This window comes from Microbacterium sp. NPDC087868 (assembly GCF_044900755.1).
Lineage (GTDB): Bacteria > Actinomycetota > Actinomycetes > Actinomycetales > Microbacteriaceae > Microbacterium > Microbacterium galbinum.
This window is the reverse complement of the sequence record NZ_JBJDNO010000001.1, coordinates 447637-503995: the sequence shown is the minus strand read 5'-3', so window position 1 is coordinate 503995 and position 56359 is coordinate 447637. Positions and strand designations below refer to the sequence as shown.

The 56359-nt window shown below is 68.8% G+C and carries 55 protein-coding genes and 1 tRNA gene (2 of these 56 running past the window's edge); 19 read left to right on the top strand and 37 right to left on the bottom strand.

Annotated elements, in window-relative coordinates; translation table 11 throughout:
- Together ACI2JZ_RS02525 and ACI2JZ_RS02520 are read left to right on the top strand one after the other, a co-directional pair.
- Positions 1 to 674, top strand: the 3' portion of a protein-coding gene (locus ACI2JZ_RS02525; protein ID WP_404596414.1) for a M20/M25/M40 family metallo-hydrolase. 622 nt of this gene lie to the left of the window's left edge; only the last 674 of its 1296 coding nucleotides appear in the window; its start codon lies off the left edge, out of view; the stop codon is at positions 672 to 674.
- 44 nt (positions 675 to 718) lie between these two features.
- Positions 719 to 1543, top strand: a complete 825-nt coding sequence (locus ACI2JZ_RS02520; RefSeq protein ID WP_336640379.1) for an undecaprenyl-diphosphate phosphatase — start codon at positions 719 to 721, stop codon at positions 1541 to 1543.
- Positions 1544 to 1597: 54 nt separating this feature from the next.
- Here the strand turns inward: ACI2JZ_RS02520 and ACI2JZ_RS02515 are convergent, their stop codons facing one another.
- A complete protein-coding gene (locus ACI2JZ_RS02515) occupies positions 1598 to 2446 on the bottom strand; it encodes a PAC2 family protein (RefSeq protein WP_336640378.1) in 849 nt (282 codons plus the stop codon).
- A gap of 91 nt (positions 2447 to 2537) precedes the next feature.
- Between ACI2JZ_RS02515 and ACI2JZ_RS02510 the strand changes: the two genes are divergently transcribed.
- From ACI2JZ_RS02510 to lnt, 9 genes are read left to right on the top strand one after another with little or no spacing between them, the layout of a single operon-like run.
- Positions 2538 to 3221 carry an HAD family phosphatase gene (locus tag ACI2JZ_RS02510; protein WP_282185351.1) on the top strand — a complete coding sequence of 228 codons (684 nt, stop codon included), beginning with the start codon at positions 2538 to 2540 and terminating at the stop codon, positions 3219 to 3221.
- Positions 3218 to 4237, top strand: a complete 1020-nt coding sequence (locus ACI2JZ_RS02505; RefSeq protein WP_336640376.1) for a tRNA (adenine-N1)-methyltransferase — start codon at positions 3218 to 3220, stop codon at positions 4235 to 4237. Before ACI2JZ_RS02510 ends, ACI2JZ_RS02505 begins: the two co-directional genes overlap by 4 nt.
- A 10-nt stretch (positions 4238 to 4247) precedes the next feature.
- Positions 4248 to 5180: a hypothetical protein gene (locus ACI2JZ_RS02500; RefSeq protein WP_404596412.1), complete on the top strand. Its 933-nt coding sequence runs from the start codon at positions 4248 to 4250 to the stop codon at positions 5178 to 5180.
- A complete protein-coding gene (locus ACI2JZ_RS02495) occupies positions 5180 to 6172 on the top strand; it encodes a helix-turn-helix transcriptional regulator (protein WP_404596411.1) in 993 nt (330 codons plus the stop codon). Before ACI2JZ_RS02500 ends, ACI2JZ_RS02495 begins: the two co-directional genes overlap by 1 nt.
- On the top strand, positions 6169 to 7188 hold the full coding sequence (locus ACI2JZ_RS02490; RefSeq protein WP_247622497.1) for a YafY family protein: 1020 nt from the start codon (positions 6169 to 6171) through the stop codon (positions 7186 to 7188). Before ACI2JZ_RS02495 ends, ACI2JZ_RS02490 begins: the two co-directional genes overlap by 4 nt.
- Before the next feature lie 2 nt (positions 7189 to 7190).
- Positions 7191 to 7430, top strand: coding sequence for a twin-arginine translocase TatA/TatE family subunit (tatA, locus tag ACI2JZ_RS02485; protein WP_247622496.1), 240 nt, complete (start codon positions 7191 to 7193; stop codon positions 7428 to 7430).
- Between the two features lie 57 nt (positions 7431 to 7487).
- On the top strand, positions 7488 to 8246 hold the full coding sequence (tatC, locus tag ACI2JZ_RS02480; protein WP_247633975.1) for a twin-arginine translocase subunit TatC: 759 nt from the start codon (positions 7488 to 7490) through the stop codon (positions 8244 to 8246).
- Positions 8243 to 10717, top strand: a complete 2475-nt coding sequence (locus tag ACI2JZ_RS02475; protein WP_404596410.1) for a DEAD/DEAH box helicase — start codon at positions 8243 to 8245, stop codon at positions 10715 to 10717. Before tatC ends, ACI2JZ_RS02475 begins: the two co-directional genes overlap by 4 nt.
- A gap of 11 nt (positions 10718 to 10728) precedes the next feature.
- Positions 10729 to 12252: an apolipoprotein N-acyltransferase gene (lnt, locus tag ACI2JZ_RS02470; RefSeq protein WP_404596409.1), complete on the top strand. Its 1524-nt coding sequence runs from the start codon at positions 10729 to 10731 to the stop codon at positions 12250 to 12252.
- Here the strand turns inward: lnt and ACI2JZ_RS02465 are convergent.
- The 4 genes from ACI2JZ_RS02465 to ACI2JZ_RS02450 form a co-directional block, all read right to left on the bottom strand.
- The gene (locus ACI2JZ_RS02465; protein ID WP_247622493.1) at positions 12249 to 12632 is read right to left on the bottom strand and encodes an RNA polymerase-binding protein RbpA; all 384 of its coding nucleotides are present in this window, start codon (positions 12630 to 12632) and stop codon (positions 12249 to 12251) included. The two genes, lnt and ACI2JZ_RS02465, sit on opposite strands and share 4 nt — an antisense overlap.
- A 105-nt stretch (positions 12633 to 12737) precedes the next feature.
- Entirely contained in the window at positions 12738 to 13514 is a 777-nt protein-coding gene (locus tag ACI2JZ_RS02460) for a glycerophosphodiester phosphodiesterase family protein (RefSeq protein ID WP_404596408.1), read from the bottom strand.
- Positions 13511 to 14437 (bottom strand): SPFH domain-containing protein, encoded by a 927-nt coding sequence (locus tag ACI2JZ_RS02455; RefSeq protein WP_404596407.1) that lies wholly within the window; start codon positions 14435 to 14437, stop codon positions 13511 to 13513. Before ACI2JZ_RS02455 ends, ACI2JZ_RS02460 begins: the two co-directional genes overlap by 4 nt.
- An 8-nt stretch (positions 14438 to 14445) precedes the next feature.
- Positions 14446 to 14919 (bottom strand): NfeD family protein, encoded by a 474-nt coding sequence (locus ACI2JZ_RS02450; protein WP_247622490.1) that lies wholly within the window; start codon positions 14917 to 14919, stop codon positions 14446 to 14448.
- A 120-nt stretch (positions 14920 to 15039) separates the two neighbouring features.
- Here ACI2JZ_RS02450 and ACI2JZ_RS02445 point away from each other — a divergent pair, with 120 nt between their 5' ends.
- Positions 15040 to 15804 carry an SDR family oxidoreductase gene (locus ACI2JZ_RS02445; protein ID WP_336640369.1) on the top strand — a complete coding sequence of 255 codons (765 nt, stop codon included), beginning with the start codon at positions 15040 to 15042 and terminating at the stop codon, positions 15802 to 15804.
- Between the two features lie 64 nt (positions 15805 to 15868).
- Here ACI2JZ_RS02445 and ACI2JZ_RS02440 read toward each other — a convergent pair whose 3' ends face one another.
- A complete protein-coding gene (locus ACI2JZ_RS02440) occupies positions 15869 to 16465 on the bottom strand; it encodes an HdeD family acid-resistance protein (protein WP_247622488.1) in 597 nt (198 codons plus the stop codon).
- A gap of 176 nt (positions 16466 to 16641) precedes the next feature.
- Here ACI2JZ_RS02440 and ACI2JZ_RS02435 point away from each other — a divergent pair, with 176 nt between their 5' ends.
- From ACI2JZ_RS02435 to ACI2JZ_RS02425, 3 genes are read left to right on the top strand one after another with little or no spacing between them, the layout of a single operon-like run.
- A complete protein-coding gene (locus ACI2JZ_RS02435) occupies positions 16642 to 17040 on the top strand; it encodes a helix-turn-helix transcriptional regulator (RefSeq protein WP_247957604.1) in 399 nt (132 codons plus the stop codon).
- 5 nt (positions 17041 to 17045) lie between these two features.
- The gene (locus tag ACI2JZ_RS02430) at positions 17046 to 17456 is read left to right on the top strand and encodes a VOC family protein (RefSeq protein ID WP_404596406.1); all 411 of its coding nucleotides are present in this window, start codon (positions 17046 to 17048) and stop codon (positions 17454 to 17456) included.
- 29 nt (positions 17457 to 17485) lie between these two features.
- Positions 17486 to 19843, top strand: a complete 2358-nt coding sequence (locus ACI2JZ_RS02425; protein ID WP_404596405.1) for an ATP-binding cassette domain-containing protein — start codon at positions 17486 to 17488, stop codon at positions 19841 to 19843.
- Between the two features lie 24 nt (positions 19844 to 19867).
- On the opposite strand, the gene ACI2JZ_RS02420 is transcribed toward ACI2JZ_RS02425, so the two are convergent.
- On the bottom strand, positions 19868 to 20716 hold the full coding sequence (locus tag ACI2JZ_RS02420) for a class I SAM-dependent methyltransferase (protein WP_404596404.1): 849 nt from the start codon (positions 20714 to 20716) through the stop codon (positions 19868 to 19870).
- A gap of 187 nt (positions 20717 to 20903) precedes the next feature.
- Between ACI2JZ_RS02420 and ACI2JZ_RS02415 the strand changes: the two genes are divergently transcribed.
- Complete coding sequence (locus ACI2JZ_RS02415; protein ID WP_404596403.1) at positions 20904 to 21380, top strand: hypothetical protein; 477 nt, start codon at positions 20904 to 20906, stop codon at positions 21378 to 21380.
- Between the two features lie 140 nt (positions 21381 to 21520).
- Positions 21521 to 22798: a nitrate/nitrite transporter gene (locus tag ACI2JZ_RS02410; RefSeq protein ID WP_404596772.1), complete on the top strand. Its 1278-nt coding sequence runs from the start codon at positions 21521 to 21523 to the stop codon at positions 22796 to 22798.
- Positions 22799 to 22823: 25 nt separating this feature from the next.
- Here ACI2JZ_RS02410 and ACI2JZ_RS02405 read toward each other — a convergent pair whose 3' ends face one another.
- Genes ACI2JZ_RS02405 through polA form a run of 6 tightly spaced genes read right to left on the bottom strand, consistent with a single transcriptional unit; the run spans position 22824 to position 30681 of the window.
- The gene (locus tag ACI2JZ_RS02405; protein WP_404596402.1) at positions 22824 to 23642 is read right to left on the bottom strand and encodes an arginase family protein; all 819 of its coding nucleotides are present in this window, start codon (positions 23640 to 23642) and stop codon (positions 22824 to 22826) included.
- A gap of 47 nt (positions 23643 to 23689) precedes the next feature.
- Entirely contained in the window at positions 23690 to 24439 is a 750-nt protein-coding gene (locus ACI2JZ_RS02400; protein WP_404596401.1) for a formylglycine-generating enzyme family protein, read from the bottom strand.
- A complete protein-coding gene (locus ACI2JZ_RS02395; protein WP_404596400.1) occupies positions 24436 to 25191 on the bottom strand; it encodes an SGNH/GDSL hydrolase family protein in 756 nt (251 codons plus the stop codon). Before ACI2JZ_RS02395 ends, ACI2JZ_RS02400 begins: the two co-directional genes overlap by 4 nt.
- Before the next feature lie 53 nt (positions 25192 to 25244).
- Entirely contained in the window at positions 25245 to 26279 is a 1035-nt protein-coding gene (locus tag ACI2JZ_RS02390; RefSeq protein WP_247632215.1) for an LLM class flavin-dependent oxidoreductase, read from the bottom strand.
- Positions 26280 to 26333: 54 nt separating this feature from the next.
- Positions 26334 to 28010, bottom strand: a complete 1677-nt coding sequence (locus ACI2JZ_RS02385; protein ID WP_404596399.1) for a DUF885 domain-containing protein — start codon at positions 28008 to 28010, stop codon at positions 26334 to 26336.
- A 37-nt stretch (positions 28011 to 28047) separates the two neighbouring features.
- Complete coding sequence (gene polA / locus ACI2JZ_RS02380; RefSeq protein WP_247622476.1) at positions 28048 to 30681, bottom strand: DNA polymerase I; 2634 nt, start codon at positions 30679 to 30681, stop codon at positions 28048 to 28050.
- A 45-nt stretch (positions 30682 to 30726) separates the two neighbouring features.
- Here polA and ACI2JZ_RS02375 point away from each other — a divergent pair, with 45 nt between their 5' ends.
- Positions 30727 to 31155, top strand: coding sequence for a hotdog fold thioesterase (locus tag ACI2JZ_RS02375; protein WP_404596398.1), 429 nt, complete (start codon positions 30727 to 30729; stop codon positions 31153 to 31155).
- Here ACI2JZ_RS02375 and ACI2JZ_RS02370 read toward each other — a convergent pair.
- Together ACI2JZ_RS02370 and ACI2JZ_RS02365 are read right to left on the bottom strand one after the other, a co-directional pair.
- Positions 31130 to 31693, bottom strand: a complete 564-nt coding sequence (locus tag ACI2JZ_RS02370) for a GNAT family N-acetyltransferase (RefSeq protein ID WP_404596397.1) — start codon at positions 31691 to 31693, stop codon at positions 31130 to 31132. The two genes, ACI2JZ_RS02375 and ACI2JZ_RS02370, sit on opposite strands and share 26 nt — an antisense overlap.
- On the bottom strand, positions 31693 to 32310 hold the full coding sequence (locus ACI2JZ_RS02365) for an ANTAR domain-containing response regulator (RefSeq protein WP_247622473.1): 618 nt from the start codon (positions 32308 to 32310) through the stop codon (positions 31693 to 31695). Before ACI2JZ_RS02365 ends, ACI2JZ_RS02370 begins: the two co-directional genes overlap by 1 nt.
- Positions 32311 to 32409: 99 nt before the next feature.
- Here ACI2JZ_RS02365 and ACI2JZ_RS02360 point away from each other — a divergent pair.
- Positions 32410 to 32492, top strand: a tRNA-Leu gene (locus ACI2JZ_RS02360).
- Between the two features lie 15 nt (positions 32493 to 32507).
- On the opposite strand, the gene ACI2JZ_RS02355 is transcribed toward ACI2JZ_RS02360, so the two are convergent.
- From ACI2JZ_RS02355 to pyrF, 22 genes are all read right to left on the bottom strand, one after another.
- On the bottom strand, positions 32508 to 33176 hold the full coding sequence (locus tag ACI2JZ_RS02355) for an esterase/lipase family protein (RefSeq protein ID WP_404596396.1): 669 nt from the start codon (positions 33174 to 33176) through the stop codon (positions 32508 to 32510).
- A gap of 452 nt (positions 33177 to 33628) precedes the next feature.
- Positions 33629 to 35077, bottom strand: a complete 1449-nt coding sequence (gene pyk, locus ACI2JZ_RS02350; protein WP_404596394.1) for a pyruvate kinase — start codon at positions 35075 to 35077, stop codon at positions 33629 to 33631.
- A 54-nt stretch (positions 35078 to 35131) separates the two neighbouring features.
- Entirely contained in the window at positions 35132 to 36598 is a 1467-nt protein-coding gene (locus ACI2JZ_RS02345; protein WP_404596393.1) for a glutamate synthase subunit beta, read from the bottom strand.
- Entirely contained in the window at positions 36591 to 41114 is a 4524-nt protein-coding gene (gene gltB / locus ACI2JZ_RS02340; protein WP_247957605.1) for a glutamate synthase large subunit, read from the bottom strand. Before gltB ends, ACI2JZ_RS02345 begins: the two co-directional genes overlap by 8 nt.
- Positions 41115 to 41259: 145 nt before the next feature.
- Complete coding sequence (gene lgt, locus ACI2JZ_RS02335; protein ID WP_404596392.1) at positions 41260 to 42288, bottom strand: prolipoprotein diacylglyceryl transferase; 1029 nt, start codon at positions 42286 to 42288, stop codon at positions 41260 to 41262.
- Between the two features lie 10 nt (positions 42289 to 42298).
- A complete protein-coding gene (gene trpA, locus ACI2JZ_RS02330) occupies positions 42299 to 43102 on the bottom strand; it encodes a tryptophan synthase subunit alpha (protein WP_247622467.1) in 804 nt (267 codons plus the stop codon).
- Positions 43099 to 44319, bottom strand: coding sequence for a tryptophan synthase subunit beta (trpB, locus tag ACI2JZ_RS02325; protein WP_404596391.1), 1221 nt, complete (start codon positions 44317 to 44319; stop codon positions 43099 to 43101). Before trpB ends, trpA begins: the two co-directional genes overlap by 4 nt.
- A complete protein-coding gene (trpC, locus tag ACI2JZ_RS02320) occupies positions 44316 to 45095 on the bottom strand; it encodes an indole-3-glycerol phosphate synthase TrpC (RefSeq protein ID WP_404596390.1) in 780 nt (259 codons plus the stop codon). The genes trpB and trpC overlap by 4 nt, the downstream gene beginning before the upstream one ends.
- The gene (locus tag ACI2JZ_RS02315) at positions 45095 to 45325 is read right to left on the bottom strand and encodes an HGxxPAAW family protein (RefSeq protein ID WP_247622464.1); all 231 of its coding nucleotides are present in this window, start codon (positions 45323 to 45325) and stop codon (positions 45095 to 45097) included. Before ACI2JZ_RS02315 ends, trpC begins: the two co-directional genes overlap by 1 nt.
- 47 nt (positions 45326 to 45372) lie before the next feature.
- A complete protein-coding gene (locus ACI2JZ_RS02310; RefSeq protein WP_404596389.1) occupies positions 45373 to 45963 on the bottom strand; it encodes a Trp biosynthesis-associated membrane protein in 591 nt (196 codons plus the stop codon).
- Positions 45960 to 46319 carry a phosphoribosyl-AMP cyclohydrolase gene (hisI, locus tag ACI2JZ_RS02305; RefSeq protein WP_247632203.1) on the bottom strand — a complete coding sequence of 120 codons (360 nt, stop codon included), beginning with the start codon at positions 46317 to 46319 and terminating at the stop codon, positions 45960 to 45962. The genes ACI2JZ_RS02310 and hisI overlap by 4 nt, the downstream gene beginning before the upstream one ends.
- Positions 46316 to 47077 carry an imidazole glycerol phosphate synthase subunit HisF gene (hisF, locus tag ACI2JZ_RS02300; protein ID WP_404596388.1) on the bottom strand — a complete coding sequence of 254 codons (762 nt, stop codon included), beginning with the start codon at positions 47075 to 47077 and terminating at the stop codon, positions 46316 to 46318. The genes hisI and hisF overlap by 4 nt, the downstream gene beginning before the upstream one ends.
- Positions 47077 to 47916, bottom strand: coding sequence for an ATP phosphoribosyltransferase (gene hisG, locus ACI2JZ_RS02295; RefSeq protein ID WP_247632201.1), 840 nt, complete (start codon positions 47914 to 47916; stop codon positions 47077 to 47079). The genes hisF and hisG overlap by 1 nt, the downstream gene beginning before the upstream one ends.
- A gap of 38 nt (positions 47917 to 47954) precedes the next feature.
- Positions 47955 to 48218: a phosphoribosyl-ATP diphosphatase gene (locus tag ACI2JZ_RS02290; protein WP_017202142.1), complete on the bottom strand. Its 264-nt coding sequence runs from the start codon at positions 48216 to 48218 to the stop codon at positions 47955 to 47957.
- Positions 48215 to 48895, bottom strand: a complete 681-nt coding sequence (rpe, locus tag ACI2JZ_RS02285) for a ribulose-phosphate 3-epimerase (protein WP_404596387.1) — start codon at positions 48893 to 48895, stop codon at positions 48215 to 48217. The genes ACI2JZ_RS02290 and rpe overlap by 4 nt, the downstream gene beginning before the upstream one ends.
- A gap of 2 nt (positions 48896 to 48897) precedes the next feature.
- On the bottom strand, positions 48898 to 50376 hold the full coding sequence (locus ACI2JZ_RS02280) for an RsmB/NOP family class I SAM-dependent RNA methyltransferase (RefSeq protein ID WP_404596386.1): 1479 nt from the start codon (positions 50374 to 50376) through the stop codon (positions 48898 to 48900).
- The gene (fmt, locus tag ACI2JZ_RS02275) at positions 50373 to 51293 is read right to left on the bottom strand and encodes a methionyl-tRNA formyltransferase (protein ID WP_336640352.1); all 921 of its coding nucleotides are present in this window, start codon (positions 51291 to 51293) and stop codon (positions 50373 to 50375) included. The genes ACI2JZ_RS02280 and fmt overlap by 4 nt, the downstream gene beginning before the upstream one ends.
- Positions 51294 to 51312: 19 nt before the next feature.
- Positions 51313 to 53271, bottom strand: coding sequence for a primosomal protein N' (locus tag ACI2JZ_RS02270; protein WP_404596385.1), 1959 nt, complete (start codon positions 53269 to 53271; stop codon positions 51313 to 51315).
- Positions 53272 to 53287: 16 nt separating this feature from the next.
- A complete protein-coding gene (gene metK, locus ACI2JZ_RS02265) occupies positions 53288 to 54481 on the bottom strand; it encodes a methionine adenosyltransferase (RefSeq protein ID WP_247622456.1) in 1194 nt (397 codons plus the stop codon).
- Between the two features lie 91 nt (positions 54482 to 54572).
- Entirely contained in the window at positions 54573 to 54830 is a 258-nt protein-coding gene (gene rpoZ, locus ACI2JZ_RS02260) for a DNA-directed RNA polymerase subunit omega (RefSeq protein WP_247622455.1), read from the bottom strand.
- A gap of 65 nt (positions 54831 to 54895) precedes the next feature.
- Entirely contained in the window at positions 54896 to 55804 is a 909-nt protein-coding gene (gmk, locus tag ACI2JZ_RS02255) for a guanylate kinase (RefSeq protein ID WP_404596384.1), read from the bottom strand.
- Positions 55797 to 56359, bottom strand: partial view of an orotidine-5'-phosphate decarboxylase gene (pyrF, locus tag ACI2JZ_RS02250; RefSeq protein WP_404596383.1) — the 3' portion only. It continues 283 nt past the right edge of the window; 563 of the gene's 846 nt are visible here — the last part of the coding sequence; its start codon lies beyond the right edge, outside the window; its stop codon occupies positions 55797 to 55799. The genes gmk and pyrF overlap by 8 nt, the downstream gene beginning before the upstream one ends.

Genomic DNA, 56359 nt, shown 5'->3' with positions numbered 1-56359 from the left:
GGGCGGGCCACGGCAGTCGTCTGCACGACGACAACGCGATCACGGCGCTGGCCGAGGCCGTCGCGGCGATCGGTCGCACGCGCTGGCCGATCCGGCTCACGCCGACCACCACCGCGCTCCTCGAGGGACTGAGCGCACTCACCGGGCGCAGCGCCGACGATCCGGACGCCCTGGCCTCGGCCGCCGGTCCCGCCGAGGCGTTCCTGCGATCGTCGTTCCGGACGACGACGAATCCCACCGGCCTCACCGCCGGGTACAAGCACAACGTCATCCCGGAGCGCGCCGAAGCGCTCATCGACGTGCGGGTGATCCCCGGCACCGAGGACGAGGTGCTGGCCGAGCTCCAGCAGATCGTCGGCGACGACATCGTGATCGAGACCGTGGTCCGTGACATCGGTATGGAGACCCCGTTCGAGGGCGAGCTCGTCGAGGCCATGGTCGCGAGCATCGGTCGGCACGACCCCGGTGTGCCCGTCATCCCGTATCTGCTGGGGGCCGGAACCGACAACAAGGCGCTGTCGACCCTCGGGATCACCGGATACGGGTTCGCGCCGCTCCGGCTGCCCGCCGATCTCGATTTCACAGGCATGTTCCACGGAGTCGACGAGCGTGTGCCCGTAGACTCGCTTGTCTTCGGTCAGCGGGTGCTGGCCGATCTGCTGCGCACGTACTGAGCGCTCCCGCCGGCTCCGTGCCGCCGTCGACCCTGAAGGCCTCCATGCATCTCTTCGAAGCGCTCATCCTCGGTATCGTCCAGGGGCTGACCGAGTTCCTGCCGATCTCCTCCAGCGCCCACCTGCGCATCGTCGGCTCGTTCCTGCCCTCGGGCGAGGACCCGGGTGCGGCGTTCACGGCGATCACCCAGATCGGCACCGAGGCGGCCGTGGTGGTGTTCTTCTGGCGCGACATCGTCCGCATCGTCACGCAGTGGTTCCGGTCGCTCGTCGGCAAGGCCCCGCGCACCGATCCCGACGCGCGGATGGGCTGGATGATCATCATCGGCAGCATCCCGATCGTCATCCTGGGCCTGTTCTTCCAGGATCAGATCGAGAGCGTGTTCCGCTCGCTCTGGGTGGTCGCGATCATGCTGATCGTGTTCGGCATCCTGCTCGGCATCGCCGATCATGTCGGAGCGAAGAAGCGCACGCTCAACCAGCTCACCTACCCGCACGGCGTCGCCTACGGATTCGCACAGGCCCTCGCCCTCGTCCCGGGCGTCTCGCGCTCGGGCGGCACGATCACGATGGGGCTCTTCCTCGGCTACGAGCGCGCCGCGGCGGCCCGCTACGCGTTCCTCCTGGCGATCCCCGCCGTCTTCGGCAGCGGCTTCTACCAGCTGGCGAAGAGCTGGAACGAACCGGCGTTCTTCTCGCTCGGCGACACGCTGGCGGCCACCGGTATCGCCTTCGTCGTCGCCCTCGGGGTCATCGCGTTCTTCATGAGCTGGATCTCGAAGCGCAGCTTCCTGCCGTTCGTGATCTACCGCATCCTGCTGGGCACGGTGATCCTGGTCCTGCTCGCCACCGGAGCGATCGCCGCCTGAGCGCAGACGCGCTCAGCGCTTGTGGTCGCCCGGACCGTCACCGCGTCGACGCGCTCAGCGCTTGTGGTCGCCCGGACCGTCACCGCGTCGACGCAGGTACTTCTCGAACTCCTGGGCGATCGCGTCGCCCGACGCCTCCGGCGAGTCCCATGTGTCGCGGGTGCGCTCGAGCTGGCGGATGTACTCGGTCATCTCCTCGTCGTCCGCCGCGGCCGCATCGATGGATGCCTCCCACGCGGCGGCTTCCGTGCGCAGCGCGTCGCGGGGCACCGACACCCCGGTGAGCTCTTCGAGGCGATCGAGCAGGGCGAGGGTGACCTTCGGCGAGGGAGTCGCGTTCGCGACGTAGTGCGGCACGCTGGCCCACAGCGTCGCCGTCGGGATGCCCGCCGACTCGGCGTAGTGCTCGATGACGCTCAGGATGCCGACGGGGCCCTCGTAGAGGGACTTCTCGAGTCCGAGTTCCTCGCGCGCCTGCTCGTTCTGGCTGGCCGCGAAGATCGAGATCGGCCGGGAGTGCGGCACATCGGCGAGCATCGCGCCGAGCATGATGAAGCCGCTCACGTCGTCGCGCAGCGCGACGTCGATGAACTCGGCGGCGAACGACTGCCACGTGCGAGCCGGTTCCACTCCGGTGAGCAGCCAGAACTCGGGCCCCTCACTCGCGTCGCGCGGACGCCACAGCGTCGCTTCCGGCCACTTCAGGCGCCGACGGCCCTCGGTGTCGAGCTGGGTCGACGGACGCGTGTACTGGTAGTCGAAGTAGAGCTCGGGGTCGACGGTGTGCACGAGGTCGTACTCGCTCGTGGCGCGCAGGGCCGCGAGGGCACCGCTGGCCGCTTCACCCGCGTCGTTCCAGCCGTCGAAGGCGACGATCACGATGCGCGAACCGAGAACATCCATCGTGATCCCCTTTCGATCGAGTGACGGTGTCGTCTCCCCAGGCTAGTCGCGCTCGGAGGAAGACGGGTCCTGCGCCGGATAACATGGCTCGGTGAGCACACAGCCCCGCGCGGTCCTCTGGGACATGGATGGAACAGTCGTCGATACCGAGCCGTACTGGATGGCGGCCGAGACCCGGCTCGTCGAGTCCTTCGGCGGGACCTGGACGCACGAGGACGCGCTGCAGCTGGTCGGCAGCGGACTGATCGACAGCGCGATCATCCTGCAGAACGCGGGCGTGCGCATGGAGGCCGAGGCGATCGTCGCCCATCTGACCGATGAGGTGCAGAACCTCCTGCGCACCGAGGGAGTGCCCTTCCGCCCCGGCGCACGCGAGCTCCTGCTCGACCTGAAGCAGGCCGGGATCACGACCGCGCTCGTGACGATGTCGCTGCGACGGATGGCGCTGAGCGTCGTCGATCTCATCGATTTCCCGGCCTTCGATCTGGTCGTCGCCGGCGACGACGTCGACAACCCGAAGCCGCACCCGGAGCCGTACCTGCAGGCCGCCGCCCTGCTCGACATCGATATCACCGAAGCCATCGTGATCGAGGACTCGCCGACCGGTGTCCGTGCCGGGATCGCCTCCGGCGCCGTGACCCTCGGAGTCCCGCACATCGTGCCGCTCGACGACCTCGGTGCGCACGAGCTCTGGCCGACGCTCGACGGCCGCACCGCACACGACCTGGTCGACCTCCTCGACCGCCACTCCGCCACGACGGGAGCCACCCGATGACCGCCTCCGGCACGCACCGTCCGAGCGGCCCGTTCCGCGAGGGCGACCGCGTCCAGCTCACGGGTCCCAAGGGCCGACTGCACACCGTCACCCTCCGGGAGGACGGCGAGCTGCACACCCACCACGGGGTGCTGCGCCACCGCGATCTCATCGGCCTGCCCGACGGATCGGTGGCCGCGAACAGCTCGGGCCACGAGTATCTCGCGCTGCGCCCGCTGCTGAAGGACTTCGCGATGTCGATGCCCCGTGGCGCGGCGATCGTCTATCCGAAGGATGCCGCGCAGATCGTCATGCAGGCCGATGTCTTCCCCGGAGCGACGGTGGTCGAGGCCGGAGTGGGGTCGGGCGCCCTGTCGCTGTCGCTGCTTCGTGCGGTGGGGCCGGCGGGCAGGCTCGTATCGTTCGAGCGGCGAGAGGACTTCGCCGAGGTCGCCCGCGGCAACGTCGCGACGTTCTTCGGCGAGCAGCCGGACACCTGGAGCGTCGTCGTCGGCGATCTCGTCGAGCAGCTGCCCTCCGAGCTTCCCGCCGGATCCGTCGATCGCGTCGTGCTCGACATGCTGGCCCCGTGGGAGTGCATCGACGTCGTCGCCGACGCGCTCACACCCGGGGGAGTGGTGCTCTGCTACATCGCGACCGCCACGCAGCTCTCGCGCGTCGCGGAGTACATCCGCAACACCGGACTGTTCACGGATCCGGACGCCTCCGAGACGATGGTGCGCGGCTGGCACGTCGAGGGCCTCGCGGTGCGTCCCGATCACCGGATGGTCGCGCACACCGGCTTCCTGCTGACCGCGCGTCGTCTGGCTCCGGGCACTGTCGCACCCTCCGTGAAGCGACGCGCCTCGAAGTCCAGCTACGGCGACGACGACGTGGAGCAGTGGACCCCCGGTGCCGTCGGCGATCGAGAGATCACCGACAAGAACCTGCGCAAGCGGGCGCGTGAGGCTGCGCGCGCCGCCGAGGGCGCGCGCATCGCGACGGCATCGCGCGAATCGGAGCACCCGACCGAATAGACTGGAGGGCGTGCGTAAAACGTCCGCCGTTCTGGCCACTCTCAGCCTCGCCGTCCTCGCTCTGACGGGGTGCACTGCTGCTCCGACCTTCGATGGCGCCGCGTGCGACCGCTCCGGCGGCTCGAGCGGTCTTGCCGACGCAGTGACCGTCGAGGGCGATCTCGGCGCCAAGCCGGATGTGAGCATCTACACGCCGCTGCACGTCGAGAAGTCGGCGACGACGGACGTCGTCGTCGGCGATGGTCGTGCTGTTCAGAACGGTCAGCAGCCCTTCGTCTACGAGCTCACCCTCTTCAGCGGCGAGACGGGCGAAGAGGTCGCCGGCACTCCGTACGACCCCGCTCAGGGGCCGCTGACGAACCTCGACATCCAGGGTGCGCGTTTCCCGGCTCTCGCAGACGCACTGAAGTGCGTCACCCAGGGGTCTCGCACGGTGGTCGCTCTGACCGCGGATGATGCCGGAGCGGAGGCACTGCAGAGCTTCGGTCTCGATGCCGACGACACGATGGTGTTCGTCGTCGACACCATCGACGTGCTCCTGCCGAAGGCCGAAGGCTCCCTGCAGTTCAACGATGCTCGCGGCATGCCGACCGTCGTCCGTGCTCCGGACGGCACTCCGGGCGTGATCATCCCCAACTCCGACGCACCGTCCTCTCTGGTCACGCAGACGCTCATCCTCGGTGAGGGCGACGACGTCGAAGCCGATCAGGTGCCGATCGTCCAGTACACCGCGCTCGGCTGGGACGACAAGACCGTGATGACGCAGACGTGGGGCAAGGCGGTCTCCACCGACCTGCAGCAGGTGGCACCGGCCGTGGCCCAGGAGCTGGTCGGCAAGCCCGTCGGCTCCCAGGTGCTCGTCGTGACTCCGGCTTCCGACTCGGCCCCCGCCGTCGTCTACGTCGTCGACATCCTGGGCGCAATCACGGTACCGACTCCGTGATGGCCGCCCGTATTCCCGCCGAGGAGCGCCTGACGAATCTCGTCGTGGCTCTCATGGCGACGGAGATCGGGCTCACGAAGCAGCAGATCCTCGACAACGTCTCCGGGTACCGCCAACGCGCGGATGCCGGGACGCGGTCGGATGCCCTCGAGAAGATGTTCGAGCGCGACAAGGACGAACTCCGCTCGCTCGGTGTGCCCGTCGAGACGATCGGCGACGCCGCAGACCCGAACGATCTGCGTGAGGCGCGCTACCGGATTCCGCAGGCGGAGTACGACCTGCCGAGCGACATCGACTTCACGCCCGCCGAACTCGCCGTGCTGCGTCTCGCGGGCAGCGTGTGGAGCGCGGAATCCGCATCGGGCGACGCGCAGTCCGGTGTCCGGAAGATCCGCGCCCTCGGGATCGACGGTGACGAACCGATCATCGGGTTCGCGCCGCGAATCACGGCGCGGGATGCCGCGTTCGGTCCGCTCCAGGAGGCGATCGAGAAGAGCCGGGCCGTCGCTTTCGACTACCTGAAGCCGGGGGAGGATGCTCCTCGTCGTCGCCGGGTCCAGCCGCTCGCGCTGGTGGACTACGAGGCGCGCTGGCACGTGTTCGGCATCGACATCGACGCCGCCGGCGACCGTACGTTCCTGCTCAGCCGCATCGTCGGGGATGTGACGGTGACGGCGACGACCTTCGACCCCGTCCTGCGAGACGGAGCGGGTGACCGCGCGCTCGCGGGACTCGAGGAGGTGGCGTCCCAGAACTCCGCTCTGCTCGAGATCACTCCGGGTACCGAGGCGTCTCTGCGGCTCGGGCGGAGGGCGGTGCCGGCGGTCCAGGGCATCCGCGTCCCCTTCGTCGATGTCCACATTCTCGCCGACGAGCTCGCCTCGTACGGCCCCGAGGTGCGTGTGGTCGAGCCCGATGAGCTCCGCGACGCGGTGGTGTCGCGTCTCCGCGCGGTCGCCGAGGCCCACGCCGAACGGGAGGTCCGCCGATGAGTGCGAAGAAGCCGTTGCTCGCCGGTGATCGGGTGCGTCTGTACCTGACCCTCGTGCCGTACCTTCTCGAACACGGACAGGTCTCCCTGGCCGAGGCATCAGCGGAGTTCGGCGTGACCCCGCGCGAGATGCGGGCGATGGTCGAGAAGCTGACCGTCATCGGCCTTCCCGGCGAAGCCGGTTTCTGGCAGCAGCCGCAGGAGATGTTCGACATCAACTGGGATCTGCTCGACCAGGAAGACGTCATCGAGATCACGAACGACGTCGCGCTGCGCCGGGTGCCGCGGTTCACGGCGCGCGAAGCCGCAGCACTGCTCGCCGGGCTGCAGATGGTCGCTGCGGTGCCCGCGGTCTCGGACTCGGGGCTCGTCGCCGGTCTCATCTCGAAGCTCTCCCGAGGAGCGGCCGATGCTCCCGCCGAGGTGGTCATCGCGCCCACGGCGGTCGACGAGGTGCGCGAGGCGGTGTCCCGTGGGGTGCAGGAGGGGCGCGCGATCTCGTTCACCTATCAGGCGCCCGACGCGCAGCCGACCACGCGCACGGTCGATCCGGTGCAGATCCTGATCACCAACGGCCAGTGGTATCTGCAGGGATGGTGTCATCTGCGTCAGGCGATGCGCACCTTCCACCTCGACCGGGTGAGCCGCCCGCAGCTGACCGACATCCCGATCACGCACGCGGGCGAGCACGTCCCCGAGGCATTCGCCGAGGTGGCGGACGACCGCGAGGTCACCGTGCGCGTTCCCGAACGACTCGCTCCGCTCCTGGGCGGGCTTCTCTCCGCGGATGAGGTCGAGACCCTCGACGGCGTGGTCACGGCGCACCTGCACCTCGCAGATCCGCGCGGTATCAAGCGCATCGCGGCCCGTTTCGGGGGAGCGCTCGAGGTGCTCGAGCCGGGCATCGCGCGCGCGGCGACCCGGGAATGGGCGTCTGCGGGACTCGCGCTCTACCACCGCCCATCCACAGCACAGCCGGGTAGACTGGCCGAATCGCCCACCGACGACGGGAACTAGAGATGTTTGCTGGACTGCAGGGGTGGCACCTCCTGATCGTGCTCGCCGTGATCCTCCTCCTTTTCGGCGCGGCAAAGCTGCCCGCCCTCGCGAAGAGCGTCGGCCAGTCGGCCCGCGTCTTCAAGGGAGAGATGAAGGCGATGAAGGAAGAAGACGGTCCGGCGGCCGCGGAGAACGCGGCAGTGGACCCGACCACGGTGAAGAACTCGGGCTCAGAACCTGAGACTCCGCCGCGCGCCTGACCGCTCGTGGCAGTGATGGACCCGGCCGCGAAGGCGAAGCCGGACCGCGACCGGCGGATGTCTCTCGGAGCGCACCTCGTCGAGTTGCGCCGCCGTCTGATGATCGCCGCCATCGCGCTGGTCGTCGGCATGGTGCTGGCGTTCATCGTCGCGGATCCGATCATCCACTTCATCACCGAGCCGATCCGTCTCATCACCGAGAAGCGGGGCGACGACTTCAGCGCCCTCAACTTCTCGACCGTGACCTCCGCGTTCGACATGCGCATGCGCATCGCCCTGTCGATCGGTCTCTTCGCCTCCGCGCCAGTCTGGCTTTGGCAGATCTGGGCGTTCATCATGCCCGGCCTCACGCGTAAAGAGGTGCGCTACACGGTCGGTTTCGTCGCGGCCGCCGTTCCGCTGTTCCTGGGCGGGTGCTACCTCGGCGTCATGATCATGCCGCACATCATCGAGCTGATGTGGAGCTTCACGCCGGAGGGCGGTACGAACTTCTACGCCGCCCAGGACTACTACGACTTCATCTTCAAACTGATGCTCGTGATCGGCGTCTCCTTCGTGCTGCCGGTCTTCCTCGTCGCACTGAACTTCGCCGGCATCATGTCGGGGCGCGCGATCCTCAAGGGATGGCGCGTCGCGATCATCATCGCCACGGTCTTCGCCGCTCTCGCGACGCCGGCCGCCGACGTGGTGAGCATGCTGATGCTCGCGGGCATCCTGATCGTCCTGTACTTCGCAGCCGCCGGTCTGTCGCTGCTGTTCGACCGGCGCAAGCGCAAGCAGGATGCGGCCGCCGGCCTCCTGCCGGACGCCGCATGAGTTCGCCGGCGGAGCGATACGCCGCCGCGCGACAGGCATCCGAGCACCCCGAGACCTCCGCATTCGCCGCCCGCCAGCGCTTCGATCTCGATCCGTTCCAGCTCGAGGGCTGCCACGCGCTCGAGCGCGGGAACAGCGTCCTGGTCGCGGCGCCGACCGGTGCCGGTAAGACGATCGTGGGCGAATTCGCGATCCATCTCGCGATGCAGACCCCCCGCGACAAGGCGTTCTACACGACACCGATGAAGGCGCTCTCGAATCAGAAGTTCCGCGAGCTCGTCGACGTCTACGGAGCCGACGAGGTCGGGCTGCTCACCGGTGACACCAACATCAACGGAAACGCACGCATCGTGGTGATGACCACCGAGGTGCTGCGCAACATGATCTACGCCGACTCGGCGGCGCTGCGTGACCTCCGCTACGTCGTGATGGACGAGGTGCACTACCTCGCCGATCGATTCCGCGGCGCGGTGTGGGAAGAGGTCATCATCCACCTGCCGTCGCAGGTGCGTCTCGTCTCGCTGAGTGCGACGGTCTCGAACGCCGAGGAGTTCGGCGACTGGCTCGACACGGTGCGCGGCGACACCGAGGTGATCGTCTCGGAGATCCGCCCCGTCCCGCTGGAACAGCACGTGCTCGTGCGCGACGATCTGCTGCCGCTGTTCGACGACCGGGCGGGTGTGGCCACGGCTCAGGTGAACCAGGAGCTGATGCGCATCCGCTCGTTCACGGGCTCGCACTACGACAACAACCGTCGCGCGCAGTCCTACGTCAGCAATCGTCACGCCGGCCGACAGGCCAAGCGTCCTCCGCGCGGGGGCCAGCGTCCGGTGCGTCCGTCGAACGCGCGCCGCATCGAGCGGATCGATCGCCCGGAGGTCATCCACCTCCTCGAACGCGCGAATCTGCTGCCGGCGATCTTCTTCATCTTCAGTCGCGTCGGCTGCGATGCCGCCGTCGCGCAGGTGCGCCGCTCGGGTATGCGTCTCACGTCGCAGGAGGAGCGCACCGAGATCCGCGCGATCGTCGAGGAGCGCACCCGCACGCTCCAGGAGGAGGACCTCGGCGTCCTCGGCTACTGGGAGTGGCTCGACAATCTCGAGCGCGGCGTGGCCTCGCACCACGCGGGCCTGCTGCCGGCCTTCAAGGAGGTCGTCGAAGAGCTCTACCAGCGCAAGCTCGTCAAGGTCGTCTTCGCGACCGAGACACTCGCGCTCGGCATCAACATGCCGGCGCGCACCGTCGTGCTCGAGAAGATGGAGAAGTTCAACGGCGAAGCCCGCGTCGCGATCACCTCCGGGGAGTACACGCAGCTCACCGGTCGCGCCGGGCGCCGCGGCATCGACGTCGAAGGCCACGCGGTGGTGCAGTGGACCGAGGGCATGGATCCGCAGGCCGTGGCCGCTCTCGCGTCGCGGCGCACCTACCCGCTGAACTCGAGCTTCCGGCCGACGTACAACATGGCCGTGAACCTCATCGACCTGTTCGGCAAACCGCGGGCCCGCCAGATCCTCGAGTCGTCGTTCGCGCAGTTCCAGGCCGATCGCGCCGTGGTCGGTCTCGCCCGCCAGGTGCGCGAGGCCGAGGTGTCGCTCGCGGGCTACGAGAAGTCGATGTCGTGCGAGCACGGTGATTTCGTGGAGTACTCCACGATCCGTCGCGAGCTGAGCGACCTCGAGAAGAAGAACCGGCAGGACTCGGGAGCCCCGCGTTCGGCCCGCGACAAGCGGCTGAAGCGCATCCAGCAGCTCCGCACGAGGATGCAGCGGCACCCGTGCCACAGTTGCCCGGATCGCGAAGCGCACGCCCGGTGGGCGGAGCGCTACTGGAAGCTGAAGCGTCAGACCGACCGCATCCGCCGTCAGATCGAGACCCGCACCGGAACGGTGGCCCGTGTCTTCGACCGCGTGGTCGAGGTGCTCGAGACGCTCGACTACCTGCGCTCCGACGGCGACGAGATGACGCTCACCGAGGCGGGCCGCACGATGCGGCGCATCTACGGCGAGCGGGATCTGCTCGTGGCCGAGTCGTTGCGCCAGGGGCTGTGGTCGGGCCTCGATGCACCGTCGCTCGCGGCCATGGCCTGCTGCCTGGTCTACGAACCGCGGCGCGATGAGGCGAACTCGGGGGAGCGCGGTCTTCCGCGCGGTGCGTTCCGTGCCGCATACGAGAAGACGACGGCGCTGTGGGCCGTTCTCGATGACCTCGAACAGGATCATCATCTTCCCGGCTCCGAGCCGCTCGCCGCCGGCCTCGCCGGAGCGATGCACTCCTGGGCTCGCGGCGGGATGCTGGATCGGGTGCTCGTCGATGCCGATATGGCGGCCGGCGACTTCGTCCGCTGGGCCAAACAGACGATCGACCTCCTCGACCAGCTCTCGATCGTCGCCGAGGACGGAGCGCTCGCCCGCACGGCCCGCACGGCGCTCGACGGCGTGCGCCGCGGCATCGTCGCCTACTCCTCGATGTGACCGGGGCGAACATGGCTGAACGCACGATTCGACCGCGCCCGCTCCTGCCGTTGTGGGCGGCGTCGATCGCGGCCGCCGCCGCGGCGCTGCTCATGAATCTCGCCTACCCGGCGGCCGCGATCTGGGTTCTCGCGTTCCCGGCGACCGCGCTGCTGCTGCTGGCGTTGATCGGCCGCCGCACGGGCGGAGCGCTGCTGGTCGGCCTGGTCTACGGCATCCTGTTCTTCGCTCTTCTGGTGTCGTGGACCTCGAGGTATCTGGGCCCGGTTCCCTGGGCTGCTCTCAGCGTCCTCGAGGGCGGCCTGACGGCTCTCGCCCTCATCCCGATCGCCCTCGCCTACCGGTGGATCCCTCGCGCGCTTCCCGGCGCCTGGGGGCGGATGCTGGTGCTCCCGGTCGTCGTCGCGGCCCTCTGGGTCGGCCGGGAGGTCTTCGTCGGCTCCTGGCCCTACGGCGGCTTCCCGTGGGCACGGATCGGGATGAGTCAGGCCGAGAGCCCGCTCGCTCCGGTGTCGTCGTGGCTCGGCGTCGGAGGTCTCGGGTTCCTGATGGTTCTCGTCGTGGCGATGCTGAGCGAGGCGGTGCGGCTGAGGCTGTGGCGGCGCCCGATGCCGCTGCTCGTGCCCGCTGTCCTCGCGGTCGTGCTGCTCGCGACGCCGCAGTTCCCGACCGCCCCCGCGGGCGAGATGCGCATCGCCGCCGTGCAGGGAAACGGTCCGACCGGGTACTTCGACGAGCGCACGCCCTTCGCCGTGGTCCGCGCGCAGACCGAAGCCACCGAGCCCCTCTACGGCGAAGACGTCGACCTCCTCGTCTGGCCGGAGGGCAGCCTCGACACCGACCCCTTCCAGAACGAGACGCTCGCGCGTCAGCTGACGCTGGTCTCGACCCGGATCGACGCGCCGGTGCTCGCGAACGCCGCGACCGCCCGCAACGACCTCTACTGGAACACGTCGATGCTGTGGACGGATGCCGGGGGAGCAGAGCAGATCCACGACAAACGGCATCCGGTGCCCTTCGGCGAGTACGTTCCTGATCGCGACTTCTACTACGCCCTGGCCCCCGATCTGATCGGCCTCATCGGCCGCGAGTACACCCCGGGGATCAATCCGCCGCTCATGGACATCGACGGCGCCCTCGTCGGTCTCGCGATCTGCTTCGACGTCATCTACGACGACGTCATTCACGAGAGCGTGACGGGCGGCGCCGAGGTCCTCGTGTTCCAGACCAACAACGCGGACTTCCGGGGGACCGCCGAAAATCTACAGCAGCTCGCGTTCGCGCGGATGCGGGCGATCGAGACCGGGCGCAGCGTCGTCAACGTCTCGACGGTGGGTACGAGCCAGATCATCCGTCCGGACGGGTCGACGATCACGAGCCTGGACGCAGATGAGGCCGGGGCGATGCTCGAAGATGTCGAGCTCCGCTCCGGCCTCACGGCGGGTGTGGTGCTGGGTCCCTGGGTGCAGCAGATCCTGCTCTGGGGTGGGCTGGGCGCGCTCGCTCTCGGGTGGCGGCGCGCTCGTCGGGCTTAGGCCCCGATCTTCTCCCGCGTCGGGTCCTCACCGGCTCCGCGGCGCGCGCGGATGAAGGCGAGGCGCTCCTCGAGCAGTTCTTCGAGCTCGGCGCGCGTGCGGCGCTCCAGCAGCATGTCCCAGTGGGTGCGGGCGGCCTTCTCATCGGTCGCCTCGAGCGTCACGGCCTGGCCGTCGACGTTGAGTCGGGCGTCGGCACCGCAGGAGCGGCATTCCCAGGTCTGGGGCGGCTCGGCGTCGGCCGCGAACATCAGGTTCGTGACGTGGCCGCAGGTGTCACAGGTATAGGTGGTCTCACGGCGCTCCATGAAAACGACGCCCTCTTCGCTCTGTAGGCTCTGGGCGCCGAGTCGGATGCCGCGCAGGCTGCGATCTGCCATTGTGTGGTCCTCTCGTCGCTGTCAGGTATAACGCTCCAGCCTGTGCGCTTCATCCACGTCCCCGGAAACTCGGCGTTATTCACAGCGGAATCCCAGCGCGGGAGGTTATGAGGGCGACAGCGTGTCGAGGGCGAGATCGGCGCGATCCGAGACGATCCCATCGACGCCGAGGGCGATGAGTCGGTTCATCTCCGCGGCATCGTTCACGGTCCACACGTGCACCTCGACGCCCCGGGCATGCGCGGCGCGGAGCAGCGCGGGAGTGAGCACGGTCAACGGCCCCTGCCGCTCGGGGATCTGCAGGGCGTCGATGTCGCGGAGCACTCGCGCGGGGGAGAGGCGCAGGGCGGACAGCGCGCGCACGATCGCGATGGTTCGGCTTCCCCCCGAGGTCGCGGGACGCAGCGCGGCGCCCGCGCGCAGGACGGCGGCGACGGTCGCGCGCCGGTGGGCATCGGAGAAGCTCGTCACGAGGGTCCGATGCGTGTGATCGGCGAGGATCGGCCCGAGGGGCTCCGCCGCGGTGGCGGTCTTCACGTCGATGTTGAAGCGCACGGTCGGGAACAGGTCGAGGGCCTCGGCGACCGTGAGGAGGCCGCCGTGATCGGCGAAGAGACGGACGAGGTCGCGGGTGCGCACCTCCCGGACTGCTCGGCGGTCGCCGGTCAACCGCTCGAGGGTCGCGTCGTGGAAGAGCACCACGTCGCCGTCGGCCGTTACCTGGCAGTCGGTCTCGACGTACTCCACCCCGGCGGCGTGCGCAGCGGCGAAGGCTGCGGCGGTGTTCTCCCAGACGCCCGAGTCCTCGCCCGCCGCGGTCACGAGACCACGGTGGGCGAGGACTCGGGGATGCCGTGCCTTCGCGAAGTACGGGTGCGTCACACGCCCGGCGGGGGAGTCGGTGCCTGACCGGCCCTCGGCGTGAACGCACTGCCGATGCCCTTGAGAGCTTCCGTGAGTTCGCTCGGGATGATCCACAGCTTGTTGGACTGACCTTCGCTGATCTTCGGCAGCATCTGCAGGTACTGGTAGGCGAGCAGCTTGTCGTCGGGGGCGCCCTGGTGGATCGCCGTGAAGACGTTCTGAATGGCCTCCGCCTCACCCTGCGCACGCAGGACCGCGGCCTGCTTGTCGCCCTCCGCGCGGAGGATCTCGGCCTGACGTGCACCTTCGGCCTCGAGGATCGCGGACTGCTTCGTTCCCTCAGCGGTCAGGATCGCGGCGCGACGGTCACGCTCGGCGCGCATCTGCTTCTCCATCGAGTCCTGGATCGAGATGGGCGGATCGATCGCCTTCAGCTCGACGCGGCCCACGCGGATGCCCCACTTGCCGGTCGCCTCGTCGAGGACGACGCGCAGCTGACCGTTGATGTTGTCGCGGCTCGTGAGCGCCTCTTCGAGGTTGAGTCCACCGACGACGTTACGGAGCGTCGTGGTCGTGAGCTGCTCGACGGCGCCGAGGTAGTTCGCGATCTCGTAGGTCGCGGCCCGGGCATCCGTCACCTGGAAGTAGACGACGGTGTCGATGGAGACGACCAGGTTGTCCTCGGTGATCACGGGCTGGGGCGGGAAAGAGACGACCTGCTCGCGCATGTCGATCAGGGGGCGCAGTCGGTCGATGAACGGCACCAGGATGTTCAGACCGGGGGTGAGGGTCTTGTGATAACGGCCGAGCCGTTCCACGACCCCGGCCGTGGCCTGCGGGATGATGCGGATGGAACGCGCGACGGTCACCACCACGAAGATGATGACCGCGATCGCGAGGATCCAGAGGATCGCGGTGGGGATGAACGAGGCGTCGTTCACGGAGTCTCCTAGTCGTTGACGGGACGGACGATGGCGGTGGCGCCGTTGATCGCCGTCACGGCGATCGGCGATCCCTGGGGGATCGGTACGGGCGTGGCGGAGCGAGCGGTCCAGGTGTCGCCGTTGCTGAGCTTGACCTGTCCGGAGATCTGCGTGATGTCGTGGAGTGCGGTTCCCCGGAGGTCGAGGAGAGCATCGACGTTCGACTTGGTCGGATCCTCGCCGCGCCGTAGCCGCCGGAGAAGCGGCGGTCGCAGGAAGAGGATGAACAGCGCCGCGGCTGCCGCGGCGACGATCACCTGCGCCCAGACCGGGATGCCGACCAGATCGGTGAGCAGACCGATGGCGCTGCCGAAGCTGAGCATCAGGAACGTGAAATCGAGCGTGAGCATCTCGATCACGAGGAACGCGGCGATCAGGACCAGCCAGCCGATCCAGGCCCATTGGTCGATGAACTGTACGAAAGTCGAGACGGTGTCCATGCGGCCTCCTTCGCGGTCAACCTATCACGGGGCCCGACGCCGTATCGGGCGGCGCGGGGCGCTCTTGATAGTCTGAGTTGCCGCGTCATCGCGGCGTTTCACGCACCATGAGGAGTCACCGTGACCGCTGTTCTTCCCGCAGGATCTCTCGACGGCAAGGTCGCCCTTGTCACCGGCTCGTCGCGGGGGATCGGCGCCGACACCGTGCGCTACCTGGCGGAGGCCGGGGCGGATGTCGTCATCAACTTCCGCAACAAGGCCCCGCGCGCCGAGAAGCTCGCCGGTGAGCTGCGCGAGCTCGGACGCCGCGCGCTCGTCGTCGGTGCCGACCTGACCGACCCCGCGTCGGTCGCGGCGATGTTCGACGCCGTCACCAACGAATACGGTCGTCTCGACGTGCTCGTGCTGAACGCCTCCGGCGGCATGGAATCCGGCATGGCCGAGGACTACGCCCTCACGCTCAACCGCGACGCACAGCTCAACGTGCTCCGCGCAGCCGAACCGCTCCTGGGCGAGGGCGCGCGCGTGGTCTTCGTGACGAGCCACCAGGCGCACTTCATCCGTACCACCCCGACCATGCCCGAGTACGAGCCGGTCGCTCTGTCGAAGCGCGCCGGCGAGGATGCGCTGCGCGAGCTCATTCCCGGCCTCGCCGAGAAGGGCATCGGCTTCACGGTCGTCTCCGGCGACATGATCGAGGGCACGATCACGGCGACGCTGCTCGAGCGTGCGAACCCCGGGGCGATCGCCGAGCGCCGCGAGTCCGCGGGCAAGCTCTACAACGTCTCGGAGTTCGCGGCCGAGGTCGCTCAGGCGGCCGTCGATCCCGTCCCCGCCGACAACACCCGCCTCGTCGGCGACGTGAGCGCGTTCGTCGCCGAGTAGCACCCGCACGCGAATCGGCCCTGTGCTCCACCTCGGAGCACGGGGCCGATCTGCAGTGCGGATGTCAGTGCGCGGCGTCCTCCTGGACGGCGGCCGTGAACTCCTTGGCGTCCTTTCCGAGCGTGATGGCCCGGACGATCTGCACGATGCCGAGCGCGACGAGCGAGATGCCGAGGATCAGCCAGAAAGCGAACCCCGCCACGAGCGGCGAGAACAGCACGATGATCCCGGCCACGATGCTGAGGAGCGCGTAAAGGAGGGTCCACACGCGCGATCCGTCCTGACCGAGCAGGCTCAGGGCCACCACGCCGTCGACGATCCAGCTGATGCCGATGAAGATGACGACGACGAAGGCGAGAGCCGCGGCGGCCGCACCGAGGTTCGCGAAGGCGATGATGCCGGCGACGATGTAGAGCAGGCCGAGGAGGATGTGCCCGACGCGCGACCAGCCGCCGCGGGCGCCCGAGAAGATGCCGAGGCCGATGTAGACGAGACCCGCGACGACGAGGTAGGCGGCGAAGATCGCCGTGACGACGACGGCGGACTTCACGGGCCAGACCAGCAGCACGATGCCGGCGATGAGGGCGAGGACGCCCGAGACGGCGAGCGTGATGCGGATCGACTTGAACAGCGATTTCGCTTCGGAGAGTGGGGCGGACATGGGGGACCCTTTCTGAGAGAATCCTGTGTGGATGACCTCAGAGTAGCCCCGTCCATCCTCGCCGTGGGGCTCATCTCGCGGGGGCGTCGCGCAGGGTCATGCGCCGATGCGGGGCGTCATGGCAGGATCGACACGTGACTCCCGACGTGGATGCTCGCCTGCGCGAGCTGGTGTCGATGCGTAAGGTGCGGGACCGCATCGACCGCGACTACGCGAAGCCTCTCGACGTGGAGGCTCTCGCTGCGGGGGTGCACCTGTCTGCCGGGCATCTCAGCCGCCGGTTCCGGGAGACTTATGGCGAGTCTCCGTACTCGTATCTCATGACGCGCCGGATCGAGCGGGCGATGGCTCTGCTCCGGCGCGGGGACCGTTCGGTCACCGAGGTGTGCTTCGAGGTCGGCTGCTCGTCGCTGGGCACCTTCAGCAGTCGTTTCACGGAGCTGGTGGGTGTCCCACCCAGCGTGTACCGTGAACGCGCCGCCCACGTCGACGGGATCCCCGTCTTCCAGGCCAAGCAGGTCACCCGGCCGATCAGGAATCGAGAAGCGCCGCCCCGCGACGCCCACCTAGCGTGAACACCATGAAGATCAGCATCCACTACGCCTTCCTCCCGCACACCGACGCCGACGCGGCTCTCGCCTTCTATCGCGACGCCCTCGGCTTCGAGGTGCGCAACGACGTCGGATACGACGGCATGCGCTGGCTCACCGTCGGTCCCGAGAACCAGCCGGAGACCTCGATCGTGCTCCACCCGCCGGCGACCGACCCCGGTCTGACCGACGACGAGCGCCGCACGGTGCTCGAGCTCATCGCGAAGGGCAGCTACGGGGCGCTCACGCTCGCCAGCGACGACCTCGACACGCTCTTCGGGCGGCTGGTCGAGAGCGGCGCCGACGTCGTGCAGGAGCCGATGGATCAGCCGTACGGCGTGCGCGACTGCGCCTTCCGCGACCCCGCGGGCAACCTGCTCCGTATCAACCAAGCCGGCTGAGAGATCAGCCTCGTCTCCGAAGGATGCCGATGACCACCGTCGACCACCCCGCTGACAGCCACGACCTCATCCGCGTTCAGGGTGCACGTGAGAACAACCTCAAGGACGTCAGCGTCGACATCCCGAAGAGACGGCTGAGCGTCTTCACCGGCGTTTCGGGATCGGGCAAGAGCTCGCTCGTCTTCGACACCATCGCCGCGGAGTCCCGCCGGATGATCGACGAGACCTACAGTGCCTTCGTCCAGGGGTTCATGCCCTCGGTTCCGCGGCCGGACGTCGATGTGCTCGAAGGTCTGACGACGGCGATCATCGTCGATCAGGAGCGCCTGGGGGCGAACCCGCGCTCGACGGTGGGCACCGTGACCGATGCGAACGCGATGCTGCGCATCCTCTTCAGCAAGCTCGGCACCCCCTACATCGGCGGACCGACCGCCTTCTCCTTCAACATCCCCACGCAGCGCGCGAGCGGGGTGATGACCGGCCCCGGCGGTGAGAAGAAGATCGTGAAGGACGCGATCTACCTCGGTGGCATGTGCCCGCGGTGCGAGGGCAGGGGAGCGGTGTCCGACCTCGACCTCGCGCAGATCGTCGACGAGTCCAAGTCCCTCGACGAGGGCGCCATCATGGTGCCGGGGTACACGGCGGACGGCTGGATGGTGAAGGGGTTCTCGCAGTCCGGGTTCTATCCCGGTGACAAGCCCATCGCCCAGTTCTCCGAGAAGCAGCGCCAGCTGTTCCTCTACGGAGAGGTGACGAAGGTCAAGATCGCCGGGATCAACATGACCTACGAGGGACTGATCCCGAAGATCACCAAGTCGATGCTGTCGAAGGACCTCGATGCCCTGCAGCCGCACGTCCGTGCGTTCGTCGAGAGGGTCGCCACCTTCGCGGTGTGCCCGGAATGCGATGGGACCCGTCTGACGGAGGGGGCGCGGTCGTCGAAGATCGACGGCATCAGCATCGCGGATGCCTGCCGCATGCAGGTCACGGATCTCGCTGGATGGGTGCGCGGGCTCGACCTCCAGGGCGCGGGACCGCTGCTCGAAGCCCTGAGCGCGAACCTCGACGCCTTCGTCACCCTCGGGCTCGGGTATCTGAGTCTGGAGCGCCCGTCGGGCACGCTGTCCGGGGGAGAGGCGCAGCGCATCAAGATGCTCCGCCACCTCGGCTCGTCGCTGACCGACGTGACCTACGTGTTCGACGAGCCGACGATCGGCCTGCATCCGCACGACATCCAGCGGATGAACGGCCTGCTCCTCAAACTGCGCGACAAGGGCAACACTGTGCTCGTGGTCGAGCACAAGCCCGAGACGATCGTGATCGCCGACCACGTCGTCGATCTCGGCCCGGGCGCGGGCAGCGCCGGCGGCGAGATCTGCTTCCAGGGCACGGTCGAGGGGCTCAAGAGCAGCGGGACGCGTACGGGGGAGCACCTCGACGACCGCGCCGTGCTCAAGGACGCGGTGCGCGCGGCGGACGGGGCGATCGAGGTGCGCGGTGCGACCGCGAACAACCTCCAGAACGTGGACGTCGATATCCCCACGGGCATCCTGACGGTCGTCACGGGTGTCGCCGGCTCCGGGAAGAGTTCGCTGATCCACGGCTCCGTCTCGAAACTCGATGGAGTCGTGGCGATCGACCAGGGTGCGATCAAGGGTTCGCGTCGGAGCAATCCCGCCACCTACACCGGGCTGCTCGAGCCGATCCGCAAGGCGTTCGCGAAGGCCAACGGCGTCAAGCCGGCGCTGTTCAGCGCGAACTCCGAGGGGGCGTGCCCGACCTGCAAGGGCGCCGGTGTCATCATCACCGAGCTCGGCTTCATGGACACGATCGAGACACCGTGCGAGGACTGCGGAGGAAAGCGCTTCCAGGCCGCGGTTCTCGAGTACAAACTGGCGGGCAAGGACATCACCGAGGTGCTCGACCTGCCGGTGTCCGAAGCGCGGGAGTTCTTCTCGGAGGGCGACGCCAAGATCCCGGCGGTGACGGCGATCCTCGGCCGGCTGGACGACGTCGGTCTCGGGTATCTCTCGCTCGGGCAGCCGCTCTCGACCCTGTCCGGCGGTGAGCGTCAACGCATCAAGCTGGCGATCCAGATGGGGGAGAAGGGCGACGTCTACGTGCTCGACGAGCCGACGACCGGTCTCCACCTCGCTGATGTGCAGAAGATCCTCGGGCTCCTCGACCGTCTCGTCGAGTCGGGCAAGACCGTGATCGTGATCGAGCACCACCAGGCGGTGATGGCTCACGCGGACTGGATCCTCGACATCGGTCCCGGCGCCGGGCACGACGGCGGCCGTGTCGTATTCGAAGGCACGCCCGCGGATCTCGTGGCAGAACGCTCGACGCTCACCGGCGAGCATCTCGCGGCCTACGTCGGAGTTTGATCCCCGACGAGCGGAACCGATATATCAGTCCCGTCGAGCGATGATCGTGTAGGTGCAGGGGAGCAGATCGCGCTGGGCTTCCGGCCATGCGTATCCTCCGGGTACCTCCACCATCCGCGGGCTGAATCGCCAGGGGAGTGTGCGGCCTTCATCGACGTGCACGATGCGCAGGCCCGCACCGAGAAGGGCGCCCAGGATCTCGGCGAGCGAGTGCGGCCACTCGTAGGTGCGCGTGTGCGACACGGTGCCGTTGCCCGCGTAGGTGCTCGCGTCGTCCCAGACCTGCGCCGTCCCGTCGCCGAAGTACCGATAGCGGGCGGTGAGCGTCTCCGCGTCCTCGTCGAGCGCGTACAGCGCAGGATGCCCGTCGCGGATGAAGAACGTCCCGCCGGGGCGCAACAGCTCATGGATCTGCTGGGCCCAACGGTCCAGATCGGAGAGCCAGCAGATCGTCCCGATGCTCGTGTAGACGACATCGAAGTCACCGGACACCGCGGCCCGGGCATCGAGCACGTCGGTTTCGACCCACTCGGCGTCGACGCCGTGCTCCTCGGCGAAGGCTCGTGCGGTCTCCAGGGCCGGCGCCGAGAAGTCGACGCCGGTGACTCGTCGCGCACCGGCGCGCGCCAGCGAAACGGTGTCGGTGCCGATGTGGCACTGCAGGTGGCACACGTCGAGCCCGACGATGGATCGTGCGGGCAGGAAACGTTCGAGCACCGGGACGTCGTGGCGGATGACATCGCTGAGGTGCTCGGGGTCGTCGAACGACTCGCGCTCGTACGACACCGCGTGCAGCGGCACGCGGTCGTCCCAGTTCTCACGATTGGCCTCGCGCGCCGCCGACCAGTCGATCTCCACGTGTTCGCCGTTCATGGGGATCAGCCTAGCGAAGCGGATTCCGATATAACCGATAATGCACATTATGTCAGTTAGAGTCAGGATCGCCGGATGGGGACTTCTCCCCGCCGTGGAGAAGGACGCGCTCCGTACGTGTGTGGTTGACTGGCTCGCGGTTCACATTCGTACGCCGACTCATCGGCTCACTCCACGGGGGAAGAAAATGAAACGTCAGATCGCAGCCTGGACTATCGCCGTCGTCGCGGTCCTCGGAATCGCCGGATGCTCCAGCACGCCGAGTGCCGATTCCGACAGCTCGACATCGAGCGAGAGCTCCGCCCCCGCTGAGCAGAACACGGATCAGTCCGTCGCCGACGCCTGCGCATCCGTGGGAAGCCAGATCTCGGGCGTCGCGACCGAGCTGTCCTCGCTCGACATGAGCGCGGCGATGTCCGACCCCGAGGGAACCGTGGCCACGTTCACCGAGACCGTCGACGCGATCGGTGCCGCCGCGGAGTCCGTCTCCAACCAGGAGGTCAAGGATGCCGTGACCGCGGTGCACGAGGACTTCACGTCGCTGCGTGATCTTCTCAAGCGGGTCCTGGTCGATCAGGACACGTCCGCCGCCGCGGAGGCGTCGACGCTCACGACCGACATCCAGGAGTCGACTCAGGCATTCTCGACGCTCTGCGCAGGCTGAGCACCCAGATCCTCGGGGCCCGGCGAGCGATTGCGCGCCGGGCCCCGTCGTCTGCGTCGAGGCTGCGGTGACGCGAGTACCGTGGAAGGGTGACGCACGCTCCCCTCTCCCCCGTCTCGAACCCCGGGTGGCGAGCCTGGATGATCTGGTCGGTGGGCGTCGCGGCCTACGTCGTCGCCATCACGAACCGCACGTCGTTGGGCGCCGTCGGCGTCGACGCGGCCGATCGATTCCAGGCGGATGCCTCGACCCTCGCCCTCTTCGCGGTCGTGCAGCTCGCGGTGTACGGGGGTATGCAGATCCCGATCGGTGTACTCCTCGACCGGTACGGCTCGCGTCCGATCATCACGATCGGGATGTTCCTGATGGCGGCGGGTCAGTTGGTGATGGCCTTCTCCCCCAGCATCGGCATCGCGATCTTCGCCCGTGTGCTGCTGGGTGCCGGAGATGCGGCCGTCTTCCCCGCGGTGCTCCGATTGGTCGCGGTGTGGTTCCCCGCCCAACGCGGTCCCGTGATGGTGCAGTTCACGGGCATCATCGGACAGGCGGGGCAACTGGTGGCGCTCGTCCCTCTGGCCGCTCTCCTGCACGCCACGAGCTGGACGATCACATTCGGGAGTATCGCCGGGCTGGGCGTGCTCTTCACGATCCTCGTCGCTCTGGTCATCCGCAACCGCCCCGCCGACCAGGACACCGATGTGACGGTGAACACCGACACCGGAGTGGTGCGCGTGGTGACCTCGGCGATCGACACCGGTGTCGGCATCCGCGCCGCTTGGGCGCACCCGGGAACGAGGCTCGCGTTCTGGTCGCACTTCACGACTCCGTTCGCGGGTACGGCGTTCATCCTGCTCTGGGGAATGCCGTTCCTCACTGCCGCGCAAGGTCTCACGGCGGCACATGCCGCGGGACTCATATCCGTATATGTCGTTGCGGGCATGATCTTCGGTCCGATCATCGGAGACCTCTCGCGTCGACTCCCGAACCATCGCTCGCTCGCCCTCGTGCTCCCCGCGGTGGGACTGCAACTGATCGCGTGGTGCGCGGTGATCGCATTGCCCGAGGCCGCACCGATCTGGCTGCTCTACGTTCTCGCGATCGCTCTCGCGACCGGTGGCCCGGCGTCGATGATCGCTTTCGACCACGCCCGCACTCATAACCCCTCTCACCGACTGAGCACCGCTACCGGCGTCACGAACGCGGGAGGATTCATCGCCGCGCTCATCGCGATCTTCCTGATCGGACTGTTGCTAGACCTTCAGGGCGCGGGCACGCCCGAGACCTATTCGCTCGACGCGTTCCGCATCGCCTTCCTCGCCCCGATCCCGCTCTGGATCATCGGGTGCGTGTTCATCGTGATCGAGCGCAAGCGCACGCGGGTCCGGATGGGACTCGACCCGGAGCGACGTCGCCGCTAGACGCGTCGCCTCCGAACTATCGACCTCAGACGGCGCGGAGCAGCGGGAGGAAGGTCTCGAGGATGAGCTCGACGCTCACGTGTTCGGGTACCTCGGCGTCACCGGCCTCGAACTCGGCGAGTTCGATCCCGCGGACGGAGCCCGCGGGGAGCGCCGCGAAGATCGCCGCGATCTGGTGGGGCAGCATCCCCTCCCCGACGCGATAGGCGGCGGGAATGTACCCGGGTTCGAGCACGTCCCAATCGACGTGGATCCAGACGGGCCGGCCGTCGATGAGCTCGAGAACGCGCTCGGGCGTGCTGTCGGCGGGGGCGAGAACGCGCACTCCGGCGCCGGCGAGGAGGTCACCTTCGGCCGGATCGATGTCACGTCCGCCGACGACGATCACCTGGGTCGGGTCGATCCCCGCGCCGTGTCCGCTGTCCCACAGTCCGCAGGCCGCGGCGAGCACCATGCCGCCGAGATAACCGGAATCGGTCGTGTCGGGCGTGTTGAAGTCGCCGTGCGCATCGATCCAGAGCACGACGGCATCCGGGTGCCGCTCCGCGACGGTCGGGAGCGTGCCGAGGCTCGCGGCGCACGTGTTGGTCGCGAGCAGCGGCACGGTCCCGGCGTCGATGGCGCCGGCGACCGCGTCCCGCAGGCCGTGCAGCGTGTCGTTCGCTTCGGGAAGAGCCGTGCTCCAGTCGTCGGTGCGGGCGGGACTCGGCGTGCCGATCGTCGTCGCAGGGGTCCGGAGCAGCGTAGACAATGCATCGCCGACGCGACGTGCGCCCACGAGTGCGCCGTCCGTGCGGTCGGCCACGCGGCCCTGGGAGACGATGAGAGAGAACGCTGCAGGCATCCTCCCACTCTCCCACGCGGCGCGGATGGGGGCCAAAACCGTCCCCGTCACCGCTTTCGTGGCGTCCATCCCGACGGCGAGGTTCCGTCCTGCAGCGCCCGCTCGCGGTCGACCGCGTCGGACCAGCCCTGCGCAGCTCCGTCGCCATCGAAGCCGCCGCGCGCGACGCGCATCCCCACATCGGGGTGATGCATCCGAGGGGCTCCCCCGCGGCGGACCGAGGCGCGCACACTCCAGGCGTCGTCGGCGAAGCCGCCCCCGCGGAACGTGCGGTACTCGTCGTAGCGTGCGGGGTCGAGCAAATCCCAGCACCACTCCCACACGTTGCCGAGGGTGTCGAACAGGCCATACAGGTTCGGGACCTTGCCGCCGACCGGTTGCGGGGTCGTCACGCCATCGGCGGCTGTCCAGGCGGCATCCGCGAGCGGCGCGTAGTGGGGGCCGACGGACCCCGCCCGGCACGCGAACTCCCACTCGGCCTCCGTGGGCAGCCGGAACCCCTCGGACGAGACGTCCCAGCTGACGTCCTCCCCGTCGAACAGATAGGCGTGCTCGAGCCCTTCCCACTCCGAGAGCGCGTTGCAGAAGTGCACGGCCCGCAGCCAGCTGATGTCGGTCGCCGGTCGGCGGGGATGCGGAGCGGCTGCGTCCAGGACCTCGGCCATCTGCTCCTGGGTCACCGGGTAGACACCGATCTCGAAGGGCTCGAGATCCACCGGACGCTGCGTCTTCGTGCGAGCATCCTGCAGCACGATCGAACCGCCGGGGATGCGGCGCAGTTCGATGTCGCTCGTCACCCCGGAGTCCGCTCGGTCCACACCGGGTACTTCGCGGTCCGGCCATCGCCCGACGACGTGCGCGTGACCCGACGCCGGACCCAGGGGCCGACGTGCTGTCGGTAGTAGGCGAGCCCGCTCGGTCCCGCTCCCCCGCGCTCGCTCGGTGCCCACCAGGTCTCGGGCGGTTCGTACTCCAGCGCATGCAGCACGCGCGCTGCGACCCGATGATGGCCCGCGGCATTCATGTGCAGGCGGTCCTCGGACCAGTACGCGCTCTGCGCGAGTTCCCGATCGGGCCAGTTCAGGGCGCGCACCACGTCGGGGCGATCGGCGACGCGTCGCAGCACCGCCTCGGAGAGCTGATCTCCGCGGCGCTGGATCAGGGACCCCATCGGAAGCTGTCCACTGGGGTTCGCGCCGGAGAGCAGGATCATCGTGACGCCCTCCTCGTCGCATCGGCGGAGAACGCGGCTGAACGCGTCGGCGATGTGCTCGAGGTCGGTGCGCGGTCGGAGCATGTCGTTGCCCCCGCCGTTGAACGACAGATGCGTGGGACGCAGCGCCAGAGCGGGTTCGAGCTGCTGCTCGACGATCGGCCACGCGAGTTTGCCGCGGATCGCGAGATTCGCGTACTGGATCGGATGCCCCGCCGCATCGGCCCACCCCTGGGCGGCGATGTCGGCCCACCCGCGCTCTCGGCCGTCGGGAAGAACATCGCCGACCCCCTCGGTGAAGGAGTCCCCGATCGCCACGAAACGCACGTCTGCCATCGGACAAGCCTATTCCTGCGGGACCGGACCCCGTACCGATCCCGCAGGCCCGATCAGGCGCGCTTGTCGAGCAGAGCGCGCACGCGCGGGATGACCTCGCTGCCATAGAGCTCGATGCTGCGCATCATCGCCTCGTGCGAGAGCGTTCCGGTGGCGTACTTCAGGTCGAATCGGCCCAGCCCGAGGGTGGTGATCGTGTCGGCGATCTTCGCGGCCACCCGGTCGGGAGAACCGGCGTAGATCGCCCCCTCCGGCCCGATGTCGTTCTGGAAGCGGGCACGGCTGTATGCGGGCCAGCCGCGTTCCTTGCCGATCGTGTTGTTCATCGCCTCGAAGCCCGAGTACGCGGCGTCCCATGCCTCCGCATCGGTGTCGGCGATGTGGCCGGGCGAATGAACGGCGATCGGGTGCTTCGTCGTTCCGAAGGAGTCGACCGAGCGGTGATACAGATCGACGAACGGCCGGAATCGCGCGGCAGGACCGCCGATGATGGCGAGCATGAGACCGAGTCCGTGGCGTGCGACGCGCACCACGGACTCCGGGCTGCCGCCCACGCCCACCCAGGTCCGCAGACCCTTCTCCGTCTTCGGGAACACATCCGCGTTCTCGAGCGACGCGCGCATGGACCCGGACCAGGTCACCGGCTGCTCCTTCAGGAGCTCGACGAAAAGCTCGAGCTTCTGCTCGAACAGTGCGTCGTAGTCGCGGAGGTCGAAACCGAACAGCGGGAAGGACTCGATGAACGAGCCGCGACCGAGCACGACCTCCGCGCGACCGTTCGACACGGCATCGAGGGTCGAGAACCGCTCGAACACGCGCACGGGGTCGTCGGACGACAGAACCGTGACCGCCGTGCCGAGGCGGATGTTCTCGGTGCGCGCGGCGATCGCCGAGAGCACCATCTCGGGAGCCGACACCGCGAACTCCTTGCGGTGGTGCTCCCCCACCCCGAAGAAGTCGACGCCCACGGCATCCGCCATCTCTGCCTGCGCGATGACGTTGCGGATCGTCTGGGCGCCGCTGAGGAGGGTGCCCTCGGCGTCGCGGGTGATGTCGCCGAACGTGTCCAGTCCGAATTCGATGCTCATGTCATGCCTTCCTATTCAGGTGAATGAACATCGCCGGAGCATCGGACATTCCCGTCATCGCGGAAGCAGCACACCACGCAGGGTGTCGAGACCGACGCCGCCGATGTCGAGCGCACGCTTGTGGAATGCCTTGAACGAGAAGTCCTCGCCCTCCTGCTGCTGAACGGCCTCGCGCACCTGCTCCCAGATGCGCTGTCCGACCTTGTACGACGGAGCCTGCCCCGGCCAGCCCAGGTACCTGTTGACCTCGAACTGCACGAACTGGTCGGACATGTTGACGTTCTGGCGCATGAACTCGAGCGCGTAGTCGGCATCCCACACGCCCGTTCCGTCGAGACGCGGCTTACCGAGGTGCACGCCGATGTCGAGCACGACACGTGCCGCACGCATGCGCTGACCATCGAGCATCCCCAGGCGGTCGGCCGGGTCGTCGAGGTAGCCGAGCTGCTCCATCAGGCGCTCGGCGTAGAGCGCCCAGCCCTCGGCGTGACCCGAGGTGCCGGCGAGCAGACGGCGCCAGGAGTTGAGCTCGGAACGGTTGTAGACGGCCTGCGCGATCTGCAGGTGATGCCCCGGCACACCCTCGTGGTACACGGTGGTGAGCTCGCGCCAGGTGTCGAACTCCGTCACACCCTCCGGAACGGACCACCACATGCGTCCGGGGCGCGAGAAGTCGTCGGTGGGTCCCGTGTAGTAGATCCCGCCCTCCTGGGTCGGCGCGATCATGCACTCGATCGTGCGAATCGCCTCGGGGATGTCGAAGTGCGAGGCGGCGAGTTCGGCGACGGCGCGGTCGCTCGTCTCCTGCATCCAGCGCTGCAGCGCATCGGTGCCGACCAGCTTGCGCGCGGGATCGGCCTCGAGATGCGCCACGGCTTCTTCGACCGTGGATCCCGGCAGGATCTCGTTCGCGATCGCCGTCTGCTCGGCGACCATCCGGGCGAGTTCCTCGCGTCCCCACTCGTAGGTCTCGTCGAGGTCGATCGTGGCTCCGAGGAATCGGCGCGAGTTGAGCGCGTAGAGCTCGCGACCGACCGCGTCGACCTCGGTGGCCTCGGGCACGAGTTCCTCGGCGAGGAACCGTCGCAGTTCGCCGTATGCGACGCGGGCGGCGGCCGAGTTGTCGGCCAGGGTGCGCGCGAGGGATGCCGGAAGCTGGCCGCTCTCGGGCGTGGCATCGGCCACGAACGCGGCGAAGAAGCCGTCATCAGCCGTGTACCGGTCGATCTGGGTCGCCACCTCGACGACCTGTCGGCGGGCCGGCGTCACTCCGCGCGCGATGCCCTCGCGCAGTGTCTCGGTGTAGCCGCGCAGCGCGTCGGGCACCGCGGCGAGGCGCGTGGCGATCACCGACCAGTCGTCGGCGGATGCCGTGGGCATGAGGTCGAAAGCCGAACGCACGTCCTGCGCCGGCGAAGCGATGACGTTGAGGTCGCGTAGATGCCAATTCGCCTCGTGCAGTTCCAGCTCGAGACGCAGCTCGGCGCTGAGGTCGGCCTTCGTGACCTCGTCGATCGTGTCGACCGGCTCGAGGGCCGTGAGCGCGTCGAGCGTCTGCCGTGTGGCCGCTGCGATCGCCTCGTGGCCGGCCGGACTCAGATCGCCGAAGCGGTCGTTGACCTCGTCGCGCCCGATGTAGGTGCCGAGCGTCGGAGCCAGCTCGACCAGAGTGTCGACCCAGTCCTCGGCGACCTTGTCGATGGCGGTGGGAGTGCGCGGGATGGAAGTCATGCGATCCACACTAATCCTCGGACGCCGCCGCCCGTGGTCAGTGTGCGGCCTCGTTCCAGTCGTGCCCGCGACCCACCTGCACGTCGAGCGGCACCGACAGATCCGCGGCGTCGCCCATGCGCGTGCGCACGATGCGCTCGGCGGCATCCCACTCCCCCGGGGCGACCTCGAGCACGAGCTCGTCGTGGATCTGCAGCAGCACCCGCGAGCGGAGCCCTTCGCGGCGGATGTCGTCGTGGATGTGGAACAGCGCGATCTTCATGATGTCGGCGGCGCTGCCCTGGATCGGGGCGTTCAGCGCTGCGCGCTCGGCGTTCTCCCGCAGCACGCGGTTCGGGCTGGCGAGGTCGGGGAACGGGCGACGGCGTCCGAAGATCGTCTCGGTGTAGCCGACCTCCTTGGCCGCGAGAACGGAGGCGCGCAGGTAGTCACGCACGGCGCCGAAGCGCGCGAAGTACTCGATCATGAGCTGCTTCGCCTCGGACTGCTCGATACGCAGCTGCTTCGAGAGGCCGAACGCCGAGAGGCCGTAGACCAGGCCGTACGACATCGCCTTGACCTTGGTGCGCATCGCGGCGGTGACATCGCCCGGCTCGACCCCGAACACCCGAGCGCCGACGAACCGGTGGAGGTCCTCTCCGCTGTTGAAGGCTTCGATCAGGCCCTCATCGCCCGACAGATGCGCCATGATGCGCATCTCGATCTGGGAGTAGTCGGCCGTGAGCAGCGCTTCGTAGCCGTCGCCGACCTGGAACGCGCTGCGGATGCGCCGCGATTCCTCTGTGCGCACCGGGATGTTCTGCAGATTCGGGTCGGTGCTCGAGAGCCGCCCGGTCTGGCTTCCGGTCTGCACGTAGGTCGTGTGGATGCGCGCGTCGTCGCCGATCGCCGTGTCGAGCGACTCGATGATCTGACGTAGCTTGGTGGCCTCGCGGTGCTGCAGCAGCAGGTTGAGGAACGGGTGCGGGTTCGACTCCTGCAGGTCGGCGAGCACGGCGGCATCCGTCGAGTAGCCCGTCTTCGTCTTGCGCGTTTTGGGCAGCTGGAGATCTTCGAAGAGAACCTCCTGCAGTTGCTTGGGCGAGCCGAGGTTGAACTCGCGGCCGACGATGCCGAACGCCTCCTGAGCGATGCCCTCGGCGCGGGTCGCGAGTTCGCCGGAGAACGTCGACAGCACCTCGTGGGAGACCGCGACCCCGGCCAGTTCCATGTCGGCCAGCGCGAGCAGCGTGGGCAGCTCGATGTCGGTCAGCACGGCGGCCACCGACTCGGGGATGTCGTCGCGCAGCGCGGTCGCGACGCGCAGTGCGAACCACGCCTCCTGCGCGGGAGTCGCCCCCTCGGTCTCGGGCACGAGTTGAGACGGGTCGGCCTCGGGGAGCTTCTCGCCGAGGTAGCGCTCGACCAGGTCGCCGAGAGTCTTGTCGGGGAAGCTCGGGCGCAGGAGCCAGCCGGCGAGGCTCGTGTCGTACGCGAGGCCGCCGAGGCGGATGCCTGCTCGGTTCAGCGCCTTCAGCTGACCCTTGGCGTCGTGCAGGACCTTGGGACGATCGGACTCGAGCCAGGAGCGCAGCTCGTCGGCCGCGGCATCCGTCCAATCGGTCTCGCGAAGCTCGGAGTCGGAAGCGACCCCCAGACGCACCGGAAGCCCGCTCTGCGTGAGCACACGGAGTGAGAGCTCGCCCTGCACGGCTTCCGCCCACGTCGCGAGTTCGCCAGCCACCACCTGCTGCGGAACCGGCAGCTCGACCACCGCGGCCGGGTCTTCGGCGACCTCGCCGGCGCCGACGGCTTCGAACACGCGCGGCAGCAGTGTGCGGAACTCGAGGCGCGCGAAGATGTCGCGCACGGCCTGCGCGTCGATGGGAGCGACTGCCAGATCGTCGGGTGAGACGGGGAGCTCGACGTCGGTGAGCAGACGGTTGAGCTTGCGATTGCGGCGCACGTCGTCGATGTGATCGCGCAGGTTCCCTCCCACGACACCCTTGATCTCCTCGGCACGAGCGAGCAGATCGTCGAGCGACCCGAACTGTGTCAACCACTTCACGGCGGTCTTCTCGCCCACCTTGGGCACGCCAGGCAGATTGTCGCTGGTCTCGCCCACGAGCGCGGCGATGTCGGGGTACTGCTCGGGACGTACGCCGTAGCGCTCCTGCACGGTCACCGGGTCGTATCGCTTGAGCTGCGACACGCCCTGCACCGACGGGTACAGCAGCGTGACGTCGTCGTTCACGAGCTGGATGGTGTCGCGATCGCCGGAGACGACGAGCACCTGATAGCCCTGCTCCGCACCCTGCGACGACAGGGTGGCGAGGATGTCGTCGGCCTCGATGCCCTCTTTCGTGAGCACCGGGATCGACATCGCCGCGAGGCAGTCCTGCAGCAGCGGGATCTGACCGCGGAACTCCTGCGGCGTCTCGGACCGCGTCGCCTTGTACTCGGGGTACTCATCGGTGCGGAACGAGTGCCGCGAGGTGTCGAAAGCGATCGCCATGTGCGTCGGCTGCTCGGCCTTGATCAGGTTCACCAGCATCGACAGGAACCCGTAGATCGCGTTCGTGTGCTGGTTGTCCTTGGTTGTGAAGTTCTCGACCGGCAGCGCGAAGAAGGCGCGATAGGCGAGCGAATGGCCGTCGACGACCATGAGGGTAGGCTTTGCGGAGTCCGTCACCCTGTCAGCCTAACGAGGACCACGGACACGCGCTGAGGAGGATGCATGAGCGACGTCGCGACGAGCGAAGGACTCGAGTGGGCCACGGCCCGTGGAATGGGCGCCCTGGCCGAGAAGATGGGCATCGAGTTCACCGAGTTCAGCATCGAGCGCTCGGTCGGCACGATGCCGGTCGAGGGCAACACCCAGCCGGTGGGCCTTCTGCACGGCGGCGCCTACGTGGTGCTCGGCGAGTCACTGGGGTCGATGGCGGCCAATCTGCACGCGGGCCCCGGGCGGCTGGCGGTCGGTGTCGACATCAACGCCACGCACACGCGTTCCGCGACCTCGGGGATCGTGACCGGGGTGTGCACGCCGATCCATCTCGGAGGCAGCATCGCGGTGCACGAGATCGTGGTGACCGACGATCAGGGACGGCGCTGCTCGACCATCCGCATCACCAACATGATCAAGGACGCCCCGAAGGCTCGGTGATCCCCTCATCCAGCAGCCGCTGGAAGAGGACGTGGTCCTGCCACTCCCCCGCGATCTCCAGATAGCGCGGGGCGATGCCGATGCGGGTGAAGCCGTTCGCGGCGAGTACCCGCTGGGAGGCGGCGTTGTGCAGCAGCGTCGCCGCCTGCACGCGGTGCAGTCCCAGGGAATCGCGCGCGTGACGGAGCACTGCGGCGACCGCGCGCGTCGCGAGTCCGCGTCTCGTCGAGTCCGCGGCGATCCAGTAGCCCAGATCCCCGCTGAGGAACGGCCCGCGCACGATGCCGTTGAGGTTCATCCTGCCGACGATCCGGTCGTCGGGTGCCGTCACCACGAATCGGATGCTGCGTCCCGTCTGCGCTTCGGCGACGGTGCGGTGTACGTCCCGCTCCTGCCACTCCTCCGTGAAGAACTCCTCTGTGCGAGCGGGTTCCCAGGGATCGAGGTGGGCACGATCGGCCGCGTACGCGCGCGCCAGAGCAGCGCCGTCGCCCGTGCGGACCGGACGGAGGGTGTGCTCGGGGTCGAGCCGGAACACTACTTCTTCGGAGCGAGCTGCTCGATGATCGCCTTGGCGACGTCCTGCATCGTGAGACGACGATCCATCGACGCCTTCTGGATCCAGCGGAACGCCTCGGGCTCGCTGAGCCCCATCTTCTCGTTCAGCAGGCCCTTGGCGCGATCGACGAGCTTGCGGGTCTCGAAGCGCTCGACCATGTCGGCGACCTCGGCCTCGAGCGTGATGATCTGCTCATGACGCGCCAGTGCGATCTCGATCGCCGGCAGCAGGTCGTTCGGCGTGAACGGCTTGACCACGTAGGCCAGAGCGCCGGCCTCGCTCGCGCGCTCGACGAGTTCCTTCTGGCTGAAGGCGGTCAGCAGCACGACCGGGGCGATGTTGCCCTTGTGCAGCTTCTCGGCGGCGCTGATGCCGTCGAGCTGAGGCATCTTGACGTCCATGATGACGAGGTCGGGACGCAGTTCGGTCGCGAGCGCGACAGCGGTCTCGCCGTCGCCGGCCTCTCCCACCACGTCGAAGCCGTTGTCGCGGAGGATCTCGACGATGTCGAGACGGATCAGCGATTCGTCCTCGGCGACGACGACGCGTCGGGGTGCGGATGACGTGGGCTGTTCAGCCAGTTCTTGCTCGGTCACGTACCCATCCTACTGGAGTGCGTCTCCGCCACGGCCGTGCGCGTCGGCACGGCGTCGGGACGGCTGCTTCTGCGCTACAGTCGTAGTCGCGATACACGGGCCGGCGTGGCGGAATGGCAGACGCGGAGCACTCAAAATGCTTTGTCCGAAAGGGCGTGTGGGTTCGAGTCCCACCGCCGGCACACAGACAGATCGACTCATCCCGCCATGAGTTCGAGTTCCTCGACGACCCGCGGATCGGCGAGGATCCGGAAGTGCCCTCCGGTGTCGAGTCGGACGTTCTTGGCGCCCGGCAGCTCGCTCCCCTCAGGGATGTGCGGGTCGAATCCCGCATAGATCGAAACGATCCGCGCGTTCGCATCGACACTGCGGGAGAGCGCGACGATGCCCGGATCCTCGGGCGAGAACGCGCGCAGGGTGCGCGAGGGGATCCGCCTCGCGTAGCGCGAACCGCGGAACGGCGTCGCGACCGCGAGCATCGCTCGAACGCGAGCGCCCTCCCGCCCGGTCATCACCATCTTCCCGGCAAGTCCCCCTTTGCTATGGGCGACGAGGATCACGTCACGCAGATCGTTCTCGTCCAGATAGTCCTCGACGAGCGCCGCCATCTCTGCGACCGGACGCTGGCTGTGCTCCAGCGTCTCGAGCACGTGAACCCTGTGCCCTCGGTCGTTGAGTCGAGCGACCAGCGGCTCCAGGAATCGCCACGTCTCATAGACACCAGGGAGTATGACCAACGGTGCACGCTCCCCCTCGGCGTAGGCCTCCGCGCTGCTCCGACTCAGGAAAGCGCGCGCCTGCCAGTACCCTGCGTAGGCGTAATCGGCCGCCCACCAGGCTGCCTTGCGGATCGCGCAGGCCGTCATCGGTCCCCGTCATCGCACCACGCCGACCCGGCGATGGGATCGTTCAGGCCTCGGATCACCAGCACCGGCACGAGAAGCCCTCCAACGACGTCCTCCAGCGCGTACCGCAACATGTGCCGCGCCTGTGCGAGGTACCACGGCACCCCGCACCGCAGGTAGTCGGCGAAGACGAGCGCGTTCGTCGCGGGGCTCTCCCCGCGGTGTCGACCGCGAGCGCGAACGCCTGGGCAGGGAGCGAACGGTGCTCGTCGTCCGCGACCGGGCCGATCAGCACCAGGGTGGTGCCGGGTCGTACCCGTGACGACTCCGAAGACGGTTCCGTCGACAACGAGACGGCGACGGCGGAGATCCATGTTCGCACGCTACCCGTGCGAGGCGATGTGCGTCACCGGGTTGACGTGGCGGACGACGAAGGGGCGGAGCCGAAGCCCCGCCCCTTCCCGACCCTCGGGTCAGACGCCTTCCTTGTAGATCGGAGCGGCGCCGTTGACGGCGTCTCCGACCTTGTGGACGCGGATGTCGTTGGTCGAACCGGCAATTCCGGGAGGGGACCCGGAGATGACGACGACCTTGTCGCCCTCGACGGCGAGGCCGTTGGAGAGCAGGTAGTCGTCGACCTGGAGGTACATGAGGTCGGTGTGCTGCACCATCTCGACGAGCGTCGACTGGATGCCCCAGGTCAGCGCCATACGACGACGGATGTCGGGCTCCGGCGTGAACGCGAGCATCGGGATGCGCGAACGCAGGCGCGACAGGCGACGAGCGCTGTCACCGGACTGCGTGAACACGCAGAGGAACTTCGCCTCGACGAACTCCGCGACCTCGAGGGCGGCGAGCGTGATCGCCCCGCCCTGCGTGCGCGGCTTGGTCGTCAGGGGCGCGATGCGCTCCAGGCCGTGCTCTTCGGTCGACTCGACGATGCGGGCCATGGTCTCGACGGTGACGACCGGATAGTCGCCGACGCTGGTCTCGCCCGAGAGCATGACGGCATCCGCACCGTCGAGCACGGCGTTGGCGACGTCCGAGGTCTCGGCGCGCGTCGGGACCGGGCTGTTGATCATCGACTCGAGCATCTGCGTCGCGACGATGACGGGCTTCGCGTTGCGGCGAGCGAGCTCGACGGCGCGCTTCTGCACGATCGGCACGGCTTCGAGCGGCAGCTCGACACCCAGGTCGCCGCGGGCGACCATGATGGCGTCGAACGCGTCGACGATGCCCTCGAGCGCGTCGACCGCCTGCGGCTTCTCGACCTTGGCGATCACGGGGACGCGCACGCCTTCCTCGGCCATGATCTCGTGCACGCGCGTGACGTCCTCCGCGTTGCGGACGAACGAGAGGGCGATCAGGTCGGCGCCGATGCGCAGACCCCACCGGAGGTCCTCCTCGTCCTTCTCGCTCAGCGCCGGAACGTTGACCGCGACGCCGGGGAGGTTGATGCCCTTGTTGTTCGAGACGGCACCGGCGACGACGACCTTGGTGGTCACCGTCACGCCGTCGGTCTCGACGACCTCGACGCGCACCTTGCCGTCGTCGATCAGGAGGAAGTCTCCCGGCTTGACGTCCTGGGGCAGGCCCTTGAAGGTCGTGCCGGAGATGTCCTTGTTGCCGACGATGTCTTCGGTCGTGATCTTGAAGATGTCGCCCTGGGCGAGCTCGTAGGGGCCGCCCTCGAACTTGCCCAGACGGATCTTCGGCCCCTGCAGGTCGACGAGGATCGCGACCGCGCGTCCCGAGTCCTCTGCGGCGCGCCGCACGTTCGCGTAGTTGTTCTCGTGCACGGAGTAGTCACCGTGGCTGAGGTTCAGGCGTGCGACATCCACACCGGCGTCGATCAGCGCACGCACGGTCTCATAGGTGGAAGTTGCGGGGCCCAGGGTGGCGACGATTTTCGCGCGTCTCAACAGATTCTCCAGGGGATAAAGGGATAGAACTCGGGCGACACTGCCGGCCTCAGCCTACGCGGGCTGAAGGCCGATAGCGACATCGTGCGGCTGAACGGGAGACGGCAGAACGGTGCTGCCCATCAGGTACAGGTCGACGCTCGCGGCCGCGGCGCGGCCCTCGGCGATGGCCCACACGATGAGCGACTGTCCGCGTCCGGCATCACCCGCGACGAACACGCCCGGGATGGTCGACTCGTAGGTCGCGTCGCGCCGGAAGGCACCGCGATCGGTGAGCTGCGGACGGGTGTCCTCGGTGAAGCCGTCGGTCTCGGGACCGGTGAAGCCCATGGCGATCAGCACGAGGTCCGCGGGGATCTCGCGCTCCGTGCCGCTCTTGGGCACGCGGCGTCCGTCGATGTACTCGGTCTCGGCGACGCGCAGCGCGCGCACCTCTCCGACCTCGTTCGAGAGGAACTCCACGGTCGACGCGAGGAACACGCGCTCCCCGCCCTCCTCGTGGGCGGAGGAGACCTCGAACACGGTCGGCATCATCGGCCACGGCTGGTGGTCGGGGCGCGTCTCGCCCGGCTGCTTGCCGATCGCGAGGTTGGTCACGCTCAGCGCACCCTGGCGGTGCGCGGTGCCGATGCAGTCGGCTCCGGTGTCTCCACCGCCGATGACGATGACGTGCTTGCCCTCGGCCGAGATCTGGTCGGTGACCGTGTCTCCGGCGACGGCATGGTTCGACTCGACGAGGTACTCCATGGCGAAGTGCACACCGTCGAGGTCGCGGCCCGGGATCGACAGGTCGCGGGGAACCGTCGAACCGGTGGCGATGACGACCGCGTCGTACCGGGCGCGCAGGTCGGCCCACGAGATGTCCTTGCCGATCTCGACGCCCGCGCGGAAGCGGGTGCCCTCCTCCTGCATCTGGCGCAGACGCGACTCGAGCTGCCCCTTCTCCATCTTGAAGTCCGGAATGCCGTAGCGGAGCAGGCCGCCGATGCGGTCGTCGCGCTCGAACACGGCGACGGTGTGCCCGGCGCGCGTGAGCTGCTGCGCGGCGGCGAGGCCGGCGGGGCCGGAACCGACGACCGCGACGGTCTTGCCGGTCAGGCGCTCCGGAGGCTGCGCCTCGACCCATCCCTTGGAGAAGGCCTCATCGATGATCGAGACCTCGATCTGCTTGATCGTCACGGCGGGCTGGTTGATGCCCAGCACGCAGGAGCTCTCGCAGGGCGCCGGGCACAGACGGCCCGTGAACTCCGGGAAGTTGTTCGTCGCGTGCAGACGGTCGATCGCCGCGCGACCTTCTCCGCGCCACGTCAGGTCGTTCCACTCCGGGATCAGGTTGCCCAGCGGGCAACCCGAATGGCAGAACGGCACGCCGCAGTCCATGCATCGGCCTGCCTGGCGCCGGAGCACCGCCTTGTCGCCCGGCTCGTAGACCTCTTTCCAGTCCATGATGCGGACGGGAACCGGACGGCGAGCGGGGAGCTCGCGCTCGGTTACCTTCAGAAAGCCTTTGGGATCAGCCACCGGTCACCTCCAGGATGCGGTTCCAGACGATGTCGCCGTCGGGGTCGATCCCCTCGGCCACTGCCTCCTCGCGCATGCTGCGCACGGCGGCGAAATCACGCGGGAGGACCTTGACGAACTCCGCCGAGACCTCGGCGAAGCGGTCGAGGAGTTCGGTGCCGAGCGGCGACGCGGTGCGTTCGACGTGCTCGACGAGGAGACTGCGCAGCACCTCGAGATCGGCGCGGTCGAGCGGCTCGAGGAGCAGCTCGCCGCTGCCGAGGGACTGCGCGTTGATCTTGGCGGTGTCGAGCGCGTGCACGTACGCCACTCCCCCGGACATACCGGCGCCGAAGTTGCGGCCCGTCGAGCCCAGGATGACGGCCAGACCACCGGTCATGTACTCGAGCGCGTGGTCGCCCACGCCCTCGACGACGGCGGTGGCACCGGAGTTCCGGACGAGGAAGCGCTCGCCCACGACGCCCGAGATGAACATCGTGCCCGCGGTCGCTCCGTAGCCGATGACGTTGCCGGCGATCACGTTCTCCTGCGGCGCGATCTGCGAGCCGCGGGGCGGCCGGATCGTGATGTCGCCACCGGAGAGGCCCTTGCCGACGTAGTCGTTCGCGTCGCCCTCGAGCCGCAGCACGATGCCCTGCGGCATGAAGGCGCCGAGCGACTGCCCGGCGGTGCCGTGCAGAGTGACGTCGATCGTGCCGCGGGGCAGCCCGGCCGCGCCGTGACGCGCCGTGACCTGGTGGCCCAGCATCGTGCCGACCGCACGCTCGGTGTTGGCGATGGGCAGCTCCACGACGACGGGCTCTCCGTTGAGGAGGGCGTTCTTCGCGATGTCGATGAGCTGCACGTCGAAGTGCTTCTCCAGCTCGTGGTCCTGCGTCCGGCCGCTGCGACGCGGCTCGCCGGCCGGGAAGACCGGTCCTTCGAGCACGGGCGTCAGATCGAGGCCGTCGGTCTTCCAGTGCTCGATGGCCGCGTTCGTCTCGAGCAGCTCGGCGCGTCCCACGATCTCGTCGATCGAGCGGAATCCGAGCTCTGCGAGCAGTTCACGCACCTCTTCGGCGATGAACTCCATGAAGTTCACGACGAACTCGGGCTTTCCGGTGAACCGCTCGCGCAGCGCCGGGTTCTGCGTTGCGACGCCGACGGGGCAGGTGTCGAGGTGGCAGACGCGCATCATGATGCAGCCGCTGACGACGAGGGGCGCGGTCGCGAAACCGAACTCCTCGGCGCCGAGCAGCGCGCCGATGATGACGTCACGACCGGTCTTCAGCTGCCCGTCGACCTGCACGACCACGCGGTCGCGCATGCCGTTGAGCATGAGGGTCTGCTGGGTCTCGGCGAGACCGAGCTCCCACGGCGTTCCGGCGTGCTTGAGGGAGTTCAGCGGGCTGGCACCCGTTCCCCCGTCGTGGCCGGAGACGAGGATGACGTCGCTGAGCGCCTTCGCGACGCCGGCCGAGACCGCGCCGATGCCCGATTGGCTGACCAGCTTCGTGTGGATACGCGCCTCGGGGTTGGCCCTCTTCAGATCGAAGATGAGCTGCTTGAGGTCCTCGATCGAGTAGATGTCGTGGTGCGGTGGCGGCGAGATGAGGCCGACTCCCGGGGTGCCGCCGCGTGTGCGCGCCACCCAGGGGTACACCTTCTGCGGCGGCAGCTGACCGCCCTCGCCGGGCTTGGCGCCCTGCGCGAGCTTGATCTGGATGTCGTCGGACTCGGTGAGGTATTGGCTCGTCACGCCGAAGCGACCCGAGGCCACCTGCTTGATCGCGCTGCGGCGCTCCGGGTCGAGCAGACGCTCGGAGTCCTCACCGCCCTCACCGGTGTTCGACTTGCCGCCGATGCGGTTCATCGCGATCGCCAGCGTCTCGTGCGCCTCCTGGGAGATGGAGCCGTAGCTCATCGCTCCGGTCGAAAAGCGCTTGACGATGGCGGAGACGGGTTCCACCTCGTCGATCGGAACCGGCTTGCGGGTTCCGGTGCGCAACGTGAACAGACCGCGCAGGGTCTTGAGCTCCGCCGCCTGGTCGTCGACGAGCTTGGTGTACTCGCGGAAGATGTCGTAGCGGCGGGTGCGCGTGGAGTGCTGCAGCTTGAACACCGTCTCCGGGCTGAAGAGGTGGGGCGAGCCGTCGCGGCGCCACTGGTACTCGCCGCCGGTCCACAGGCGCTCGTGCGCACGGGCCGCGGCATCCTCCGGATAGGCGTAGTCGTGACGGGCCTGGTTCTCGGCGAAGACCTCGTCGATGCCGATCCCGCCGAGCTTCGACTCGGTGCGGGTGAAGTAGGCGTCGATGAACTCCTGGCTGAGGCCGACGGCCTCGAACACCTGCGCGCCGGCATACGACGACACCGTGGAGATGCCCATCTTCGACATGATCTTGAGCACGCCCTTGCCGAGCGCGTAGATCAGGTTGCGGACGGCCTTCTCCGGCGAGATGCCGGTGATGTAACCGGTGCGCACGAGGTGCTCGACCGTTTCCATCGCCAGGTAGGGGTTCACGGCGGACGCGCCGTACCCGATGAGCGTGGCCACGTGATGGACCTCGCGCACATCTCCGGCCTCGACGATCAGGCCGACCTTCATGCGGTTCTCGCGACGGATGAGGTGGTGATGCACCGCCGCGACCATCAGCAGCGACGGGATCGGCACGAGATCCTTGTTCGAGTCGCGATCCGACAGGATGATGAACTCCGCGCCCGCCTCGATCGCCGCATCGACCTCTGCGCACATCTCATCGAGACGATCGGTGAGCGTCTGGGGTCCGGCGTCGAAGTGGTAGAGACCGCGGATGGTGACGCTCGAACGGTCGGGCAGCGCCTTGTCGATGTGACGGATCTTGGCGAGCTCGTCGTTGTCGATGACCGGGAAGTCGAGCGACACGGTGCGGGTGTGCTCGGGGCCCCACGACAGCAGGTTGCTCTCGGGGCCGAGTCCGAGCTTGAGGCTCGTGACGACCTCTTCACGGATCGAGTCCAGCGGCGGGTTCGTCACCTGGGCGAACTGCTGCGTGAAGTAGTCGAACAGCAGACGAGGACGCTTGCTGAGCACGGCGATGGGCGTGTCGGAGCCCATGGCACCGAGCGGCTCCGCGCCGTTCTGGCCCATCGGGGTCAGGAGGATGCGGACCTCCTCCTCGGTGTAGCCGAACGTGCGCTGGCGGCGCGTGATGGATGCCGGCGGGTGCACGATGTGCTCGCGCTCGGGCAGTTCGGCCAGACGCACGGAACCCGCGTCGAGCCACTCCTGCCACGGCTGCTGAGTGGAGAGCTCGCGCTTGATCTCCTCGTCCTCGACGATCCGGCGCTGCGCGGTGTCGACGAGGAACATCTTCCCCGGGCGCAGGCGACCGCGGCGCTTGATGCGCTCCGGCTCGAAGGTGAGCACGCCGGTCTCGGAGCCGATGACGATGAGACCGTCGGTGGTCTCCGTCCAGCGCCCCGGACGCAGACCGTTGCGGTCGAGCGTCGCGCCGACGAGCGTGCCGTCCGTGAAGATGAGTGCGGCCGGGCCGTCCCACGGCTCCATCTGGTTCGAGTGGTACTCGTAGAAGGCGCGCAGCTCCGGCGTGATGTCGGTCTGCTTCTCGTACGCTTCGGGAACCATCATCATGATGGCGTGCGGCAGGCTGCGGCCGGTCAGCGTGAGCAGCTCCAGCACCTCGTCGAAGGAGGCGGAGTCGCTGGCGCCGTCGGTGCAGATCGGCAGCAGGGGGCGCACGTCGCCGAGCAGTTCGGACTCGAGCTGCGACTGACGGGCGCGCATCCAGTTGCGGTTGCCGCCGACGGTGTTGATCTCGCCGTTGTGGGCGAGCATGCGCAGCGGCTGCGCGAGCGGCCACGACGGGAAGGTGTTTGTCGAGTAGCGGGAGTGCACGACCGCGAGCTCGGAGGCGAAGCGCTCGTCCTGGAGATCCGGGTAGAACGGCTCGAGCTGGAGTGTCGTGACCATGCCCTTGTAGCCGAGCGTGCGGCTCGACAGCGACACGAAGTAGGCGCCGAGCTCATGGCCTGCGCGCTTGCGGAGACGATAGGCGACTCGGTCGAGCGCGATGTCCGTGAGGGGCGCATGCGCGTGGGTCGTTCCCCCGGCGCTCACGAAGAGCTGCTCGAAGGCGGGACGGGCCTCGTCGGCCAGCTTGCCGAGGTGCTCGTTGACCGTGGGGACCTCGCGCCAGCCGAGGACGCGCAGTCCCTCGGCGCGGGCGATCTTCTCGATGCCGGCCTTCTGCTGGCGGCGATCGCTGGAATCGCGGGGCAGGAACGCGAGCCCCGCGGCGTACTCCCCCACCGGCGGCAGGTCGAAGTCGGTAACCGCGCGGAGGAACGCATCCGGCATCTGGGTCAGGATGCCCGCTCCGTCACCGGTGCCGGCATCCGAGCCGATCGCACCGCGGTGCTCGAGGTTGCGCAGCGCCTCGAGCGCGAGCGCGATGATGTCGTGCCCGGCGTAGCCGCGCAGCGTCGCGACCATGGCCAGGCCGCAGGCATCCTTCTCGAACGCCGGGTTGTACATGCCCTGCTTCGGGGGATAAGCGCCGGAGGCGCCGTAAGGGGGCTGGAAGTACACCAGTTACCGTCCTCAGATATTCAAGTGACACCGGGGACGACGTTGGCCCGCTCGTTCAGTGCAATGGTTCTCTCGCGCCACGAGGTGGCGGCTATCGGGAGCCGTTCTCGCTCGTGGGAGCGGTGCTTGTGGCGGTAGCTCCTGCGGTGACGTCGTCTGCCGGAGGCTCGCTCACGTCGACGAAGTCAGAGGGATTGTCCTGCGATTGTACATCAGCGTCGTCCTGGTCCTTCCGCGACCGGCCGGGCGCGTACGGCGACGGCTCGAGTCCGGGGTGGCGACGCGTCTGCACGACGAGGATCACGAGACCCACGATGATGCCGAGGATCGCGGCTGCGACGTTGCTTCGCAGGCCGAGGATGATCTCGCTCGGGTCGATGCGGATCGACTCCCAGACGACGCGTCCTGCGCTGTACCAGATGAGGTAGATCGCGAAGAGGCGGCCCCACTGGAAGAACAGCTTGCGACCGAGCCACAGCAGCACGATGACGCCCAGGCCGTTCCAGATGACCTCGTAGAGGAAGGTCGGGTGGAAGAGCGTGCCCTCCGGGAGTCCGGGCGGGAAGGCGCTGTTCGTCGACTCGATCTCGAGTCCCCAGGGCAGGTCGGTCGGGAGACCGAAGAGCTCGTGGTTGAACCAGTTGCCGAAGCGGCCCATCGCCTGCGCGAGGAGCAGTCCCGGCGCGAGGGCGTCGGCGAACGTCCAGAACCGGATGCCGGTCCACTTGCAGCCGAGGTACGCACCGACTGCACCGCCGATGAGGGCGCCGAAGATGGCGATGCCACCCTCCCAGATCGCCCAGACGGATCCCGGCTGGAACGGGTTCCAGGTGTTGATGCCCTCGCCGAAGTAGTCGTTCGGGTGGGTGGCGACGTGGAAGATCCGCGCACCGATGATGGCGAGCGGGACGGCGAGGATCGAGATGTCGATGACGACCCACGGCTCCGCTCCGCGCTTGGTGAGGCGGTGGTTGGTCAGCAGGGTGGCGACGATGATCCCCGCGATGATGCACAGCGCGTAGTAGTGGATCGTGAGCGGCCCGAGAGTGAAGGAGGACACGGGCGGGCTCGGGATGCTGGTGAGCACGCCGGTGAGGGTGCTGTGGAGCGCGAGGGACATGAGTGCGATCCTACTTCTCGGTGACGGGGCGCGACGACGACGTGCCGTCGGCCAGGGTTCGGGTGACCTCGGCGAGAGCGTCGAGGCCCCCGTCGCGGAGGGCGCGGACGAGCGCCGTACCGACGATCGCACCGTCGGCGTACTCGGACACCGCGGCGATCTGCTCGGGCGTGGAGATGCCGATCCCGACGCAGGCCCGTGTGGCGCCCTGTGCGCGCAGGCGCCCGACGAGGGTACGGGCGGCGCGGTCCAGTTCGGCCCGTTCCCCCGTGATCCCCATGGTCGAGACGGTGTAGACGAAACCGGTGGACGAACGCACGACCAGGGCGAGTCGTTCATCGGACGAGGTCGGCGCGGCGAGGAAGACCCGGTCGAGGCCGGTGCGCTCGCTCGCGGCGATCCACTCGTCGGCGACCTCGGGCGTGATGTCGGGGGTGATGAGCCCCGCCCCACCGGCGGCGAGCAGGTCGTCGGCGTACCGGTCGACGCCGTACTGCACGACCGGGTTCCAGTAGGTCATGACGAGGACCGGAACATCGGTGGCCGCGGTGATGGCGCGCAGCGCGGTGAAGAGATCGGCCGTCCGGAAGCCGGCGGCCAGCGCGGCGGTCGTCGCCTCCTGGATGACGGCGCCGTCCATGACCGGATCACTGTAGGGCGGTCCGAGCTCGATGATGTCGACCCCGTTGCGGGCGAGGGTGATCGCCGCCTGGATGCTCGTCTCGAGATCGGGGTAGCCGACCGGGAGGTAGCCGACGAAGACCTTGCGCCCCTCGGACTCCGCCTTCTCGAAGGCGCGCTCGATGCGACTCACTGATCTCCTCCATCGGTCGTCGAGGCGTCGTAGAGGTCGAAGTAGGTCGCGGCCGTCGCCATGTCCTTGTCCCCGCGTCCCGACAGGCACACCGCGATGACGGCATCCGGTCCGAGTTCGCGTCCGATGCGCAACGCGCCGGCGAGAGCGTGGGCCGACTCGATGGCCGGGATGATGCCCTCGGTGCGGCTGAGCAGGCGCAGCGCCTGCATCGCCTCGTCATCCGTGGCGGGGATGTATGTGGCTCGCCCGATGTCGGCGAGCCACGAATGCTCCGGCCCGACCCCCGGGTAGTCGAGGCCGGCCGAGATCGAGTGGGACTCGACGGTCTGGCCGTCGCCGTCCTGCAGAACGTAGGTGCGCGAACCGTGGAGCACGCCCGGACGGCCGCGCTCGATCGACGCCGCGTGCCGCGGGGTGTCGACGCCGTCGCCCGCGGCCTCGACGCCGTACAGTCGCACGCCCTCGTCGTCGAGGAACGCGTCGAACATGCCGATCGCGTTGGAGCCCCCGCCGACGCACGCGACGACGGCGTCCGGAAGGCGTCCGACCTCGGAGAGGAGCTGCTCGCGCGCCTCTTCGCCGATGATCTTCTGGAAGTCTCGGACCATCGCCGGGAACGGGTGCGGACCCGCGGCGGTGCCGAAGATGTAGTTGGTGGTCTCGACCGAGGCGACCCAGTCGCGGTAGGCGTCGTTGATCGCGTCCTTCAGGGTGCGCGAGCCCGAGGTCACCGCGACGACCTCTGCACCGAGCAGCCGCATGCGCGCGACGTTGAGCGCCTGGCGCTCGGTGTCGACCTCGCCCATGTAGATCGTGCACTCGAGTCCGAAGAGCGCCGCGGCGGTGGCGGTGGCGACTCCGTGCTGCCCGGCACCGGTCTCGGCGATGACGCGGGTCTTGCCCAGGCGCTTCGTCAGCAGCGCCTGCCCCAGAACGTTGTTGATCTTGTGGGAACCCGTGTGGTTGAGGTCCTCGCGCTTGAGGAAGACGCGCGCTCCCCCGGCGTGCTCGGCGAAACGCGGCACCTCGGTGAGGATCGACGGGCGTCCGGCGTAGGAGGTCAGGAGCCCGGCGAGTTCCGCGCGGAATTCCGGATCGGCGACCGCGGCCTCGTAGGCCGCCGTCAGCTCGTCGATCGCCGCGATGAGCGATTCCGGCATGTACCGGCCACCGAAGCTTCCGAAGTACGGACCATGCTGTTCACGCAGGCTCATTCGCCGGCCTCCAGGAAAGTGGTGAGTGTCGCGACCGGGTCGCCGGTGACGAGTGCCTCGCCGATGAGGACGACGTCGGCGCCCGCACCCCGGTAGTGAGCGACGTCGGCGGGTGTGAGGACCGCGGACTCGGCGATCTTGATCGCGGAGTCCGGGATGCGGTCGGACAGTCGTCCGAAGAGATCGCGATCGAGCTCGAGCGTCGTCAGGTCGCGTGCGTTCACCCCGATGAGCGGTGCGCCGAGATCGATCGCCGCCTCCAGCTCGTCGGCGGAGTGCGTCTCGACGAGCGGCGTCATACCGAGCTCGCCGATGAACCCGAAGAGCTCCCGCAGCACGGCGGGCTCCAGTCCGGCGACGATCAGCAGCACCAGGTCGGCGCCGGCCGCGCGTGCTTCGAGCACCTGATAGCGGTTGGCGATGAAATCCTTGCGCAGCACCGGCAGCGACACACGGGCGGTGACGGCCTCGAGGTCGGCCAGACTGCCACCGAAACGACGCTCCTCGGTCAGCACGCTGATCGCCGACGCACCGCCGGTCTCGTACAGCGAGGCCTGGAGTGCCGGATCGGGGATGTCGGCGAGTGCCCCGCGCGACGGACTCGCACGCTTGACCTCGGCGATGATCTTCACTCGCTCCGCGGGCGCGAGGAAAGACAGCGCATCCTTCGCGGCGGGCCGCGCGAGGGCTTCTCGCTCGACCTGCGCCAACGGACGCGACAGGGCGCGACGCTCGGCGTCTGCGACAGCGCCGGCCGTCAGGTCGGCGAGAACCACTAGTGCGCCTTCGGCGAGTACTTGGGGCCCTTCACGCCGTAACCGGCCTTGGCGAGGATCCAACCGACGAGCGCACCGATCGGGATCAACGCGGCCGTGATCCACACGAGGGTCGGCTGCTCGAAGCAGAACGCGACCGTGGCGGCGGTGAAGCCGATGAGCATGATCACGACAGCGGTCCACGCCGCAGGCGAGTGTCCGTGGCCGGGGTCGGCGATCGGGTTGGTCATGGTCTCCTCCGGGGAACGACAGCGGGATCGGATTCAGTCTATCGGGGTCATCGGGTCGGATCGGTTCCGCGGGACAGGTCGTCCCAGGAATCGATCGCGTCGACGGGGCCGTCGGTGTGGGCGGGGACGTCGTCTCCCGTGCGGTACCGACGCCCGCCGCTCTTCCAGCGTCGCCAGGTGCACAGCGCGAAAACCGCGGCGGCGAGGAGCAGCACCCACCCGACCAGTGCGATGACCGGCCAGGCCGAGGGGGTGATCGACGCGACGACCGTCTCGACGGCGGATTCACCGGCGAGACCCGTCGCTTCGGTCACCGTCGGAGCCACGGCCGACAGCGGCACCCCGACGAGCATCTGGAGCGTCGACCACCCGAGGAACACGGCGGCCACGGCGGCGAGCACCGCGAAGATCAAGCGCAGTACCGGGCCGGCGATCGACAGCGCCGCGCCGAGTGCGAGCACGGCGAGACTCAGCGGGGCGAGCAGCACCAGAGCGGATGCTCCGGGGACGAGGATCTCGGCACCGGCATCCGCTCGCTGCACGGTCAGCCAGGTCTGCGTCGACGAGATGATCCCGATCGCGCCGGCGAGAAGGAACCCGAGGAGGGTGATCGAACGTCCGCGTCGCGCCACGTTCATTCGGACGCGCCCCCGACCGCGGCTTCGAGATCGGTCGTGTCGAAGCACGTGCGCGTCCCCGTGTGGCACGCGGGGCCGGTCTGATCGACCGAGAGCAGGATCGCGTCGCCGTCGCAGTCGAGTCGGGCTCCGTGCACGACCTGGATGTTGCCGGAGGTGTCGCCCTTGCGCCAGTACTCCTGGCGGGAACGCGACCAGTACGTCGCACGACCGGACGTGAGAGTGCGCCGCAGGGCCTCCTCGTCGACCCACGCCATCATGAGCACCTCGTGCGAGTCGTATTGCTGCACGATCACCGGGGCGAGCCCATCGGAGTTCCAGGCCACCTGGGCGACTCTGGCATCGAGATCGGTCATCGGACCAGCACTCCTTCTGCGCGCAGCGCATCCTTCACGTCGCCGACGGTCAGCGCGCCCGTGTGGAACACGCTGGCGGCGAGCACGGCATCGGCTCCCGCGTGGATCGCCGGGGCGAAGTGCTCCACGGCACCGGCACCACCGGAGGCGATCACGGGGACGGTCGCGACCTCACGCATGAGGCTCACCAGCTCGAGGTCGAAACCGTCGCGCGTGCCATCCGCGTCGATCGAGTTCACGAGAAGCTCTCCGGCGCCGCGCTCGGCAGCTTCGCGCGCCCACTCCAGGGCATCGAGCGTCGTCTGCGTGCGGCCTCCGTGCGTGGTGACGACGAAACCGGAAGCGGTGTTCCCCGCGCGCTTGACGTCGAGCGACAGCACGAGCACCTGTGCGCCGAAGCGGTCGGCGATCTCGCCGATGAGGTCGGGCCGCGCGATGGCCGCGGAGTTGACGCCGACCTTGTCCGCGCCCACGGCCAGAAGCCGAGCCACGTCGTCGACGGAGCGCACTCCCCCGCCGACGGTCAACGGCACGAAGACCTGCTCCGCCGTGCGCTGCACGACGTCGTAGGTCGTCGCACGGGCGTCGACCGTGGCCGTGACATCGAGGAAGGTGATCTCGTCCGCGCCCTGAGCGGCGTAGTGCCGGGCGAGTTCGACAGGGTCCCCCATGTCGCGGAGGTTCTCGAAGTTCACGCCCTTCACGACGCGGCCGTCGGCGACGTCGAGGCACGGGATCACGCGCCGCGCGAGAGCCATCAGAGCCTCGCGGCGTGGATGGCGGTGACGAGGATCGCCCGCGCTCCGAGCGCGTAGAGGTCGTCCATCACCTGGTTCACGCGCTTGCGCGGGATCATCACCCGGACGGCGACCCAGGCGGGATCGCGCAGTGGCGAGATCGTCGGAGACTCGCGCCCCGGAGCGATCGCGACGGCCTGATCGACGAGTTCGGCCGGCAGGTCGTAGTCGACCAGCACGTAGCGGCGGGCGACCATCACGCCGCGCAGGCGACGCAGCAGCGTGTCGGTTCCATCTGCATCGCCGTCACGGCTGATCAGCACGGCTTCGGACTCGAGGATCACCGGGCCGAAGATCTCCAGACCCGCCTGGCGGAGGGTCGTACCGGTCGAGACAACATCGGCCACGGCATCCGCCACTCCCAGGCGCACGGCCGACTCGACGGCACCGTCGAGCTGCACGAGTTCGGCGGTGACACCGTGCTCGCGCAGGAAGGCTCCGACGAGGCCCGGGTAGGCGGACGCGACGCGCACGCCCTCGAGGTCCTCCAGCGAGGAGAAACGCCCCGGAGGGCCCGCGAAGCGGAACGTCGAGCCACCGAATCCGAGCTGCTCGATCTCGCGCGCGGGCTGCTGCACGTCGAGGAGGAGGTCACGACCGGTGATCCCCACGTCGAGCGCGCCGGACGCCACATAGGTGGCGATGTCGCGCGGGCGGAGGAAGAAGAACTCGACGTCGTTCTCGGCGTCGATCACGTGCAGGGTCTTGGGGTCGCGCCGGCCGGCGTATCCGGCCTCCGCGAGCATCTCGGCGGCGGTCTCGGAGAGAGAGCCCTTGTTGGGAACGGCAATGCGCAGCATGTCTGACTTTCAGATCGAATCGGGATGGGCGGAGCGCATCACAGATGTCGATAGACGTCCTGCAGGGAGAGTCCCTTCGCGAGCATCATCACCTGAACGTGGTAGAGCAGCTGGGAGATCTCCTCGGCGGCGGCCTCATCGGATTCGTACTCCGAGGCCATCCAGACCTCGGCGGCCTCCTCGACGATCTTCTTGCCGATGGTGTGCACGCCGCCGTCGAGCTCGGCGACCGTGCCCGATCCCTCGGGTCGGGTCTCGGCCTTGACGCTGAGCTCGGCGAACAGCTCGTCGAAAGTCTTCACGCTTCCAGGCTACCGGCTCCCGCGAGGCCCCTGAGCCGCGTGACGGCGGCTTCGACGTCGTCGGCACCGTACACCGCCGATCCCGCGACGAAGGTGTCGGCCCCCGCGGCTGCGGCGATCTCGATCGTGCGATCGGAGATCCCCCCGTCCACCTGCAACCAGACATCGGATCCCCGACGCCGCGCCTCGTCGGCGAGTCCGCGCAGCTTCGGCATCGTCTCGGGCATGAACCCCTGGCCGCCGAAGCCGGGCTCGACGGTCATCACGAGGATCTGATCGAACTCGTCGAGGATGTCGTAGAGACTCTCCCCCGCCGTCCCCGGCTTGATCGCCACGCCGGCACGCGCGCCGATGTCGCGCAGACGGCGGGCGAGCACCACCGGATCGGCGGCGGCCTCGAGATGGAACGTCACGCTCGCGGCCCCCAGCTCGGCGTAACCGGGAGCCCAGCGGTCGGGATCCGAGATCATCAGATGCACGTCGAGCGGGATCGGACTCGTCGCCTGGATGCGCTCGACCATCTGCGGTCCGAACGTCAGATTCGGCACGAAGTGGTTGTCCATGACGTCGACGTGCGCGAAGTCGGCGGAGGCGATCTTCGCGAGGTCCCTCTGCATGTTGACGAAATCGGCGGCGAGGATGCTCGGGTTGATGCGCGGCGCGCGGGGAAGCTCCACGGTCACTCTCCCTTCGGTACGCGCTGCAGGAGCGCGAGGAACATGGCGTCGGTGCCGTGACGGTGCGGCCACAGCTGGACGGAACCGGACTCGGCGCGGCCGTCGGATGCGAGATCGATCGGCGAACGGGAGATCTCGGAGATCACGGCCCGGGCATCGAGCTCGACGAGGTCCTCCCTCCCGCGCAGAACCTCCTGCACCACTCCGGTCGTCTCGGCGAGGTGAGGCGAGCAGGTGACGTAGGCCACGATGCCGCCGGGCGCGAGGGCGTCGACCGCCGCCGACAGCAACTGCTCCTGGAGCGGAACCAGCTCGGCGACATCGGCGGGTGACTTGCGCCAGCGCGCCTCCGGGCGTCGCCTCAGCGCACCGAGACCGGTGCAGGGAGCGTCGACGAGCACGCGATCGAACTCGCCGGGGCGAGAGGCGGCGAGCACACGGCCATCGTCTTCGTGCACCGGGATGTCTCCGGGGACCGGGCGCAGCGCGCTGCGCACCAGCCCCGCGCGGGTCGGGACCACCTCGTTCGCTTCGAGCACGGCGCCGGTCTCGTGGGCGATCGCGCCGAGCAGAGCGGTCTTGCCGCCGGGGCCCGCGCAGAGGTCGAGCCACTTCTCTCCCGGGGCGATCGGCTTCGCCGCGGCGAGAGCCAGCGCGACGAGCTGCGAGCCCTCGTCCTGCACGCGGACGGTTCCGCGCGCATCGGTGATGATGCGGTGGGGATCGCCGCCGGGTGATCCGAACGCGGTCGCGGCATACGGGCGACGGGGCTCCGCCGGCTCGGCGAGCCCGGGAAGGGCGACCAGCGTCACCTCGGGAGAGGCGTTGTCGGCCTCGAGAAGCGCATCGAGCTCCGACACCCGGCCCTCGGCGTCGAGCGCGCGGCGAAGCGCACGGATCACCCAGACGGGGTGCGCGCTGCGCAGTGCCAGGCGCTCGTCATCGGACCGCGCGGACGATTCGATCCTGTCCTGCCACTCGCCCGGCGTCTCGCGCGAGACTCGGCGGAGCACGGCGTTGGCGAAGCTCGACGCTCCCCGGCTCACCTCGGTGGCGACGATGTTCACCGACTCGTTCACCGCGGCGTGCGATGCCACGCGCGTGGCGAGCAGCTGATGCACGGCCAGGCGCAGCGCATCGAGGACCGCGGGATCGATCGAGTCGACCGGACGATCGGCGGCGGCGGAGATGATCGCGTCGTAGGTGCCGCGGCGGCGGAGTGTGCCGTAGGTCAGCTCGGTCGCCAGCGCCGCGTCCTGCGGAGTGAGACCGGCCTCGCCGATCGCGTGCGGCAGCGCGAGGTTCGCGTACGCGTCGTCCTCGGACACGGCACGAAGCACTCCGTAGGCCACCCGTCGTGCGGGCTGCACGGTGCGGGCCTGCACCCGCTGACCGCTGCCCCGTGCCGATCGCTGCGTGGCATCGGTCCGGGGACGGGAGGGCCCGGGCTTGCCCGGGCGCCGTCGCTTGTCGTCGCTCATGATCCTGCACGCATCCCTTCGGCGTCCCGCTGTCCGCGCCACCAGTCGGCGGCGTTCATCGCTCCCTTGCCCGCGGGCTGCACGCGCGTGACGGCGAGCGGGGCCGACGCGGTGCCGATCAGCACCGCCGTCTTCGTCGCGCTGATCTCCCCCGGTGCGAGCTGAGCCCTCTCGGCAGCAGGAGCGGCTTCGAGGATCTTCACCCGCTGTCCGCCGACGGTCGTATGCGCGCCGGGTTCGGGGGTGACCCCGCGGAACCGCGCGAAGACGACCTCGACCGGGGCCGACCAGTCGAGGGCGCCGTCCTCGAGCGTGAGTTTGGGGGCGAAGGAGGGCTCTCCCGTCTGGGGAACGGCGCGGGCGCTGCCGTCGGCGATCGCGGCGACCACGTCGGCGGTGAGCGCCGCACCGTCGTCGGCGAGTGCCGCGAGGGCGACGTCCGCGGTCGACGAGTCGGGAAGCGCGATCTCCCGCGTCGCGAACACATCGCCCGCGTCGAGCTCTGCGACGAGCCGGAACACGCTCGCACCGAGCACGGGATCGCCGGCGATCAGCGCGCGCTGCACCGGTGCGGCGCCGCGCCACGCGGGCAGGATCGAGAAATGCAGGTTGATCCAGCCCTCGCGGGGCCCCGAGAGGAGCGGCTCCCGCACGAGGCCACCGTAGGCGACGATCACGCCGAGCTCCGGCTCGAGGGCGAGGATGCGTTCGGTCGCCTCGGCGTCGAGGCGGGCAGCGGCGATGACGGGGATGCCGAGCTCGACAGCGGCCTGGGCGACCGGGGACGGCGTGAGCACCCGCTTGCGTCCGAGCGGCGCGTCGGGTCGTGTGACGACACCGACGACATCGTGCTCGGTCGCCAGGCGGCGGAGCGTGGGAACGGCAGCGGCCGGTGTGCCGGCGAAGACGAGGCGCATGAAAGGTTCTCCGGAGGGATCAGAGTTCAGGATCGAGGATATCGAGGCGGACGGTGAGGGTGCTCCGCGGATTCTTCCCGCGGCCGCGGCGGCTGGCGACCGCTTCGGCGACGACGGCGGCGCGCAGCGCGGTCACCACCCGTGTTCCGGCGCCGTACTCGAATCGTACGAGCGCGCGCACGCGGGCAGGGATGTCGTCGGACTCGACGGGCACGGGGCCCAGCACGGCATCCGAGGGCAGCGCGAGCTCTCCGAGCGCGATGAGCGCGCGCGAGACGGCGGCCGCCGACCCCTCGACGAGAGCAACCCGCGTCGTGGGCGGCATGTGCAGGGGTGCGCGGCTCTCGAGCTCGGAGCGGGCGTAACCGCTCTGGTTCCAGGTCGCCAGCGCGCGCGCGGCCTGGCCGTTCACGCCGACGAGGTGGATGGGTGCGCCGTGAGCCGCGAGAGCCGCAGCATTCGACCACCAGCGCAGACACGACTCGCCGATACGAAGGTCCGGCGATTGCAGCATCCGCGGGCCGTCGAGCAGGACGACCGCTCGATACCCGCCGTCGGCTGCGGGTTCGGCACCGCGCGTCGCCACGACCAGCGCGGGCTTGGCATCGACCCGCTCGACGGGGTGCGCACCGTCCGCCACGATCACTCGGACTCCCGGGAATGCGCGACCGAGTTCATCGGCCGTGCGTTCACTGCCCGAGGACGCGAGGCGCAGCTTCGTCGACGAGCACGTCGGGCAGGTCCAGGCGCGTGCGCTCCGACCGCACCAGCCGCACACCGGCACCGCGCCCCGATGGCGTGCGCCGAGGGGACCGCCGCAGTGCGCACAGCGCGCGGGTGCCCGACACTCGGCGCACACCAGGGAAGGAGCGAACCCGGGGCGCGACACCTGGACGAGCACGGGGCCCTCCGCCGTCGCCTCACGGGCGGCGAGGAAGGCCGACGAGGGCATGCGCTGCGCGGTGGGCTGCTCCATCTCCTGCGGCGTGCTCAGGATGACGCGGGGAAGGACGCGACGTGTCGCTCGGATGTCGCGGAGCCACCCGAGGGCGACGAGACGTTCGACGTCGGTCGTGCGGGTGTGCCCGGCGAGGAGGAGAGCGGACCCCTCTTCGCCCTGGCGGAGGAGGGCCGCATCGCGCGCGTTGACGTACGGGGCCAGCGGCTCGCCGAGCAGCGGGTCGCCGTCGTCCCAGATCACGACGAGTCCCGCCCGCACGGGCGCATAGACGGCGGAGCGGTTGCCGACCACGATGCAGGGCGCGTCCTCGAGCGAGCGGAGGAATGCGCGGTAACGATCCGGGTTCGTCTGGCGCGAGTCGTAGCGCACCACCTGCTCAGCCGGGACGAGGTCGGCGAGGGCGGCGAGCACCCGATCGAGATCACGGTGATCGGGAACGACCAGGATCGATGATCTCCCGGCGGCGAGAGTGCGCACGGCGGCGCCGGCGAGAAGCACGGCCCATGCCGGTCGGCCGTCGTCGAGACCCGGAATGGCCTCGACCGCCGCACGTCCTCCGTCGCGCAGGGTCTCCCCCAGTCCGTCGTACAGGGAGACGACGGCCTCCGCTGCGGCGACGACCTCGGCGGACGGCTCGAACGGCGAGGAGTCGGCGGTCCAGGCCTTCTCGACGCGCACCTGCCGCTTCGGGATGACGAGGCGGAGGATGTCGGATGCCGAACCCGCGGCGCGATCGGCGACCGCTCGGGCGAGCCGGTGCAATCGCTCCGGCAGCACCTGGACCGGAGAGACGACGGTGTCGACCTCGGACAGCGGCCGGTCGCCGTCGTCCTCGGTGCCGACCTCGACGACGTAGCCGTCGATCACCCGCCCCGCCGTGCGCAGCGGCACTTTCACGCGCACACCGGGCGCGACGTCGCCGAGCTCGGCGGGAACCGCGTAGTCGAAGAGACGGTCGAGCTGCGGCAGCGGTGAGTCGAGCAGCACGCGCGCGATGCGCCGGCTCTCGGCGCTCATGGGAGGTGGCGTTCCGTCACAGGCCGGCGGCGCGGCGCAGCTCGTCGACCCGATCCGTGCGCTCCCACGTGAAGTCGGGCAGCTCTCGGCCGAAGTGACCGTAGGCAGCGGTCTGCGCGTAGATCGGGCGCAGCAGGTCGAGCTGTTCGATGATCGCCTGCGGTCGCAGATCGAAGACCTCGTTGATGGCCCGGGTGATGATCTCGTCGGAGACCTTGCCGGTGCCGAAGGTCTCGACGTAGAGGCCCACGGGGCGCGCGACGCCGATCGCGTAGGCGACCTGCACCTCGAGCCGGTCCGCCAGTCCGGCCGCGACCGCGTTCTTCGCGACCCAGCGGGTCGCGTACGCGCCCGAGCGATCGACCTTGGACGGGTCCTTGCCGCTGAACGCTCCCCCGCCGTGGCGCGCAGCCCCGCCGTAGGTGTCGATGATGATCTTGCGTCCGGTCAGGCCGGCGTCGCCCTTGGGGCCACCCGTGACGAACGGGCCCGCAGGGTTGATGTAATACGTGACGTCATCGAGGTCGAGGCCCGTGGTCGCGAGCACCGGCGCGATCACGCGCTCGCGCACGAGGGACTTGAGCTCGTCCTGAGAGATGTCGGGGTGGTGCTGGGTCGACACGACGACCGCGTCGACGGTCTTCGGGGTGAAGCCGTCGTAGCCGAGCGTGACCTGCGTCTTGCCGTCGGGGCGGAGGAAGGGGAGCTCGCCGCTGCGGCGGACCTCGGTGAGGCGTTCGGCGATGCGATGCGCCGTCCACGCCGCCATGGGCATGAGCTGCGGCGTCTCGTTCGTCGCGAACCCGAACATGATGCCCTGATCGCCGGCTCCGAGGCCGTCGAGCGGGTCGACGGAGGAGCCGTCGCGGTGCTCCTGCGCGTTGTCGACGCCGTGCGCGATGTCGGTGGACTGCTCACCCACCGAGACGCTGACGCCGCAGGAGTCGCCGTCGAAGCCGGTCTCGCTGGAGGTGTAGCCGATGCCGTTGACCACCTGGCGGACGATCGTCGGGATGTCGACGTACGCCTCGGTACGGATCTCGCCGGCCACGTGCACGAGGCCGGTGGTGACGAGGGTCTCGACCGCGACGCGGGAGTCCTGGTCCTTCGAGAGCAGACCGTCGAGGATGCTGTCCGAGATCTGGTCGCAGATCTTGTCCGGGTGCCCTTCGGTGACGGACTCGGACGTGAACAGACGCAGGGCGCTCATCGGGGACTCCAGAACGGGATCGGAAGGGGAAGGGCTGATGAACCCATTCTGGCCCGCGCCACCGACAGAGCGGGTGCGCGGGCCGCGAATATCACTCTGCGTGACGCAGGCGGAGCTTGTCCTCGTTGATCTCGTGCAGCGCGATCGTGAGCGGCTTGTCCTCGACCGAGGAGTCGACGAGCGGGCCGACGTTGTCGAAGAGGTTGCCCTCGTGCAGATCGGAGTAGTAGTCGTTGATCTGACGTGCGCGCTTCGACGCGTAGATCACAAGCTCGTACTTCGAGTCGACGCGGTCGAGCAGGTTGTCGATGGGGGGATCGATGATGCCCTTGGTGTGGTGTCCGGCCATGATGAGACCTCCTGATCAGGCGACGGGATCGTCGCGAAGACGGTGCGATGGGCGCGCGAGAGCACTCAGCGCGCAGAGCTTGAAGACAATTCTACGACCTCGTCGGCCGCAGCGGCGACCGTCTCGTTCACGATGAGGTGGTCGAACTCGTTCTGCGCGGCCAGTTCGACCTTCGCGGTGCGCAGTCGGCGCGCCCGTTCCTCGGGGCCCTCGGTGCCTCGTCCGACCAGCCGCTGCACCAGTTCGTCCCAGCTCGGCGGCAGCAGGAAGATGAGCGTGGCCGACGGTTCGGCGGCCCGCACCTGGCGCGCGCCCTGCAGATCGATCTCGAGCAGCACCGTCCTGCCCTCGGCCAGTGCGGCGTCGATCGGCGCCCGCGGCGTGCCGTAGCGGGAGCGGTTGTGCACGACGGCGTACTCCAGGAGCTCGCCCTCGGCGATGAGCCGATCGAACTCGGCGTCGTCGACGAAGTAGTAGTGCACCCCGTCGACCTCGCCCGGTCGCGGAGCCCTCGTCGTGGCCGAGACCGAGAGGTGGATCTCGGGGTGGTTCTCGCGGATGTGCGCCGCCACGGTGCCCTTGCCGACAGCCGTCGGGCCCGCGAGGACGAGCAGTCGGCTGCGTGCCCCGCGCGGCTCCGGAACCGGGAAGCGGCCGTCGAGCCACTCCGCGAGCGCGGCGCGCTGACGCACGCCCAGTCCGCCGAGGCGCTTCACCGAGGAGATCCGCAACTCCTCGAGGACGCGATCGCGCTTGCCCGCCCCGATCGCCGGGAGCGCCAGCAGGAAGTCGGTGATCCGCAACGAACCCTCGACCGAGTCGGCATCCTCCGTCGCGCGTCGCAGCACCGCCTGCGGCGTCACCACGCGCGTGGTCAGATCGCGCTTGAGCGATGCACGTGCACGCCGGCGTTCGACCGCCTTGCGCGCCGCCGCGGCGCGGTCGACCTCGGGAACCACCCGGACATCAGACATTCAGGGACTCCTCGTACTCTGCGACGCGCGCGGTCACGGCATCGGCCAATCCGTTCGGCCCGGCGGCGAGAACGCTCCGGCTCTCGCTCGCGATCACGCAGGGCGCCATGGTGCCGAAACGCGGGCGCAGATCCTGCGGGGTCGCGCCCTGCGCTCCGAACCCCGGGGCGAGGATGGGCGCGGGTGGGGCGAACGCCGCGATCGCGGCATCCGTCCAGTCCACGGTCGCACCGATCACGAAGCCCGCGCTCCCCCACTCGCCGTCGGAGACGGCGGAGGCGTTGCGCGTGGACACCTCGTCGATCACCTGCGCGGAAACGGTCGAGCCGCCGGAACCCGTCGACGCCTGCAGCGACCGCGCCTCGGGGTTGCTGGTCGCCGCCAGGACGAAAAGACCCTTCCCGTGCGTGTGCGCCAGAGCGAGAGCGCCGTCGAGCGCCCCCACACCGAGATACGGGTTCACCGTCAGCGCGTCGGCTTCGAGCGGCGAGCCCGGGGTCAGCCAGGCGGCCGCGTACGCATCCATGGTGCTGCCGATGTCGCCGCGCTTCGCAT

Coding starts and splice junctions, on each gene's coding strand:
- ACI2JZ_RS02405 (WP_404596402.1), bottom strand. CDS start 23,642: ATGCCTGCAGCGTTCTCTCTCATCGTCTCCCAGGGCCGCGTGGCCGAC.
- ACI2JZ_RS02515 (WP_336640378.1), bottom strand. CDS start 2,446: ATGGATGTTCTCGGTTCGCGCATCGTGATCGTCGCCTTCGACGGCTGG.
- trpB (WP_404596391.1), bottom strand. CDS start 44,319: ATGAGCCTGCGTGAACAGCATGGTCCGTACTTCGGAAGCTTCGGTGGC.
- ACI2JZ_RS02505 (WP_336640376.1), top strand. CDS start 3,218: ATGACCGCCTCCGGCACGCACCGTCCGAGCGGCCCGTTCCGCGAGGGC.
- hisF (WP_404596388.1), bottom strand. CDS start 47,077: ATGGCTCTCGCGCGGCGCGTGATCCCGTGCCTCGACGTCGCCGACGGC.
- ACI2JZ_RS02465 (WP_247622493.1), bottom strand. CDS start 12,632: ATGGCAGATCGCAGCCTGCGCGGCATCCGACTCGGCGCCCAGAGCCTA.
- ACI2JZ_RS02390 (WP_247632215.1), bottom strand. CDS start 26,279: ATGAGCATCGAATTCGGACTGGACACGTTCGGCGACATCACCCGCGAC.
- ACI2JZ_RS02430 (WP_404596406.1), top strand. CDS start 17,046: ATGAAGATCAGCATCCACTACGCCTTCCTCCCGCACACCGACGCCGAC.
- hisI (WP_247632203.1), bottom strand. CDS start 46,319: ATGACCGATCTCGATGCCAGAGTCGCCCAGGTGGCCTGGAACTCCGAT.
- fmt (WP_336640352.1), bottom strand. CDS start 51,293: ATGCGCCTCGTCTTCGCCGGCACACCGGCCGCTGCCGTTCCCACGCTC.
- tatA (WP_247622496.1), top strand. CDS start 7,191: ATGTTTGCTGGACTGCAGGGGTGGCACCTCCTGATCGTGCTCGCCGTG.
- ACI2JZ_RS02435 (WP_247957604.1), top strand. CDS start 16,642: ATGCGTAAGGTGCGGGACCGCATCGACCGCGACTACGCGAAGCCTCTC.
- ACI2JZ_RS02270 (WP_404596385.1), bottom strand. CDS start 53,271: ATGAGCGCCGAGAGCCGGCGCATCGCGCGCGTGCTGCTCGACTCACCG.
- ACI2JZ_RS02375 (WP_404596398.1), top strand. CDS start 30,727: ATGAGCGACGTCGCGACGAGCGAAGGACTCGAGTGGGCCACGGCCCGT.
- ACI2JZ_RS02475 (WP_404596410.1), top strand. CDS start 8,243: ATGAGTTCGCCGGCGGAGCGATACGCCGCCGCGCGACAGGCATCCGAG.
- ACI2JZ_RS02495 (WP_404596411.1), top strand. CDS start 5,180: ATGGCCGCCCGTATTCCCGCCGAGGAGCGCCTGACGAATCTCGTCGTG.
- ACI2JZ_RS02315 (WP_247622464.1), bottom strand. CDS start 45,325: ATGACCAACCCGATCGCCGACCCCGGCCACGGACACTCGCCTGCGGCG.
- ACI2JZ_RS02415 (WP_404596403.1), top strand. CDS start 20,904: ATGAAACGTCAGATCGCAGCCTGGACTATCGCCGTCGTCGCGGTCCTC.
- ACI2JZ_RS02440 (WP_247622488.1), bottom strand. CDS start 16,465: ATGTCCGCCCCACTCTCCGAAGCGAAATCGCTGTTCAAGTCGATCCGC.
- hisG (WP_247632201.1), bottom strand. CDS start 47,916: ATGCTGCGCATTGCCGTTCCCAACAAGGGCTCTCTCTCCGAGACCGCC.
- ACI2JZ_RS02280 (WP_404596386.1), bottom strand. CDS start 50,376: ATGAGCGACGACAAGCGACGGCGCCCGGGCAAGCCCGGGCCCTCCCGT.
- lgt (WP_404596392.1), bottom strand. CDS start 42,288: ATGTCCCTCGCGCTCCACAGCACCCTCACCGGCGTGCTCACCAGCATC.
- ACI2JZ_RS02410 (WP_404596772.1), top strand. CDS start 21,521: ATGATCTGGTCGGTGGGCGTCGCGGCCTACGTCGTCGCCATCACGAAC.
- gltB (WP_247957605.1), bottom strand. CDS start 41,114: ATGTACAACCCGGCGTTCGAGAAGGATGCCTGCGGCCTGGCCATGGTC.
- ACI2JZ_RS02520 (WP_336640379.1), top strand. CDS start 719: ATGCATCTCTTCGAAGCGCTCATCCTCGGTATCGTCCAGGGGCTGACC.
- ACI2JZ_RS02355 (WP_404596396.1), bottom strand. CDS start 33,176: ATGACGGCCTGCGCGATCCGCAAGGCAGCCTGGTGGGCGGCCGATTAC.
- ACI2JZ_RS02310 (WP_404596389.1), bottom strand. CDS start 45,963: ATGAACGTGGCGCGACGCGGACGTTCGATCACCCTCCTCGGGTTCCTT.
- rpoZ (WP_247622455.1), bottom strand. CDS start 54,830: ATGGCCGGACACCACACCAAGGGCATCATCGATCCCCCCATCGACAAC.
- ACI2JZ_RS02420 (WP_404596404.1), bottom strand. CDS start 20,716: ATGAACGGCGAACACGTGGAGATCGACTGGTCGGCGGCGCGCGAGGCC.
- lnt (WP_404596409.1), top strand. CDS start 10,729: ATGGCTGAACGCACGATTCGACCGCGCCCGCTCCTGCCGTTGTGGGCG.
- tatC (WP_247633975.1), top strand. CDS start 7,488: ATGTCTCTCGGAGCGCACCTCGTCGAGTTGCGCCGCCGTCTGATGATC.
- ACI2JZ_RS02395 (WP_404596400.1), bottom strand. CDS start 25,191: ATGGCAGACGTGCGTTTCGTGGCGATCGGGGACTCCTTCACCGAGGGG.
- ACI2JZ_RS02425 (WP_404596405.1), top strand. CDS start 17,486: ATGACCACCGTCGACCACCCCGCTGACAGCCACGACCTCATCCGCGTT.
- ACI2JZ_RS02490 (WP_247622497.1), top strand. CDS start 6,169: ATGAGTGCGAAGAAGCCGTTGCTCGCCGGTGATCGGGTGCGTCTGTAC.
- ACI2JZ_RS02450 (WP_247622490.1), bottom strand. CDS start 14,919: ATGGACACCGTCTCGACTTTCGTACAGTTCATCGACCAATGGGCCTGG.
- ACI2JZ_RS02385 (WP_404596399.1), bottom strand. CDS start 28,010: ATGACTTCCATCCCGCGCACTCCCACCGCCATCGACAAGGTCGCCGAG.
- gmk (WP_404596384.1), bottom strand. CDS start 55,804: ATGTCTGATGTCCGGGTGGTTCCCGAGGTCGACCGCGCCGCGGCGGCG.
- metK (WP_247622456.1), bottom strand. CDS start 54,481: ATGAGCGCCCTGCGTCTGTTCACGTCCGAGTCCGTCACCGAAGGGCAC.